52 protein-coding genes and 1 tRNA gene (2 of these 53 cut by a window edge) are annotated in these 57,671 nt (G+C 43.1%); 37 read left to right on the top strand and 16 right to left on the bottom strand.

The window, feature by feature from the left end; all coding sequences use genetic code 11:
• The 7 genes from MAMP_RS06895 to MAMP_RS06865 all read left to right on the top strand — a co-directional run.
• Positions 1-299 carry the end of an urease accessory protein UreF gene (locus MAMP_RS06895; protein WP_007145295.1) on the top strand. It extends 385 nt beyond the left edge of the window, so only the last 299 of its 684 coding nucleotides appear in the window; the start codon falls outside the window, past its left edge; its stop codon occupies positions 297-299.
• Positions 300-311: 12 nt separating this feature from the next.
• Positions 312-920: an urease accessory protein UreG gene (gene ureG / locus MAMP_RS06890; protein WP_007145294.1), complete on the top strand. Its 609-nt coding sequence runs from the start codon at positions 312-314 to the stop codon at positions 918-920.
• A gap of 21 nt (positions 921-941) precedes the next feature.
• Positions 942-1,511: a HupE/UreJ family protein gene (locus MAMP_RS06885; RefSeq protein WP_007145293.1), complete on the top strand. Its 570-nt coding sequence runs from the start codon at positions 942-944 to the stop codon at positions 1,509-1,511.
• Positions 1,512-1,692: 181 nt separating this feature from the next.
• Positions 1,693-5,106: a hybrid sensor histidine kinase/response regulator gene (locus MAMP_RS06880; protein ID WP_007145292.1), complete on the top strand. Its 3,414-nt coding sequence runs from the start codon at positions 1,693-1,695 to the stop codon at positions 5,104-5,106.
• Positions 5,099-6,040: a response regulator transcription factor gene (locus MAMP_RS06875; protein WP_007145291.1), complete on the top strand. Its 942-nt coding sequence runs from the start codon at positions 5,099-5,101 to the stop codon at positions 6,038-6,040. Before MAMP_RS06880 ends, MAMP_RS06875 begins: the two co-directional genes overlap by 8 nt.
• Before the next feature lie 230 nt (positions 6,041-6,270).
• Positions 6,271-7,347: an NAD(P)-dependent alcohol dehydrogenase gene (locus MAMP_RS06870; protein WP_007145290.1), complete on the top strand. Its 1,077-nt coding sequence runs from the start codon at positions 6,271-6,273 to the stop codon at positions 7,345-7,347.
• An 85-nt stretch (positions 7,348-7,432) separates the two neighbouring features.
• Entirely contained in the window at positions 7,433-8,212 is a 780-nt protein-coding gene (locus MAMP_RS06865; RefSeq protein WP_007145289.1) for an RMD1 family protein, read from the top strand.
• 44 nt (positions 8,213-8,256) lie between these two features.
• Here MAMP_RS06865 and MAMP_RS06860 read toward each other — a convergent pair whose 3' ends face one another.
• Positions 8,257-9,873, bottom strand: a complete 1,617-nt coding sequence (locus MAMP_RS06860; protein WP_007145288.1) for a methyl-accepting chemotaxis protein — start codon at positions 9,871-9,873, stop codon at positions 8,257-8,259.
• Positions 9,874-10,052: 179 nt separating this feature from the next.
• On the opposite strand from MAMP_RS06860, the gene ahr reads away from it, so the two are divergent.
• Positions 10,053-11,051 carry an NADPH-dependent aldehyde reductase Ahr gene (gene ahr / locus MAMP_RS06855; RefSeq protein WP_007145287.1) on the top strand — a complete coding sequence of 333 codons (999 nt, stop codon included), beginning with the start codon at positions 10,053-10,055 and terminating at the stop codon, positions 11,049-11,051.
• A 159-nt stretch (positions 11,052-11,210) separates the two neighbouring features.
• Positions 11,211-11,762 carry a formaldehyde-activating enzyme gene (fae, locus tag MAMP_RS06850; RefSeq protein ID WP_007145286.1) on the top strand — a complete coding sequence of 184 codons (552 nt, stop codon included), beginning with the start codon at positions 11,211-11,213 and terminating at the stop codon, positions 11,760-11,762.
• A 55-nt stretch (positions 11,763-11,817) separates the two neighbouring features.
• Here fae and MAMP_RS06845 read toward each other — a convergent pair whose 3' ends face one another.
• Together MAMP_RS06845 and MAMP_RS06840 are read right to left on the bottom strand one after the other, a co-directional pair.
• A complete protein-coding gene (locus tag MAMP_RS06845) occupies positions 11,818-12,060 on the bottom strand; it encodes a hypothetical protein (RefSeq protein WP_007145285.1) in 243 nt (80 codons plus the stop codon).
• Positions 12,061-12,092: 32 nt separating this feature from the next.
• Positions 12,093-13,106 carry a catalase family peroxidase gene (locus MAMP_RS06840; RefSeq protein ID WP_007145284.1) on the bottom strand — a complete coding sequence of 338 codons (1,014 nt, stop codon included), beginning with the start codon at positions 13,104-13,106 and terminating at the stop codon, positions 12,093-12,095.
• A gap of 149 nt (positions 13,107-13,255) precedes the next feature.
• Here MAMP_RS06840 and MAMP_RS15670 point away from each other — a divergent pair, with 149 nt between their 5' ends.
• Positions 13,256-14,566, top strand: a complete 1,311-nt coding sequence (locus tag MAMP_RS15670) for a sensor domain-containing protein (RefSeq protein WP_007145283.1) — start codon at positions 13,256-13,258, stop codon at positions 14,564-14,566.
• Between the two features lie 152 nt (positions 14,567-14,718).
• Positions 14,719-15,681: a hypothetical protein gene (locus MAMP_RS06830; RefSeq protein WP_007145282.1), complete on the top strand. Its 963-nt coding sequence runs from the start codon at positions 14,719-14,721 to the stop codon at positions 15,679-15,681.
• 49 nt (positions 15,682-15,730) lie between these two features.
• Here the strand turns inward: MAMP_RS06830 and MAMP_RS06825 are convergent, their stop codons facing one another.
• Entirely contained in the window at positions 15,731-16,597 is an 867-nt protein-coding gene (locus tag MAMP_RS06825) for an alpha/beta hydrolase (RefSeq protein ID WP_007145281.1), read from the bottom strand.
• A gap of 99 nt (positions 16,598-16,696) precedes the next feature.
• Between MAMP_RS06825 and MAMP_RS06820 the strand changes: the two genes are divergently transcribed.
• From MAMP_RS06820 to fldB, 7 genes are all read left to right on the top strand, one after another.
• Positions 16,697-17,008 (top strand): hypothetical protein, encoded by a 312-nt coding sequence (locus MAMP_RS06820; RefSeq protein WP_007145280.1) that lies wholly within the window; start codon positions 16,697-16,699, stop codon positions 17,006-17,008.
• A 67-nt stretch (positions 17,009-17,075) separates the two neighbouring features.
• Positions 17,076-18,383 carry a TolC family protein gene (locus MAMP_RS06815; RefSeq protein WP_007145279.1) on the top strand — a complete coding sequence of 436 codons (1,308 nt, stop codon included), beginning with the start codon at positions 17,076-17,078 and terminating at the stop codon, positions 18,381-18,383.
• The gene (locus tag MAMP_RS06810) at positions 18,376-19,305 is read left to right on the top strand and encodes an efflux RND transporter periplasmic adaptor subunit (RefSeq protein WP_007145278.1); all 930 of its coding nucleotides are present in this window, start codon (positions 18,376-18,378) and stop codon (positions 19,303-19,305) included. Before MAMP_RS06815 ends, MAMP_RS06810 begins: the two co-directional genes overlap by 8 nt.
• A gap of 15 nt (positions 19,306-19,320) precedes the next feature.
• Entirely contained in the window at positions 19,321-22,428 is a 3,108-nt protein-coding gene (locus MAMP_RS06805) for an efflux RND transporter permease subunit (protein WP_007145277.1), read from the top strand.
• 151 nt (positions 22,429-22,579) lie between these two features.
• A complete protein-coding gene (locus MAMP_RS06800; protein ID WP_007145276.1) occupies positions 22,580-23,026 on the top strand; it encodes a cupin domain-containing protein in 447 nt (148 codons plus the stop codon).
• Positions 23,027-23,131: 105 nt separating this feature from the next.
• Entirely contained in the window at positions 23,132-23,914 is a 783-nt protein-coding gene (locus MAMP_RS06795; RefSeq protein ID WP_007145275.1) for a hypothetical protein, read from the top strand.
• A gap of 103 nt (positions 23,915-24,017) precedes the next feature.
• The gene (fldB, locus tag MAMP_RS06790; RefSeq protein ID WP_007145274.1) at positions 24,018-24,533 is read left to right on the top strand and encodes a flavodoxin FldB; all 516 of its coding nucleotides are present in this window, start codon (positions 24,018-24,020) and stop codon (positions 24,531-24,533) included.
• Positions 24,534-24,570: 37 nt separating this feature from the next.
• Here the strand turns inward: fldB and MAMP_RS06785 are convergent, their stop codons facing one another.
• Positions 24,571-25,497 carry a LysR family transcriptional regulator gene (locus MAMP_RS06785; RefSeq protein WP_007145273.1) on the bottom strand — a complete coding sequence of 309 codons (927 nt, stop codon included), beginning with the start codon at positions 25,495-25,497 and terminating at the stop codon, positions 24,571-24,573.
• Between the two features lie 152 nt (positions 25,498-25,649).
• Between MAMP_RS06785 and MAMP_RS06780 the strand changes: the two genes are divergently transcribed.
• Genes MAMP_RS06780 through MAMP_RS06765 form a run of 4 tightly spaced genes read left to right on the top strand, consistent with a single transcriptional unit; the run spans position 25,650 to position 30,337 of the window.
• Positions 25,650-27,089 (top strand): efflux transporter outer membrane subunit, encoded by a 1,440-nt coding sequence (locus MAMP_RS06780; protein WP_272941594.1) that lies wholly within the window; start codon positions 25,650-25,652, stop codon positions 27,087-27,089.
• Positions 27,089-29,230, top strand: a complete 2,142-nt coding sequence (locus MAMP_RS06775; protein WP_007145271.1) for an FUSC family protein — start codon at positions 27,089-27,091, stop codon at positions 29,228-29,230. The genes MAMP_RS06780 and MAMP_RS06775 overlap by 1 nt, the downstream gene beginning before the upstream one ends.
• Complete coding sequence (locus MAMP_RS06770; protein WP_007145270.1) at positions 29,227-29,436, top strand: DUF1656 domain-containing protein; 210 nt, start codon at positions 29,227-29,229, stop codon at positions 29,434-29,436. The genes MAMP_RS06775 and MAMP_RS06770 overlap by 4 nt, the downstream gene beginning before the upstream one ends.
• A gap of 1 nt (position 29,437) precedes the next feature.
• Positions 29,438-30,337, top strand: coding sequence for an efflux RND transporter periplasmic adaptor subunit (locus MAMP_RS06765; RefSeq protein WP_007145269.1), 900 nt, complete (start codon positions 29,438-29,440; stop codon positions 30,335-30,337).
• A gap of 1 nt (position 30,338) precedes the next feature.
• Here the strand turns inward: MAMP_RS06765 and MAMP_RS06760 are convergent, their stop codons facing one another.
• Positions 30,339-30,614, bottom strand: a complete 276-nt coding sequence (locus MAMP_RS06760; protein WP_007145268.1) for an Lrp/AsnC family transcriptional regulator — start codon at positions 30,612-30,614, stop codon at positions 30,339-30,341.
• Between the two features lie 33 nt (positions 30,615-30,647).
• Positions 30,648-32,057, bottom strand: coding sequence for a phospholipase D-like domain-containing protein (locus tag MAMP_RS06755; protein WP_007145267.1), 1,410 nt, complete (start codon positions 32,055-32,057; stop codon positions 30,648-30,650).
• A gap of 230 nt (positions 32,058-32,287) precedes the next feature.
• Here MAMP_RS06755 and MAMP_RS06750 point away from each other — a divergent pair, with 230 nt between their 5' ends.
• On the top strand, positions 32,288-33,973 hold the full coding sequence (locus tag MAMP_RS06750) for a GAF domain-containing hybrid sensor histidine kinase/response regulator (protein ID WP_007145265.1): 1,686 nt from the start codon (positions 32,288-32,290) through the stop codon (positions 33,971-33,973).
• On the opposite strand, the gene MAMP_RS06745 is transcribed toward MAMP_RS06750, so the two are convergent.
• Entirely contained in the window at positions 33,974-34,303 is a 330-nt protein-coding gene (locus MAMP_RS06745; RefSeq protein WP_007145264.1) for a hypothetical protein, read from the bottom strand.
• Positions 34,304-34,466: 163 nt separating this feature from the next.
• Here MAMP_RS06745 and MAMP_RS06740 point away from each other — a divergent pair, with 163 nt between their 5' ends.
• Genes MAMP_RS06740 through MAMP_RS06720 form a run of 5 tightly spaced genes read left to right on the top strand, consistent with a single transcriptional unit; the run spans position 34,467 to position 37,682 of the window.
• The gene (locus tag MAMP_RS06740) at positions 34,467-34,922 is read left to right on the top strand and encodes a hypothetical protein (protein ID WP_007145263.1); all 456 of its coding nucleotides are present in this window, start codon (positions 34,467-34,469) and stop codon (positions 34,920-34,922) included.
• Positions 34,923-34,975: 53 nt separating this feature from the next.
• A complete protein-coding gene (locus MAMP_RS06735) occupies positions 34,976-35,569 on the top strand; it encodes a TetR/AcrR family transcriptional regulator (RefSeq protein WP_007145262.1) in 594 nt (197 codons plus the stop codon).
• 59 nt (positions 35,570-35,628) lie between these two features.
• Positions 35,629-35,895 (top strand): DUF4242 domain-containing protein, encoded by a 267-nt coding sequence (locus MAMP_RS06730; protein WP_007145261.1) that lies wholly within the window; start codon positions 35,629-35,631, stop codon positions 35,893-35,895.
• A gap of 34 nt (positions 35,896-35,929) precedes the next feature.
• Positions 35,930-36,871 carry a quinoprotein relay system zinc metallohydrolase 2 gene (locus tag MAMP_RS06725; protein WP_007145260.1) on the top strand — a complete coding sequence of 314 codons (942 nt, stop codon included), beginning with the start codon at positions 35,930-35,932 and terminating at the stop codon, positions 36,869-36,871.
• 4 nt (positions 36,872-36,875) lie between these two features.
• Positions 36,876-37,682: a quinoprotein dehydrogenase-associated SoxYZ-like carrier gene (locus tag MAMP_RS06720; protein ID WP_007145259.1), complete on the top strand. Its 807-nt coding sequence runs from the start codon at positions 36,876-36,878 to the stop codon at positions 37,680-37,682.
• A gap of 23 nt (positions 37,683-37,705) precedes the next feature.
• Here the strand turns inward: MAMP_RS06720 and MAMP_RS06715 are convergent, their stop codons facing one another.
• From MAMP_RS06715 to MAMP_RS06685, 7 genes are all read right to left on the bottom strand, one after another.
• On the bottom strand, positions 37,706-38,041 hold the full coding sequence (locus tag MAMP_RS06715; RefSeq protein WP_007145258.1) for a hypothetical protein: 336 nt from the start codon (positions 38,039-38,041) through the stop codon (positions 37,706-37,708).
• Complete coding sequence (locus MAMP_RS06710) at positions 38,042-40,117, bottom strand: EAL domain-containing protein (RefSeq protein ID WP_007145257.1); 2,076 nt, start codon at positions 40,115-40,117, stop codon at positions 38,042-38,044.
• A gap of 125 nt (positions 40,118-40,242) precedes the next feature.
• Positions 40,243-41,151 carry a KPN_02809 family neutral zinc metallopeptidase gene (ypfJ, locus tag MAMP_RS06705; RefSeq protein ID WP_007145256.1) on the bottom strand — a complete coding sequence of 303 codons (909 nt, stop codon included), beginning with the start codon at positions 41,149-41,151 and terminating at the stop codon, positions 40,243-40,245.
• A gap of 29 nt (positions 41,152-41,180) precedes the next feature.
• Entirely contained in the window at positions 41,181-41,954 is a 774-nt protein-coding gene (locus tag MAMP_RS06700) for a nuclease-related domain-containing protein (protein ID WP_007145255.1), read from the bottom strand.
• 90 nt (positions 41,955-42,044) lie between these two features.
• Positions 42,045-42,120 (bottom strand) — tRNA-Val (locus tag MAMP_RS06695).
• A gap of 127 nt (positions 42,121-42,247) precedes the next feature.
• The gene (locus MAMP_RS06690; RefSeq protein WP_007145254.1) at positions 42,248-43,222 is read right to left on the bottom strand and encodes a zinc transporter ZntB; all 975 of its coding nucleotides are present in this window, start codon (positions 43,220-43,222) and stop codon (positions 42,248-42,250) included.
• 158 nt (positions 43,223-43,380) lie between these two features.
• Complete coding sequence (locus MAMP_RS06685) at positions 43,381-44,124, bottom strand: dienelactone hydrolase family protein (protein ID WP_007145253.1); 744 nt, start codon at positions 44,122-44,124, stop codon at positions 43,381-43,383.
• A gap of 429 nt (positions 44,125-44,553) precedes the next feature.
• On the opposite strand from MAMP_RS06685, the gene MAMP_RS06680 reads away from it, so the two are divergent.
• The 5 genes from MAMP_RS06680 to MAMP_RS06660 all read left to right on the top strand — a co-directional run bounded on the left by MAMP_RS06680 (position 44,554) and on the right by MAMP_RS06660 (position 51,312).
• Entirely contained in the window at positions 44,554-45,102 is a 549-nt protein-coding gene (locus tag MAMP_RS06680) for a sigma-70 family RNA polymerase sigma factor (protein ID WP_007145251.1), read from the top strand.
• Between the two features lie 11 nt (positions 45,103-45,113).
• Complete coding sequence (locus MAMP_RS06675; protein ID WP_007145250.1) at positions 45,114-46,085, top strand: FecR domain-containing protein; 972 nt, start codon at positions 45,114-45,116, stop codon at positions 46,083-46,085.
• A 127-nt stretch (positions 46,086-46,212) separates the two neighbouring features.
• Entirely contained in the window at positions 46,213-46,710 is a 498-nt protein-coding gene (locus MAMP_RS06670; RefSeq protein ID WP_007145249.1) for a sigma-70 family RNA polymerase sigma factor, read from the top strand.
• Between the two features lie 2 nt (positions 46,711-46,712).
• Positions 46,713-47,678: a FecR domain-containing protein gene (locus MAMP_RS06665; RefSeq protein WP_007145248.1), complete on the top strand. Its 966-nt coding sequence runs from the start codon at positions 46,713-46,715 to the stop codon at positions 47,676-47,678.
• A 76-nt stretch (positions 47,679-47,754) separates the two neighbouring features.
• Positions 47,755-51,312: a TonB-dependent receptor gene (locus tag MAMP_RS06660; protein ID WP_007145247.1), complete on the top strand. Its 3,558-nt coding sequence runs from the start codon at positions 47,755-47,757 to the stop codon at positions 51,310-51,312.
• A 238-nt stretch (positions 51,313-51,550) separates the two neighbouring features.
• Here the strand turns inward: MAMP_RS06660 and MAMP_RS16170 are convergent, their stop codons facing one another.
• Positions 51,551-51,778 carry a hypothetical protein gene (locus MAMP_RS16170; protein WP_158005156.1) on the bottom strand — a complete coding sequence of 76 codons (228 nt, stop codon included), beginning with the start codon at positions 51,776-51,778 and terminating at the stop codon, positions 51,551-51,553.
• A 44-nt stretch (positions 51,779-51,822) separates the two neighbouring features.
• Here MAMP_RS16170 and MAMP_RS16045 point away from each other — a divergent pair, with 44 nt between their 5' ends.
• The 4 genes from MAMP_RS16045 to MAMP_RS06640 all read left to right on the top strand — a co-directional run.
• The gene (locus MAMP_RS16045) at positions 51,823-52,017 is read left to right on the top strand and encodes a hypothetical protein (protein ID WP_007145245.1); all 195 of its coding nucleotides are present in this window, start codon (positions 51,823-51,825) and stop codon (positions 52,015-52,017) included.
• A 120-nt stretch (positions 52,018-52,137) separates the two neighbouring features.
• Positions 52,138-55,617, top strand: a complete 3,480-nt coding sequence (locus tag MAMP_RS06650; RefSeq protein WP_237701196.1) for a TonB-dependent receptor — start codon at positions 52,138-52,140, stop codon at positions 55,615-55,617.
• Between the two features lie 153 nt (positions 55,618-55,770).
• Positions 55,771-56,700 (top strand): hypothetical protein, encoded by a 930-nt coding sequence (locus MAMP_RS15665; RefSeq protein WP_050797520.1) that lies wholly within the window; start codon positions 55,771-55,773, stop codon positions 56,698-56,700.
• Positions 56,701-56,780: 80 nt separating this feature from the next.
• Positions 56,781-57,671: the 5' portion of a calcium-binding protein gene (locus MAMP_RS06640; protein ID WP_007145242.1), read on the top strand. Its footprint extends 1,446 nt past the window's final position; only the first 891 of its 2,337 coding nucleotides appear in the window; its start codon is at positions 56,781-56,783; the stop codon falls past the right edge of the window.

The following is a 57,671-nucleotide window of genomic DNA, read 5'->3' as shown; positions in this document are numbered from 1 at the left end:
AGCCAAGTTTCCCTACGGTGTATGCGGCTACGGCAGTGAACTGGCAGATAAGCTTGCATGAAATGCTGCATGTTTATGCCTGGTCATGGATAGAAAATCAGGTCAGTGCAGCGATGAAAGCGATTCCTTTAGGCCAGGTGGCAGGGCAGCAAATTCTGGTTGCTGTCAGCGAACAAATAACGATAGTCATAGAGCAGGCCATGCAATGTGCTGATGATGATATCAGTAACTTCTGTCCGGCTCTGAGTATCGCCAGTTGCCGACATGAAACACAATATTCAAGATTATTCCGTTCTTAAAGTGAGGTATGAATGAAAGAACCATTACGGGTAGGTATTGGCGGGCCGGTTGGCTCAGGCAAAACGGCATTAACCCTGGCCTTATGTAAGCGTTTGCGTGATACCTATAATATTGCCGTTGTTACCAACGATATTTATACCAAAGAAGATGCCCAGTTTCTGACCCGAAATGAAGCCCTGTCTGCCGACCGAATTATTGGTGTGGAAACCGGTGGTTGTCCACATACCGCGATTCGTGAAGATGCATCGATGAATCTGGAAGCGGTGGCACAGCTCAGTAAACGTTTCGAGCCATTGGATATCGTGTTTATAGAGAGTGGTGGCGATAATCTGGCAGCGACTTTCAGCCCGGAGCTTTCAGATTTGACCTTATACGTGATTGACGTATCGGCCGGTGAAAAAATACCGCGTAAGGGGGGGCCGGGCATCACCAAATCTGATTTGCTCATTATTAACAAAACAGATCTGGCACCTTTAGTCGGTGCATCATTAGAAGTGATGGATGAGGACGCGAAACGTATGCGTGGTGAGCGACCTTTCTTTTTTACCAATCTAAAAGATGAACAAGGTCTGGATGAGATTATCTTGTTTATTGAAAAACAAGGCTTAATGCTGCACTAACTAAATGACGAGGAATTGATTATGAAAAAAAGCCTTTTGATATTCATGACATTGATGGGATTGCCACTGTCTGCGATGGCACATCCAGGACATGATGCAGTGGGATTTATGAGTGGTGTTTTACATCCGCTGACCGGGCTTGATCACTTATTAGTAATGTTGGCTATTGGTTTCTGGGCAGCGCGGGCACCGACACAGAATCGCTTTCAGATACCAGCGTTATTTATTAGTTTTCTGCTTGTAGGCCTGACAATGGGCGCCTTTATGGGACAGTCCAATATAGTTGAGATGGGCATTGCCGTTAGTGTCATCGCTATGGGCGTTGTGTTGCTATTGAGTGCCAAAATCAATGTTGTCTGGCAGATTGCCTTAACCAGCGTATTTGGATTGATGCATGGTTTTGTTCATGGTCAAGAACTCATTCTGGCGAATAATGGTTTGCAGGCGATCATCGGATTAGTACTGACAACGTCAGTCTTATTGCTTATTGGCTTTGTTCTGGGTAACCAGAAAGATAGCGTGGGACGTTATCTGCAAAGCCTGTTAGTATCCGTGCTAACGGTAGCAGGAGCATTTTTCCTTATCGCATAAAGTCCTTGCTGGTCAGTATATAAAAAATGTCCTGAGTCTGATCAGGGCATTTTTTTATACGTAGAATTACGTAGATAAAATCACTAAGAGCATCAGTTAAGATGTTGAATCGTTTGTTGTACCAAGTTGCTGTTTGTTTAACGGACAGGCAAAAGCATCTTCCCAACGTCAGGATAAGAATTTGACACCGAATGATGCCATAACTCCTTCTTCTGAAAGTGAAGCACCACAACGTATTGTCAAAATACGTCGGGATTACAATACCTGGGTTGCCAATGAAACACTGGAAGACTACGCCTTAAGATTTACGCCAAATTCATTTAGAAAATGGCCGATTTTTCGTGTCTCCAATACCGCTTTGGGCGCAATATCGTTTCTGGTTTTAGAAGCTATAGGCGGCACTATCGCCGTCAACTACGGATTTACCAATGCCTTTTGGGCGATCTTAACCGTTAGCTTAATTATTTTTTTAACCAGCCTGCCGATTAGCCACTATGCCGCTAAATACGGTCTTGATATGGATTTGCTAACGCGTGGTGCAGGCTTTGGTTATATTGGATCGACGATTTCTTCGTTTGTCTATGCCACGTTCACCTTTATATTGTTTGCGCTCGAAGCGGTGATCATGGCGTATGCGCTGAGTTTATATTTCACCATACCGCTCTATGTCAGTTATCTCATTTGTGCTGTGGTGGTGATCCCATTAGTCACACATGGGGTGACCTTAATCAGTCGTATTCAGATGCTGACCCAGCCCTTGTGGCTGTTTATGATGATATTGCCATTGGTGTTTATCTTTATTAAACAACCCGATGCGTTTAGCGGTCTGATTAATTTTGCCGGTGAATCCGGCTATGACAGTGACTTTAATATCTATATGTTTGGCACGGCTGTGGCGATTGCTATGGCATTAATCCCACAAGTTGGTGAGCAAGTCGACTTCTTACGTTTTATGCCAGAACGTACCAGTAAAAATAATCTGAAATGGCATTTGGGCGTACTAATGGCCGGTCCTGGCTGGATTTCCATGGGCATGGCAAAAATGTTCATCGGCGCATTATTGGCTTATCTGGCATTAATGGCGGGGATGAGCATCGAGCAAGCCATCAATCCAACCCATATGTATTACGTGGGCTTTAGTTATGTTTTCTCTAATCCGGATGTGCTGCTGGCCGTTACCGTGTTTTTTGTGGTGCTGTCACAAATTAAAATCAATATCACTAATGCCTATGCTGGCTCATTAGCCTGGTCCAATTTTTTTGCACGGTTAACCCATAGTCATCCCGGTCGTGTGGTGTGGTTATTATTTAATGTATTGATTGCCACCATGCTGATGTTGCTGGATGTATTCCAGGCGCTGGAACAGATTTTGGGCTTGTATTCGAATATTGCCATTTCATGGATTACCGCCGTGGTGGCTGATCTGGTCATTAATAAACCGCTTGGATTAAGCCCGAAAGGTGTCGAGTTCCGTCGTGCTTATTTATATGACATCAATCCAGTAGGCGTTGGGGCGATGGGCATTGCCTCACTGCTTTCGGTAACCGCTTTTCTGGGTGTGTTTGGGCTGGAAGCGCAGGCGTTTTCTTCATTTATCGCCATGTTTACTGCCTTGGTTGCTTCACCATTGATTGCCTGGTTTACCAAGGGAAAATATTATCTCGCCCGACAACCTTTTAAATTTCACCCAAGCAAAACCAAAGAAACCTGCAGCATTTGTGGCCGTGATTATGAAATTCAGGACGTTGCTTATTGTCCTGCCTATCAAGGGCCGATTTGCTCCCTATGCTGCTGTCTGGATGCTCGCTGTAATGATGCTTGTAAACCGCATGGACGTTTGACGTCACAATGGGAAGCCATTATCAGTAAAGTGTTGCCAAAAGCCTTGTCAGGTAATATTCATAGTGGTGTCGGGCACTATTTATTATTGATGTCACTGACGGTACTGATCCTGGCCTCAATCTTCGGCTTGATCTACGTACATATCTCACTGACGGTCACTGAATATTCAGCGCATATCATGCCAGCAATACAGCTTGGTTTTATCAAAGCGTTTTCCGCCTTGGTATTAGTCAGTGGCATTATTGTGTGGTGGCTGGTGCTGACATCACAAAGCCGGAACGTGGCCCAGCAGGAATCGAATAATCAGAATAACTTATTACAGCGTGAGATTATTCTGCATAAACAAACGGACGCCGAGCTACAACAGGCACGCGTAGTGGCTGAGCAAGCCAACCAGGCAAAAAGTCGTTATATCACGGGTATCAGTCATGAGTTACGGACACCGCTGAACAGCATTTTGGGCTATGCCCAGTTACTTGATAATAATGCCGATATTGTCGACAGTAATAAACACGCTACAAAAGTGATTTTACGCAGTGGTGAGCATTTATTGTCATTGATTGAAGGCACACTTGATATTGCCCGTATTGAAAGTGGCAAGTTGCAGTTTGATATTAAATCCTTACGGTTTCCTGAATATATTCAACAGATTGTCAGCATGTTTGAAATTCAGGCGAAGAATAAAGGATTGTATTTTAACTACCATATCCCAGCGGATTTACCACCAGTGGTTCGTGCCGATCACAAACGTTTAAGCCAGATATTAATCAATATTATCGGTAATGCGGTGAAATATACCCGTGAGGGTGGTATTGATATCCGGTTTCGTTATGCCCGTGAATTCTTGTCGATTGAAGTGGCGGATACCGGGCCCGGTATTGACGAAAAAGATATTGAAAATATCTTCCAGCCCTTCGTCAGAGGGAATACAGCGACCGGTGTTGGCGGAACTGGCTTGGGACTGACGATTTGTAAACTACTTACCCAACTGATGGGCGGCGTGTTAGATCTGGAAAGTAAAGTGGGTGAGGGCACCACATTTTACATTCGTTTGTTTTTACCTTCTGTGCGTCTTGATGAAGCCTTGCCATCGCTGGCAATGCGTATGCCTGTAGGCTACAAGGGACGTCGACGTAAACTGCTCGTGGTCGATAATGAACCCATCGACAGAGAATTATTAATCAATGTGCTGGAACCTCTAGGCTTTGAAGTCAGAGAGGCAGCGTCAGGCCCAGAATGTTTACGTATTTATCCTGACTTCAAACCTGATATTATTTTCATGGATCTGGCGATGCCGGAAATGGATGGTTGGGAAACCTGTCATCTGATTCGAAACGTACATCAGTCTGATGTCCACATATGTATCATTTCTGCTAATGCCTTTGACCGAAATCTGGAAAACTCCTCCGGTATTTTACCGAGTGACTTTGTCCTCAAACCGGTTAATTTAATGGAGCTCATCAACTGGATTGGTGAACGATTGAACTTAGAGTGGATACAAGCAGAGGATGAACGGTCTGAGATAAAACAGGTCACAGACAGCCAACAACCACTGCCTGAAAAACAGGTGCTTGAATCCCTGCTTGAAATGCTGGATCTCGGCTATATCATGGGGCTAAAAGAAATCATTGATGAGCTTGATTCGCAAGGGACGGTGAGTAAATCGTTTATTAGTGAAATGCGTCGAATGGCAGAATCATTCCAACTGGAGAATATGAAACAATTTATCAAAGAGAAACTGCAAAATGACTGAGGCAAATCAACATGCTGTGGTGCTGGTCGTGGATGATGCGCCTGAAACATTAGCACTTTTACATGCTTCTCTTGTGGAGTCCGGTTATACCGTCCTGGTCGCCAATAACGGAAAAGATGCTATTCGAATCTGTAATGAGGCTTATCCGGATATTGTGTTACTTGATGCTGTGATGCCTGAACTTGGCGGATTCGATGTGTGTCGCCGATTAAAGCAGGACATCAACACACGCCATATTCCGGTGATTTTTATGACTGGTCTCACCGAGTCTGAAGATGTCGTCGCTGGGTTTTCTGCTGGTGGCATTGATTATGTCACCAAACCCTTAAGTCCCATTGAAGTCATTGCCCGGTTAAATACCCATCTGAAAAATTCAAGAATGATGAGTCATACCCAAGGGGCGCTTGATGCCTTTGGTCAGGCCGCTATTGCTGTGCTTCCCGGTACCGATAAAATTATCTGGCAAACGCCATTGGCCCGTGATCTGGTAGAAAAATATCTTAATGATAAAGAGGATGGGGGAACCCATGCTGAGCAATTACAGCAATGGATTCAACAATTAAGTGAAGGCGGTAAAAAACGTTTACGACCATTGATGATTAACCATCCAACAGGGCGGTTAATTTTTACCCCAGCCGATATTCGTAATGATGAGCAATGGCTTATCTTGTTACGCGAAGAATCAGAAGCCGCTCAGGTCGAAGCCTTAAAAGCCGTATTTAATCTGACCAAGCGTGAAGCTGAGGTATTACACTGGGTCATTTTAGGGAAAACCGATAAAAGTATTGGTGAGATTCTTGGTACCAGTCCCAGAACAGTGAATAAACATATGGAACATGTGTTTGTGAAGCTGGGCGTTGAGACCCGAACGGCTGCCGCCTCATTAGCTGTTACCAAGCTGCACACCTTAAGTGGTCATGCTAACGATACTTAAAAGCAAAACACGCAATACCGTCAGCTGGGATGTAACAGTGACCGGCGCCTTATAGACGTTTTCATTTTCCATGATCATACTTCCATCATACCGAGCAACAAAACAGGTATTTTTCTCTGCTTCAAATTAACTAAAGCTGACTTGATCCAGGTCATAACGCAATGTATTTCAAAATGTTACTGTATTAATGACTCAATAATCATAATGCAGCGAATGCAAGGAGCGTTGATATGACGGGAATGATGAAAGCAGCCGCCTTTATTGAAAAAGGCCGTATTGAAATTGTTGAGAAACCGATTCCTGATATTGGTGATAACGACGCCTTGATTCGCATCACCACGACCACGATCTGCGGTACTGATGTTCACATTCTGAAAGGGGAGTATCCCGTCGAGCAGGGGTTAACTATCGGCCATGAACCAGTGGGTATTATCGAAAAACTGGGCAAAAATGTACAAGGCTATAAAGAAGGTCAGCGTGTTATTGCCGGGGCAATATGCCCGAGTTTCCATTCTTACGCCTGTCAGGACGGATTGCCAGCTCAGGATGGCGGTTGCCATAGTCATGGTTATAAACCCATGGGTGGCTGGCGTTTTGGTAATACTATTGATGGCGCACAAGCTGAGTTTTTAGTGGTGCCGGATGCACAGGCCAATTTAGCACCCGTGCCCTATGGCTTAACTGATGAACAAGTTTTGATGTGCCCTGACATCATGTCGACAGGTTTTGCAGGGGCTGAATCTGCAAACATAAAAATTGGTGATATTGTGGCGGTGTTTGCCCAAGGACCGATTGGTTTGTGTGCGACAGCAGGCGCGAGATTAAAAGGGGCCAGTTTGATAATCGCGATTGATGGCATTGATGAACGATTATCTTATGCCAGGCAGTTAGGAGCGGACATCTCGCTGGACTACCGTAAAGTCGATATCATTTCAGAAATCATGAAAATTACGGGTGGGCGTGGTGTGGATGCGGTGATTGAAGCCCTGGGAACACAACAAACCTTTGAGTCAGCCTTACGCGTATTAAAACCGGGCGGGACATTGTCCAGTTTAGGGGTGTATTCAACCGATTTAACGATTCCACTTGATGCCTTTAGTGCGGGCTTGGGTGACCATAAAATCATCACCAGTTTATGTCCTGGGGGTAAAGAGCGTATGCGACGCCTGATGAGTGTGATTGAATCAAATCGGGTTAACCTAGAGGATATGGTGACGCACCGTTACAAACTGGATGATATCGTTGATGCTTATGACCTGTTTTCTCATCAGCGGGATGGGGTATTAAAAGTGGCGATAACAATGTGATTTTTCGTTAATTAATACACAGTTTTTACTATCCAAAACAAGCGTTTCAGCGTAGAGTACGCCTAACTTTTTTAGGGGTAGAGTGATGACGCAGTTTGCTACAACATTGATCGAGTCTTTAGCGATTGGTCGGTCATTTGTCTTACCGGATTTAGAGCAGTTTGTTAATGACAATTACCGCTGTATTCGTCTGCATGATGCAATGCAACTTGAGCTTGACTCCGGCGAAGCCTTTCTATTTGATTATGGTGTGGTGGTGTTTTGGGGCGTTACTGAAAACACCAAGCAATCCTTACTGACAAAAATTCAGACATTTGTTCTTGATTCAAAAATCATCCCCGACTTTGAGCAATATGCTTTTGATAGTCATACTGACACGATCAAAATGCATGCTGATAAAATCAGTTTTGCAAACGAAGACAGTATGGAACGCCTGGCCGTGTCACATGCACTCGCTCAGTCTGTCAAATTGGCTGAATTTGAACGACTGGCACAGGAAGTGATTCAAGCTCATGCTCATATTCCGGTCTCATTAGCCAAAACCGGTAAAGTGGCGATGAGCAGAAAAGCCATTGCCAAATCACGCGGGGTATTGTTTGGTGCACGTGGCGATATTCTATTGAACTATAGTTTATTGGATACGCCGGAATTTTTCTGGGATTATCCTGAGCTTGAACCCTTATATACTATGGTTTCACGCTATCTGGACGTGGTTGCCCGAATTAATGTGTTAAATAAAAAGCTGGAAAGCATTCATGAATTACTGGATATGCTGGCCAATGAGCAGAATCATAAACATTCATCGACCTTAGAGTGGATAATTATTATCCTGATCGCACTGGAAATCGTGCTGTTTTTACATTAAAAAAAAGAGCCAGATCGATAGCGATCTGACTCTTTAGAACGGGCCTATACTTTAAAACGTCCCATAAGATTCATCATATTTTCAGAGAAGTTGGTGATTTTTTTCGATATCTCATCACCAGTTTTTGAGACTTGTTGGGCTGATTCAGTTTGTTGATTCAAGCCATGCAGGTTTTTACTGATATCTTCAGCAACAGCAGTTTGTTCTTCTGTTGCTGCAGCCGTTTGAATTGCCATATCGTTAACTCGGCGAGATGATGCCCTGATCTCATCAAACACAGTAGACGCTTCCTGGAAGGTATTAGCTGTTTTATCAACATCCGTTTTACCCTGCGTAATAGCCGAAGAGGATTGGCTGACCGAGTTTTGCAGCTGCGTAATAATCTGGCTGATATCGTCTGTGCTTTGCTGGGTTCTCGTTGCCAAAGAACGTACTTCATCAGCAACAACGGCAAAACCACGACCATGATCACCCGCGCGTGCAGCTTCAATGGCTGCATTCAATGCTAATAGATTCGTTTGCTCAGCAACTGAGCTAATGACTTCTAATACCGATAAAATACTGGTGGAGTTTTGTTCGAGTTGTTGAGAGCAGTTGAGGACAATATCCATGTCTTTGATAAGCTCTGAAATACATTTATTCGATTCTTCAACAACATGTATGCCTTTTACAGCCAGTTGTGATGTTTGATCGGCTTCTGAGGCTGAGTTGGTCGCCACATTCGACATTTCTTTATTAGCCAGCGTCATTTCATGCACAGCACTGACAATCGACTCAGTAGATAAATTCAAGGTTTCATTAATACTTTTTGTTTTGTTAGACGAATCGGCCAATTGCACTGTGAGAGAGCTGAGTCCTTTGACGTTATCCAATGTGGTTTTGATTAAATCCTGTAACTTTTCAACAAAGCGGTTGAAGGATTGCGCCAACTCGCCAAACTCATCTTTTGAATTGACATCCAGCCGCGCAGTTAAATCGCCATCACCTGAGGCGATCATATCAATACGTTTGATGAGATCATTAATGTCAGAAGTGAGTTTTTTAGGGACGGTGTAACTGAAGTAAAGTGCCACAACAATGATAGCCAGCACCACGATGATGGTAACAGTCATACTTCGCTTCAAGTCACTCTTTAGCTCTTTATCCAGAGTATGAAATTTGTTGAGTAACACTTCACCTTTTTTATCAAGGATTGAACGCAGGTTCTGGAATGCTTCTTCTTCCTGCTGAGCTAATTCTTGTTGATTGGATGCTGTTGATTCGTTCACCATTTTTTCAGTGGCGATGTTCCAGTTTTTAAAGGCTTCTTCGAAGGCTTCCTTACCATTAGAAACATCAGGATAGATTTTTGTGTAATCTAAAAACTGTTCGTATCGTTGACGAGCTTGTTGAATATTATCCTGCCAGACTTTAGTTTCTACTGCTTTATCACCCCGATCAGTAAGAATATTAATTGAGGCGATTTTTGCTTGGTGTAAGTCCCTGTCTGCATTAAGAATCTTCTCATTTGCAGGCATAAATAATTCAGTCTGTAATTCTATTGCGTGATTTTGTTTACTCATCATCCATAAAAACATGGCAATGACGACAACGATCGTTAACCCCATCACGACTACGGGTATGGAGCTTTTTGTTCTAATGCTTTGCAGGTTTATATTCATTTTTTTCTACCTAGTAACGACAGAGCCATACAGGATATCGGCGCGATTTAGTTGAGGTTTAATCAAAGTTAAAGAAATCTTATAGCCCACAAAATATTGCCATTATGGGATAAGTATTGCCCAATAAACTTTTAGACTATAGCGATGTTGTATTACATTTCTGATAAAAGGACCGATTGATGATCAATGCATACGCCGCTATGAGCGCGGGTGAAGCGCTCAAACCTTATACATTTGACCCCGGCAAATTGGGAGAAAATGAAGTAGAAATTACTGTGAAGTACTGTGGTATTTGTCATAGTGATATCAGCATGATTGATAATGAGTGGGGAATGTCTTCATACCCATTAGTTGCCGGCCATGAAGTGGTAGGCGTGATTAATGCTGTTGGCAGCGAAGTCACACAATTCAGCGTTGGACAATCGGTCGGCTTAGGTTGGTATGCCGATTATTGTGAATCCTGTGAACAGTGTCATAACGGGGATGAAAACCTCTGTTCTAACTTGACCGGTACGATTGTCAGTCATCACGGTGGTTTTGCCGATAAAGTGAGAGCTAATGCTAACAGTGTGATTGCCTTACCAGAGAGTATGGATCTGGAGTCTGTTGGGCCTTTACTGTGCGGTGGTGTTACTGTCTTCAACCCACTGGTTCAATTTGGCATTAAACCGACGGATAAAGTGGCGGTTATCGGTATCGGCGGTCTTGGTCACATTGCTTTACAGTTCCTTAATGCCTGGGGCTGCGAAGTCACTGCTTTCACTAGTGAAACTAAATTACAGGAAGCCTTGGATATGGGGGCACATTTCAGCGTCGATTCACGGGACGAGACAGCGATGTCTTTATTGCCGAGAAAGTTCGATATGATTTTATCGACGGTGAATGTGAAATTAGATTGGAATCTATATCTCAGTAAATTAAAACCCAAAGGCCGACTTCACTTTGTTGGTGCCACGCTTGAGCCATTAGATTTGAAGGTGTTTAATCTTACAGAAGCGCAGCGCAGTGTCTCTGGTTCAGATACTGGCAGCATGCAAACCAGCAGTATGATGCTCGAGTTCGCTCAGCGTCATGGTGTAAAACCGGTTATTGAACGCTATCCGTTTGAAAAAATTAATGAGGCGATCGAAAAGCTTCGTGAGGGTGATGTGCGTTATCGGATTGTGTTGGAATATTGAGTGAGTCCCACTCATTCACGGTTGTTGAAATAAGCCTGTTCAGATGTTTTTTGAGCAGGCTTATCTTTATTATGTTACCCAGGGCATAAAAAACGCTTGTGGCTTGTTCTGGCATCAGCCTAAAATGGCGCACAAATTATCATCAATGGAGTTAATAACATGTCAGAACCCGTTTGGTTTAAAACCGCCGAAGCCACTGTTTTTGCCAGTGAAGATCAAGGCACAGATGCGATGCCTGAAATTTTGATTGGTAGCGTCAAAGGTCCTGCAGGTCATGCCTTTGCTAATTTAATGGGGCAAACAGAAGGCCACACGCGAATGTTTGCGATTCGTGCGACCAATCAACAAGTAAAACCAGCAACAATGATCGTGCCGAAAGTCACTATCAAATCTAGCTCATATGTTGAGTTGTTCGGTGGTCCGGTGCAATCTGCAGTGGCTGATGCCGTATTGGATAGCGTAATTGAAGGCGTGATTCCAAAAGAGCATGCAGAAGAATTATGTATCGTTGCCATGATCTGGATTTCACCCGATGCGGCTGCAAATCCAGAAGTGGATCGTAAAGATTTATACCGTACTAACTATGAAGCAATGAAGTTAGCGATTAAACGCGCAATGTCAGGCTCCCCAACCATTGATGAATTGATTGCTAACCGCAACAGTATCCATCATGAAATGTATGATCCTGAAACGGGCGAGTCTCAGTGGTAAGTGACCAGCGGTCATAATAAAAAGCCAGACAAACGTCTGGCTTTTTTGTTTGTAGTCATTCAACCGGTAACAAGCCGGACTGGTTCCTATCCGGCAAGGTTATATGATGTTCATCACAGTGTTTAATGAGCTTTTGTTCATACAACGGTGACCATCCCACCTGATTACAGTCATAGCAACGTTGGCAAACAGATAAATGGTAGCGGGGAATATAGTTTCCCTCATTACCTTGCCTGCCCACCCGAAATTCAGCATCACACATCTGGCAGTGTGTGATTTCTTCAAATTCTTCGGCCATCAGCTTATCCTTTGTTTTTAGAATGTATTTGCTTATTGGCCAGAAAGCCGACGGCCATAACTAATAGCGTAGGCTGAAGGACGGGCAAGTAAAATAGGGTCTTTACTGGCTTCTATCCCATCCGTTAATGCTAATGGGTTAAACATTGTTTGTTTGGCAAACTGTTCACCGTTGGGATCGATTGACTCAATGGTGAGTGTGCCCAATTTGACAAGTTGACGTGTCTCTGGCCAAACCATGGTTGGATCATTCACCTCATCGCCTTTTTCAGCGAGTTGTAACGCGAGAATGAATTCCGCTTTATTTTGTTTCAGACGTTTAGGTAATTCCTCAAATAGGTAATTATTACCGGCTGCAGCACGTTGTTCATCGGTTAAATATTCAGGGCCATTGACGGGAATAATCTGATAACGCCCATAGTTAACCTCACCTTCTTTATTAATGAACTTAAACGCATTGACCCCATAAAAGGGTTGGGTCGCAAAGCTAACGGGGGCTGGTTTTTCTATTTCTACAAAGGTTTTAGCTGCAGGATGACTGGCAAGAAACTGTGTAATCGGTTTGGGGGCAGGCGTATCTGGACCTGATGCAGCAACGGCATTGAGTAAGCCTAAAAAATCTTCAGGCGTGGCTACAGGGAAGCGATTAACAGAGATACTGACAATATCTGTATAGCTATTATCAGCAAGCTGAAAACGTATGGCGATACCTTTTGGAAATGAGCTCGGATTGGTATCGGCAATATCAGGAATACCGGTGGTGTTAGAAAACCGGATAGTCACTGGTGTGGATGCGGATTGCAAATGTTCAGCGCTGGAGACTGATGAAGCTTCAGCGCTGGGTGTAAACTCGCCTAAAACGACAATTCCTTTAGCATGGTTCTTTCTGATGCCTGGATGTGGACCGGCAATTGTACTTAATGTATCAACCAGTTGTTCAACGACTGGTTTATCAGTGTCATCATCTGCAAGGCTTGGGGATAGAGGAAAAAAGGTGAGGGAAGATATTAAGAAAGTATGTATAAAAAAATTGGATGAGGTAGCCATGGGTGTATTCCTGTCATAAGAAAAGTGTGAAGACGCCAATAAAATTCACATTGTAAGACTACAAAAACAGAATAATAATTCTGATAAGCATAGATATCACATACTAATAAGTCATAGAATAGGGCAAAGATAACATTGGATGTATACCCGTGAACCAAAAACGTCAAGATCACAGTATCAGCTTGTTCAAGGAAAATATTTATCAGTCCATCATTGATTCAAGTTTTGATGCCATTATCTGTAAAACATTAGATGGCATTGTATTGAGCTGGAATCCAGCGGCTGAGAGGATTTTTGGTTATACCGCTGATGAAATGATCGGCGAAAGTATGCTCAAAATTTTTCCTGAAAATAAACTTCGTGAAGAGGCTGAGATACTAGAAAAGTTAAGACGTGGTGAAGTGGTTGAACATTTTCAGACGGTTAGAAAACATAAAACGGGTCGGTTGATTGATATTTCAGTCACCATTTCGCCAGTGTTTGATGCCCTGGGTACTATCGTAGCAGCATCAAAAATTGCTCGTGATATCACCGAGCAAGTTGAAGCTATTCGATTAAGCCATGAATACCGAGCTATCGTTGAATCATCTGAAGATGCCATTTACAGTGTCTCGCTCGACGGCACAATTACCAGCTGGAACAACGGTGCTGAACATATCTTTGGTTTTAGTGCAAGTGATATTCTCGGTAAGTCAATATCTTTACTTTTTGATGATGACGATCAACAGGCAGATCATATTCTCAGAAAAATTAAGCATCACGAAAGTCTTGAGCACTACAAAACTACCAGGAAAAACAGAGATGGTTTAGTGATTAATGTGTCTGAGACAGTTTCACCCTTGCAAGATCAAACTGGCACAGTTATCGGTGGTTCTATCATTGCCAGAAATATTACCCACGATATGCAAGCACAGCAGCTTATCTGGAAACAGGCTAACTACGATAATCTAACAGGCTTAGCTAATAGAGATTTATTTTTGAAATCACTCTGCCATGAAATGGAGATGGTCAAAGAGTCTATTTCCCGTGATAATTTAGTCCTGTTATTTCTCGATTTGGATAATTTTAAAGACTTTAATGATAACTATGGTCATGATTTTGGCGATGAGGTATTGCGCCATGCTGCAGATGTTTTAACCAAAACATGTCGTAATGCTGACTTGATCGCTCGCTATGCCGGTGATGAATTTATTATATTGCTGTCCGGTGAGTTTCCACAAAAAGATCTCAAACGTTTTATGGACAGATTAATCAGTAAACTCAATGTGCCATATCCAATTAATGGCATCGATTGTCGTTTATCGGTAAGTATCGGTATCGTGCAGTATCCAAATGATGCTGATGAGATTTCAGATTTATTGAAAAAAGCCGATCAGGCCATGTATGCAGCAAAAGCGGCAGGTCGTAACCAATATCAATTTTATGTTGATGATCGTTCCACTACTATGTCGTTGGATTAATTACTAAACCGCGCATCGTGTTCTGCTTTACCCTTACTGCAGCAAATCGATTCAGAGATTTCACACCGATATTTCTATTGTTGTGCTATCAAGCGCTACAGTGAAATATCTAGTGTCATAAGCCACAAATTAAACCTCACACAAGGATTTTAATGAAACAAAAACAACTTATTATTGGCGGCCTGGTTGGACTGGCCGTTGTCTCCGGCTATTTTTACGCCGATCATGCCAAACATGAGTTTGTGAAAGAACGTATTGATACCGAGCTAACCATGATGGATGGCACCAGTCCGGTGAAGTATGGCGCACTTCAAACCTCTTTGTTTTCAAATGCAGTGACATTAAAAAATGTCACGATAGACATGTCTGGTCTGCAAAATTTAGCGGGCAATAATGCCGCTAATGTGGTGAGTATTGAATCAGTGACAGTCGATAGTGAGGTGGGATTATCCTCACTGGAATCATCCAAATTACCCAGTCAGCTCGAAGTAACCTTGAGCGGTATAGCAACAGAAGTCGATTTCAAACTCTTAGCTGAGAATAGTGTTAAACCAGCTGAGAAGGTGGTCTATCAGACCATAAACACCTTAACAGATGGCAAGCCGACGACGGATTTTTATCTGGAATATGACTATTCACCAGCAAAAGGTAATTCACTGCCATTTGTCGACATAAAGTTAAAATCCGAATTGAACAAGGTGGCAGGGATGGAAGTGAAGGCGGAAATAGAAAATATGCCGCTCGATCCTGTTGTGTTGATGTTCGGTGGCATGCAACGAGCCCTCATTCATCACTTTGAACTGGTGGTAAAAGATAAAGGTAAAACAACGGATCTGCTAATAGAAAATATGGCAAAGCAGATGAATATGAGCGAAAAACAGTTTGAAGAGCAGCTGACTGATGAGCTGAAGAAGGACATCGAATATAGCCATCAAGCCATTGAGAAAATGTTTTACAGTGCGGTTGAAGACTTTGTTGATGATCGCCATGAATTCAAGATAGCACTGACTCCAAAAACACCGATGACGATTGAAGATATTCAGAAAGTCGCTTTATTTGCAGCAGATGAAGACGAGATTGAGCGTGAATTAAATCTCAAAATCAAAGGTAAATAGATATACGTCCAATGGTAAACATCGTGGTCAAAGCTGACGGCGATGTTTACTATTTTTTATCATTAGGTCGGCTTAGATGATCAGCCACAACAGGATCCAACCCAGACATAAATTTCTCGATGCTCTTGGTATATGCATTGTCCCTGCCGATTTCTTCTAAGGTTTCATTGTGGGTCATATCCATCTTAAGCAATTCCGCTTTACTGCCAGCATCATTCACTTTATCAACAAAGCGTGCTGAATTATCACAGGCATAGGGACGCTGCAGTGAACACACAACAAGCATGGGCAGGTCATTAGCATCCACATAATTTATCGGTGACGCCTTTTGCCAGTAGCCTGCCTGTCCTCCAAACGCTTTATCGTAAAACTCAACATGCTTATGTTGCATTAGCCAGACCAAATCCAGCACCTGACTATCAATAATCAAACTACCTAACCAGCGACGAAGTGAATTTTGTTGACTAAAGGCTTGGTTGGTTGTCAGTAAGGCGAGCAAATGCGCGCCAGCGGAATGGCCCAGTAAGATACATTTATCCGCATCGCCACCCCATGCGCCGGCCTGCTTTTGTATGGTTTTTAATGCCAAAGCCAGATCGTTGGTCTGTGTGACTGGGTCTACCTCAGGGACTAAACGATAATTAGCCGAAACAATAATAAATCCTTGTTTGAGCCAGCGATCTATCTTATTTTTGATTAAACCAGTGGCTCGTTTATCGCCAAACTGCCAGGCACCACCATGAATTAAAAATAAAATGGGTGCATTGTCAGCATCTGCAGGTAAATAGATATCCATGGTTTGCAGTGGTGAGTCACCATAAGACAGATCTCGAATCATCTTGATGGAATTGTCTGCGGATAACGCAGCACAGTTCACAAGCAAAACAACAAATCCAAGCAGAATGTTCAATTTCATTATCTTATCCTTCATCACATTGTTCAGCGTTTAATTCATTAAACTTGTTTCATCTGAACCCGGCTTTCCGTTATCCTATCAATCATGATGAACATCAAAATGTTTTTATACAGTTTAATTATGATGATGGTGCTGCAATCCAGCATTGTCGCTGCTGATGTGCATCATATTATTTTCGACGAGCAAGATAATCATAGTCTTATCGATCCCATCGCCGATGATAGTCCGGATTCTGTGCATATCGATGCCGACCATCATCAATGTGGTCATAGCCACTGTGTACACTTTGTTGCTGTGCCACATATGGTGAACTTAGCCGTGTCTTCATTCAAAGACGCTTTTTTCAGTCGTTACCAATACACACCCATATCGGGCTCTATCAGCTCGATGTACCGCCCTCCAAAAGCCTGATTCTGATTTAGCACTTTCGCTCATCACCTATTCGTGATGAAAAAGTATTTATTTCAGGATCCATATCATGAAACGTATTGATACATATGGGAAAACGCCTCTACTGCGGGTGTGCCTCTATTGTGCTTTCAGTCTGTTTATTGTGTCGTTTCAGGCCCATGCTGCAACAAACACTACATTGACACTAGCTGAAGCAATTAAAAAAACCTTAAATCAAAATCCGTCACTTAACGTCTTTCCACTTCGTGAACAAGGCTTGCAGGCGGAACGTGAAACAGCGCAGCTATCACCAGCTTATCGTGTAGGGGCTGAACTGGAAAACGTCGCTGGTACAGGTCAGCTAAGTGGCACTCAATCAGCAGAACTGACGGTGTCTTTATCTTCTGTACTGGAGCTTGGTGGAAAAAAACAAGCCAGAGTCAGCGTCGTTGATCAAAAGCTGGCATTGAGTCGTATTAAACAGCAGATTGCTTCGCTTGACTTACTGAGTACAGTCACCAAAAACTATATTCAGTTGCTGATTGATAAACAGCGGATACAGCTGGCTGAAGAAGAAGTCTCACTTGCTCAAGCCACGGCTGACGAAGTGAATAAACGTGTCAGGACAGCGATTGCGCCTAAGGCCGATTATGCCCGAGCGGTGGCAGCGGTTGAGCAGGCGAGGTTAAATGTCAGACGCGTCGAGCAACGCATGCATGCCCACAAAATGGCTTTAGCCAATTTATGGGGGCAGATGCAGCCAGACTTTAATCAAGTTTCCGGCTCTCTGTTTGATTACGGTAGCAGCAGGTCATTTGAGTCTCTGTTTGAGCTGGTCAAAAATAATCCCTCGCTGGAATTTTTTGCTGCTGAAACTCGCTTAAAAGAGTCTGAAATCCGGCTGGCAAAAACGCAACAGCAGGCTGATATCGATTGGTCCGTTGGGCTTCGGCGCAGTGCTGATATGGATGAATCTGCCTTGGTAGCCGGATTTTCTATGCCGTTATTTGCAGAAAAACGTGCTGAGTCAGCAGTGAAATCAGCTCTGGCAGCAAGAAATGAAATAACTTATCACCAACAAGACTTTCTGCTGCGCATACATTCACAACTGTATCAGGCATATACGGCCCGGGAGCAGGCGATTAATGCGGCAACGACCTTGCAGCAATCCATCATTCCACAACTGACCGATGCCTTAACTCAGACCAAAACAGCTTACCAGCGAGGCCTATACAGCTATCTCGATTTCCTCACCGCAAGACAAGAGCTACTCAATGCCAAGCGTGCGCTTATAGAGACGTCAGCCGATGCTTTATTGCTCACGGCAGAAATTGAACAACTGACTGCAGAGCCGTTGTTAATTGGACAAAATTTTGAGGGAAGAAATCATGAATAAGCGAGATATGAGTCTTCCTTATTTTTTAATGTTAATCGTATTTTTTATAGTGAACATGCTATCTGTTAAGGCCGTTGTTGCCGATGATGAGCATGAACATCCGAATCATCATGAGGAAGAAGTTGCACATATTGACGAGGACATGGCGTCATTAAATTCCATCTCCACCGCGGTTGCCAGTGGCGGTGATATCAGTAAAACAATGACCCTATACGGTATCGTGACCCTGTCTCCTGAACACACCAGCCATGTGACGGCGCGATTTGCCGGTCGTATCACCCGTGTGTATGTTGAGTATGGGGATACGGTGAAAAAAGGTCAGGTATTAGCCAGTGTAGAATCCAATAGCAGCTTGCAAACCTATAATGTCACCGCACCATTGTCTGGCAGCGTAATAGCAAAACATGCCAATGCCGGTGAAGTCGTTTCTGAGCAGACGCTGTTTACCATTACTGATACGTCTACTTTATGGGCTGAGCTCAAAGTGTTTCCTTCTCAGGCGAGTCTGATTAACTCAAAGCAGACGGTTGTTTTACAGAGTGATGATATGCAAACCCGTTCTGTCATTTCCCAGCTTTTGCCCAATACCAGTGGCGAGCCATTCAGAATTGCCAGGGTGAAATTCAAAAATCCTGATGACAACTGGTTTCCGGGCTTGCTGGTCGGTGCTCAAGTCCTCATTGATAAACGTGAAGTGAATCTAAGGGTACCGCTATCCGCTTTGCAGCAATATGAAAATAAAACCGTTGTTTTCATCAAAGAAGGGGACGTTTATAAACCACTACCAGTAGCGCTGGGGATTCAGGACGATCAGTATGCCGAAGTGCTGGAAGGTTTGAATGCGGGTCAAGAAATAGTGACTGAAAACAGTTATCTGATAAAAGCCGATCTTGAAAAAGACGGCGCTGAGCACAGTCACTAAACTCAAGGAGACGTTATGATTGCTTCAATTTTACGTTTCTCTATTGAGCGACGTGGTCTTATATTGTCATTAATTATCTTACTAATGGCAGCTGGTGCTTGGAGTTACCAGCATTTACCTATTGATGCGGTACCGGATATCACCAATGTGCAGGTACAGATTAATACCAAAGCTGAGGGGTATTCGCCGTTAGAAACCGAGCAGCGTATTACCTACCCCGTTGAGCGGGCGCTGGCGGGTATTCCTCAGTTGTCGTATACACGATCGATTTCTCGTTATGGTCTATCGCAGGTCACCGTCGTATTTAAAGAGGGGACGGATTTATATTTCGCCCGAAATCTGCTGAATAACCGTCTGGCTAGTATCAAAAGTGAACTGCCTGATGGCTTGGAGCCCGAAATGGGGCCGATTGCCTCCGGATTGGGTGAGATTTTTGTTTATACCGTTTCTGCTCAACCAACAGCCCGACAAGCCAATGGTCAACCCTATGATATGACGGCGTTACGTGAAATACAGGACTGGATTATTCAGCCCCGGTTAACGCGTGTACCAGGGATTACCGAGGTCAATACGATAGGCGGCTATGCTAAGCAATACCATATCCAACCTGATCCACAAAAAATGCTGGAGTTTGGTATCAGCTTTGGCGACATCCATCAGGCATTAAAAGCAAACAATAGTAATCGTGGTGCCGGTTATATCGAGCGTTATGGTCAGCAATTACTGGTGCGTTCTCCAGGACAGTTACAAACCATCGATGATATCGAGCAGGTCGTGGTGAAGCAGATGTCAGGCACGCCAATCAAGATTATGGATATTGCTGATGTCGCTATCGGTAAAACGCTAAGAACCGGCGCTGCTACCCAGAATGGTCAGGAAACGGTGATGGGCACGGCGATGATGCTGATAGGGGAGAACTCACGTGAGGTCGCCAAACGGGTTGCTGCTGAGTTAAACCAGATTCAGTTGACGCTACCTGACGGCGTTATTGCCGAAGCGGTATATGACAGAACTACACTAGTCGATAAAGCGATTACCACCGTTCAGAAAAATTTACTGGAAGGCGCATTATTGGTCATTGTGGTGTTGTTTTTATTACTGGGTAATATTCGCGCCGCATTTATCACTGCCGCCGTGATTCCACTTGCCATGTTGGCAACCATAACTGGCATGGTTCAGGCTGGTATTTCTGCCAACCTGATGAGTCTGGGCGCACTGGATTTTGGCCTGATTGTCGATGGTGCAGTGATTATTGTGGAAAACAGTGTGCGGCGTTTATCACTGGCTCAGTCTGGTCGTGATGCAGTTTTACCATTAAATGAACGGCTGGCGGTTGTGTTTGATGCGAGCAATGAAGTAATTCGACCCAGCTTATTTGGCATGTTGATTATCACACTGGTTTACATCCCTTTATTCACCTTGACTGGGGTGGAAGGCAAGATGTTTGAACCCATGGCAGCGACAGTCGTACTGGCTTTGCTGGCAGCAATGATGATGTCTCTGACCATTGTGCCTGCCGCTGTGGCTGTGTTTATGAAAGGCAAAGTCAAAGAAAGTGAAAGTCTGATTATTTCTGCCAGCAAATCGATTTACCGGCCGCTGTTGATATGGAGTCTGAAGTTACGTTGGTTGGTGATAGTTGCTGCGTTTGTGTTGGTGGCCTGTTCACTCATGTTGGCATCAAAAATGGGTACAGAGTTTATTCCTCAGCTCAATGAAGGCGATATTGCCTTACATGCCTTACGCACCACCGGTACCAGTCTGCAGCAATCGATAGACATGCAGGAAGTACTGGAACAACGGCTGAAACAGTTTCCACAGGTGGATAAGGTCTACGCCAAAATCGGTACGCCTGAAGTAGCGACCGACCCTATGCCACCGAATGTGGCTGATACCTTTCTAATATTAAAGCCAAGAAAAGACTGGCCTAATCCGGCATTGCCAAAGTCAGCGCTTATCAAGCAAATCGAGACAGCTGCGAAGGACTTGCCTGGCAATAACTATGAATTCACCCAACCCATTGAGATGCGTTTTAACGAGTTGATCTCAGGTGTCAGGGCCGATGTGGCCATAAAAGTGTTTGGTGATGATCTGGAACAGCTTAAACAATCAGCACAATCGATTTTAACTATTATCAAAGAGATACCAGGCCAAGCGGATGCCAGACTGGAACAAGTCAGTGGTTTACCAATGGTCTCAGTAGAACCCAAACGCCTGGCGCTATCGCGTTATGGCCTCAGTGTGGATGACTTGCAGACTATGCTGTCCACCGCGATTGGTGGTCAGGATGCGGGGTTAATCTATGAAGGTGATCGACGCTTTAAACTGGTTATTCGATTAGCTGATGAACGACGACAGGATATGGCGGCACTCTCTGAGTTACCCGTGTCTTTGCCTTCTGGTCGTTATGTGCCGTTATCGGAGATAGCAACCATTAAACTTGTTGATGTGCCAAGCCAAATCTCGCGTGAAAATGCGAAACGTCGTGTTGTGGTCACAGCCAATGTCAGAGATCGTGATCTGGGATCTTTTGTGCAGGAAGCTCAGCAAAAACTTGGTCAGCAACTGACATTACCTGATGGTTACTGGCTGGAGTTTGGTGGTACCTTTGAACAGCTAGCCTCAGCCAGTCAACGGCTGGTTATCGTAGTACCTGTCACCTTATTTGGTATTTTATTGTTATTGGTGACCATGCTGAGGTCTGTTAAGGATGCCGCTATTATCTTCACCGGAATACCGTTGGCCTTAACTGGTGGCATTGTGGCTTTATTGTTAAGGGATATGCCTCTATCGATTTCAGCGGCTGTCGGTTTTATTGCCCTGTCCGGTATTGCTGTATTAAATGGTCTGGTGATGTTGTCATTTATACGAGATGACTGGCATCAAAACGGTGATCTCTATAAAGCGATTGTGGATGGTGCCATGTTACGTTTGCGTCCGGTAATGATGACAGCGCTGGTAGCCAGTCTCGGTTTTGTGCCGATGGCGCTTAATACCGGCACGGGGGCTGAAATACAGAGGCCATTAGCAACAGTGGTCATCGGTGGCATTATTTCATCAACCTTACTTACTTTGGTTGTTTTGCCGACCTTATATTGGCTGGTTCACCGTCGTAAAGCTTAGCTGAAAATGGCATCAGGGCTGCAGCAGCAGCCCTGATGCCATCATGGGTAAAAATCCCAGTCTTACGCAGGCAAATATCGCTGGCACCATCTGTGTTCTCGTCGCTAAAGTAGTTATATGTCACTGACACATAATTAAAAAGGAGAGAGACATGCAGACACATCAATTTAATGATCAACACATCAACTGGCAACGACTTGAGGTTTTCGATAACTTTCAATATTCCATTCTAGATATTGACCGTGATAATAAAGTCGTAGAAGTGATATTCAAATTCGCAGCCAACGATCCGATTGTGTTACACCGCCATTGTGCGGTTAACCATACTTTTGTCATTCAGGGGGAGCATTGTTTATATCACGCTGATGGGACATTAAAAGAAAAACGTCCAACGGGCAGCTATACCATCAGCCAACCCGATCCTGAGCCGCATAGAGAGTGTGGTGGTGAGGAGGATACGGTAGTTTTATTCAGTATACGTGGGACAGAAGGGCCAATGTATGAAATTCTCGATGATGAGCAGAATATCCTGGCTGTCTTCACTATGAATGAATTTGAAGGTTTGTATCAGGCACAGCAATCAGTTCCATCAGCGTAACGTTTTATGCCTCTAACAGGATTATGATACAAGGGATATTGTGTTTAACAATAAATTGCTTTATATCGTCAGCCCAGTCTTTTACATCCGTTAGAGGAATATAAAATGAAAATGCTCATCCCGTATTTAGCTGCTGCTTTATTCAGTTGTTCTGCTTTTGCTGATGAAGTGGATATGGCAGGCTTGCAGCTTGGCATGACCCTCGATGATGCAAAAAGTGCTCTGCTCAATTACGGTGTCAATGCCAGTGAGATTGAAGAAGAAAAGCAGTATTACACCTATAATGATGGAGCGAAGACTTATAAAACGCCGAGTTTTATTCATAGCTTATCTGCCAATATTGAGGAAACCGAGCAGGGTCAGCGTCGTGCGGATAGCTTTAAGTTGATATTTACGCCCTTACCAAAAGCAGGTCGTTTAGTTGCCATTTATCGTGTCTCTGAAAACCATGTTGATCCCGTCACGGTCGCTGATTATCGTCAATCACTTATTGAGCAATATGGTCAGCCCTTTGATAATGCCGGACCACTGGACTGGATTTTTCCGCAGGGCAAACTCAATTGTTTGGGCGCATCCAGTTCACAAATCACCCCACCACGAACATTGAATGCAGACACCATTATGGGGCTGGTATTCAACAAAGAGGGTAGCCGTTATCAAGTGAATGATTTCAGAAACCCTGAAGTAAAAAGTCTGGATGAGTGTGCAAGCTGGATGAGCTTTCAATTTGGCACAATGGACGAACAACCCGCTACCAATATCACAGCAACGATGGTTGATGTGCCAGGCTGGGTTGAGGCGTATGAAGCTGCTATGGAGTGGGTAGGCGAGTTAAAGCAGGAAGCGCTTGATAAACGTAATGCGGGAAAAACAAGTCCACAATTATAGGCCTTGTGAAGCATTCACCTTGCCAGTGTGACATTGTCAGTTGAATTATTAAATAATAATGAATATTATTTGCATATGTTAATTAAATGCAAATAGGTGAGTAATGATTGCAGTTATTTATGGTTCAACCACAGGTAATACCTCAGACGCAGCAGTAAAAATAGCCAAAATCCTGGGTGAAGATCAGGTTGAGCTATTTGATGTAAAAGATGTCGGACTGGCGGCGCTGGAGTTTTTTGACAATATCATCTTTGCTATCCCTACCTGGGATTATGGTGAGGTGCAGGCAGACTGGCAGGATGTCTGGGACGAGATTGATGAAGTCGACTTCTCCAGTAAAACCGTGGCCTTTCTCGGAATGGGTGATCAATTTGCCTACGCCGAGTGGTTTCAGGACGCAATGGGTATGTTGCACGATAAAGTGCTGGCTAGAGGGGCTAAAGTTATTGGTCACTGGCCTGTGGAGGGGTATGAGTTTGATGCCTCAAAAGCCTTGACGGCTGATAAGCAGTTTTTTGTTGGCTTAGCTTTGGATGAAGACTGTCAGCCAGAACTGACGGAAAGTCGACTCAATCAGTGGTGTCAGCAACTGAAATCGAGCTTATTGAAAGCAGCATAAATTTGACTGAGGACGGTTTCAAACTGGAGCCGTCTTTTCATTCTGTCAGACGTTCAGAATCCCTCGCGAGCTCATCGGGCAAGTGAAGACTTAAAAAATCGACCCAACTACTGGTTTTTGCATCCAGATAAGCCCGCGATGGGTAGAGAGCATAGACATTAAATAACGTGCCTCGATAGTCAGGTAATACCCGTATCAATGAACCTGATGCTAACTCATCAACGACACTGAATATAGGAATCATCCCTATTCCCATACCATGCATAATTGCTTGTTTCACGGTGCTGCCTACATTGACTTGAAAGGGCGAATTTTTAATATCAACGCTGGCGTCGCCAATGGCTGAGGTTAGTTCCCAGTAATCTAATGGCAGCACGCTAGAAGCCATTTTTATACCCTGATGTTGCTCTAAGTCAGCCGGGTTTGTAGGCATGCCGTGCTCGGCTAAATACGCTGGGGAGGCACATAAGATGCTGTAGGTCTGACCAATCACTTTTGCTATCAGGCTGGAGTCAGGCAGTTGTGGCGCCATGATGATCGAGACATCAATACCTTCCTCAATCAACTCAGGAATACGGTTTGCCAGTGTGATATCAAAGGAAACAGCCGGATAAAGTTCTCTATAGGCGCTAACGGCTTTGACAAGATATTTGTTTGCCAAGGCCGGCATTGCATGAAGTCTAAGTCGTCCAACCGGATTCATCTGAGCATCCCGTGCTTCCGCTTCAGCTTCTTCCACATTCGCTAATATCTGTTCACATCGCAGCAGGTAGCGTTGGCCGGCTTCAGTTAATGCGATTCGACGCGTAGTTCTGTGTAATAAACGAGTGCTAAGGTGCTGTTCTAAGGCCGATATAGCACGTGACACATTAGCTGAGCTGGTTTCCAATCTTTCTGCTGCCTTAGTAAAACTGCCGCTTTCATTTACCTGTAAAAAGGTTTTCATTGATTCAATGGTATCCATTTATCACCTATTGTTACGAATTTTGTAACAATTATTAACATTAAATACTGTTTATTGGTAGTTTGATAAGAAATAAAATAGCCAACCATTTGTCATTTAAAGCGTATTTTGAGTCGATTGTGAAAACGTTATTTCATCTTTTCCCTTACACGATGTTGCTACTTTTGTCTGCTTGCATCAGCTCTGAGGGTATTATGCCGCAGAGTGACGTGCCGGTAGATAACACCTTCCAATTAAGCGAATATGTGCAAGAAATACAAGAAGATGCGGCGTGGCCGATAGAACAGTGGTGGCAATGTTTTCAGGATGAACAACTTAATCAGTTAATGCAGCTTGCCGTCAGCCAGAGCCCATCGGTGCAGGAAGCACAAGCAAGGATTCGACTGGCGACGTCATTAGCAGCACAGACCGATGCTACTTTATCGCCAACAATGGATGCTGAAGTTCAAATTAACCGTAAACGTTGGCCGACGGATTATTTCTATGGCCCGGGCGAGTTGGGCGGTACCACCAGTTGGAATAATACAGGCTTACTCAGCCTCCACTATGATCCTGATATTTGGAATAAAAACTCACTGCAAAGTGAAGTGGCATTAAGTGAGATTAAAAAGCAAACAGCAAAAAGCCAGATAGCGAAGCTGAATATCGAATCCGCATTAATGTCTTCATATATTGAACTGTCACTGAATCACGATGAGCTGGAACTGGCTCAGCAGGCTGTGAACACCTATCAAGAGAAGCTTGATGTGATAAAAGCACAGCTGAAAATGGGCTTGAATACCGAAGTTGCGGTACATCAGGCTGAAACGCAGCTTGCTGACGCCGAGGCAAAACTTGAAGCAGTTAAGGATCATATTGTGATAGCCAAACATGCAATTGCGGCCTTATTAGGTGAAGGCCCAGCTTTTGCTGACAGTCTAAAACCACCACACTTAACGATAACAGAAGAGGTGTCTTTACCCAGTCATATACCAGCTGAATTACTTGGGCATCGTCCGGATGTGGTGGCAAGCCGCTGGTTAGTGTTCAGTGCGAATAAACATATTGATATTGCTCATACTGCTTTTTATCCGAATATTAATCTTTCCGCTGCTATCGGTTTCATGGCTGTTAACGGAAGCGTATTAAGTGTTTTTAGTCATGACAAACTGACCTACGACGCAGGACCAGCCATCTCTCTGCCGATTTTTGATGCAGGCAGAATTAGAGGTGAGTTATCTGAAGCAACGGCCAGTTATGATATGACAGTGGCTCTGTATAAAAAAACCTTAACTGAGGCGATGCAGCAAATTGCAGATAGCGCCGTCTCACTGAAAAGTTCGCTGACACAATCAGCAACACTGGCCTCTGCTATTAAGGCGTCACATCAAGCATATCTACATGCAAATGACGCCTATGAAGTGGGGCTGACGGATTATTTACCCGTACTGGAGGCCAAACTGGTCTGGTTACAGCAACAGCTTTTTTCTCAACAAATAAATGCGCAGGTGCTGCAATATCGGGCTGACCTCATTATTGCATTAGGCGGAGGGCTGACCACAGAGGATGATGGTCCAAAACAAGCTGCACTTCGGTATCAGGAAAAACCTTAATGGCTTCCAGCAGCGTGTTGACGCTAAAACAGGCAGCAAAACAGTGGTTAAATGAAGATGGACTGACCTGGAATTTTATTATTCAGGGTTTGGTCGCTTTATTTCTGACTTTATGGCTTGCCATGCGACTGGAGTTACCACAACCTGCCGTGGCCTGTATCACGGTGGTTATTGTCATGCAGCCACAGAGCGGGCAGGTGCTGGTCAAGGGATTATTTCGCTTTCTAGGCACCTTGATTGGTTGTGTTGTGATGCTCATTCTGGTTGCACTAGTCGCTCAGGAGCGTGTGTTGTTTCTGTTAGCTGTAGCTGTGTGGATTGGTCTTTGTGCTGCTGGGGCAATGGCATTTCGGGATTATCGTTCCTATGCTTTTGTGCTGGCGGGCTATACAGCCACATTGATTGGCATTCCGGCCATACAAAGCCCAGATATGGCCTTTATGTTAGCGGTGTGGCGAGTACTGGAAATTAGCCTTGGTATATTCATTGCCACGGTGATCAGTGCCACCCTATTTCCACAAACATCGGGTCAGGCAATTCAAAAAGCGGTCAGCCAGCGTTTTGGTGACTTTGCTGATTTTATTGTTACCAGTCTGGAAAACCCCGAGCAGCAGGCAGTGTATGAAAACAAAATGATGCTGTTTGCAACGCAGTCTGTAGGTTTGGAAAATCTTAGGTATGTCAGTAGTATAGAAGATTATTCTACCAAGTTACGTAAACAACGGTTGGCGCGTTTAAACCAGGAGTTTATGCAGTTAACGACCCATTATGCGGGCTTGCATATGCTTTTGAATCGTATCAGACAGGATGCACCAACGTCGGTAATAGTGGCTATTGAACGCTGTTTAAAGACGATCAAACAGACATTGCTGCCTGTTCGTCATGCCACGTTGACCTCGCAACAGGCTGCTGATCTGGCAAATGAAATTTTTTCCCGTCAAGCACAACTGAGACAGAAAATTCGTGAAGAGCGACAGTTTCTTCCTGGTCATATCAGTGAAGCAGATCAGCGGGATTTTGACACGGCCTGTGAGTTAATTTTTCGTTTGTTTGATGAAATGCGATTGTATTGTGAAACACAGTCCACGCTGGCGGCTGATCAACATCATTACGAACGACAGCGTGTGACATTCAGTACCAAAATGAACCCTGTTGGTGCACTGATAACTGGATTAAGAACCAGTCTTATCGTTTTGTTATTTGGCACATTTTGGATTGAAACTGCCTGGCCAAGTGGTAGTACATTCGCGATGGTCGCTATTGCGATTTCTGCCATTGTGACCACAACACCAAACCCGGCCAGATCAGCCAAACAGATCACCCTGGGAACCATATTGGCAGCGCTGAGTGGCACACTTATTAATTTGCTTCTGCTACCGCATTTGGATGGTTTTGCTTTGTTGTGTTTTGCTCTTGCTGTTCCCTTGATAGTGGGACTTTATCTTTCCACTAAACCAAAATATACCGGTTATGGCATGGGCCTACTTATCTTCTTTTGTTTAGGTGCTATTCCGCTCAACCAAGCGGTTTACGATACAGCGGCGACCTTAAATAACTATATTGCCTTGATACTGGCTCAGAGTATGGTGGCTGTGATTTTGACCGTTATTATTCCTGCTGATAATCGTTTCGTCTGGCAACGACTGAATAAGGAAATGCGTCATCAAATAATGGCTTTATTCAACCGTCAGCGTTCTCAACGTCGCCATCAATTTGAGAGCCAGACACGGGACTTATTAAGTCAGTCCTATGGCTTTGCCGGTGACTCACCACAACAATATAAAAAATTATTAAAAACCTGCTTCTCAGTGCAGATAGTCGGCCATGCATTGATGGAGATCGATGATGTTGAACAACGACTTTCATCATCAGGTGGGCTGAATGACGATTGGAAATGGTATAAACAGGGATTAAATAAAGCGTTGATAACGGTGTTTGAAAAACCTGCTGCCAATCACAGGATAAGTGCTTTAGGGCATCTGGATAAAATGATGGCCTGGTTGCAGCCATATACCTCAGACATTGTGCATTTTGATGAATCTATTCCTAAACAGATATTGAGCTATCTGCACTTTATTAGAAACGTCTTGCTTGATAACTACCTGTTTGCTGAGCCTTTACCTGCTGGAGTGAAGTCATGATGGATGTGATGCGTGAGTGGAGTATCTCTGGTGTGATCTTTCCTGCCATCACTGGCCTGTTTGTTTTGAGTTTAATGCTGATGTGGTTATTGGATATGCTGTTTGCCCGTTTAGGTGTCTACCGTTATGTCTGGCATCCGGCACTGTTTAAACTGAGTGTGTTTGTCTGTTTATTTTGTTTCACTGCTTTTATGGTCTATCAATAGCATGAAGAAGTTTATAAGTTATCTTGTCACCTTATGTTTTTTTCTGGCCGCCAGTTTTCTGGCCTACAGCTTATGGCAGAAGTATATGCATTCACCCTGGACACGTGACGGGCGTGTGCGTGCCGAGATTATTAATGTCGCACCAGACGTGTCAGGTATCGTTACTGAAGTGGCTGTCAAAGATAATCAGGAAGTGAAAAAAGGGGATTTGCTGATGGCAGTAGATGCGGAGCGTTATGCCTTAGCTGTCAAAAATGCAGAAGCAGTGGTTGCAAACAAAAAAACACTTCTGGAAATGTATCAGGCCCAGGCCAAACGCCGTCAGGCCATGGATAAACGCACGGTTTCCCGTGAAAGTAAGATTGATGCGGATCACCAATCCTCGGCAGCACTAGCCGATTACCATTCGGCAGTGGCGAAGTTGAATGCGGCTAAACTGGATTTGGAAAGAACGAAAGTTTATGCAAAAACAGATGGTTATATAACAAACTTAAATGTCTACGTAGGTGATTATGCCCACACAGGACAGGCGATGATGGCATTAATCGACAAACATTCTTTTTGGGTATACGGCTATTTTGAAGAGACAAAACTGGCTTTACTCAAAGTGAATGATCCTGTCGATGTTGAACTGATGAATGGGGTAATACTCAATGGTCATGTTGAGAGTATTGCCAGAGGCATTTATGACAGTGACAATCCGGAGAGTCGTGATCTGGTAGCGGATGTGAATCCCACTTTCAACTGGGTTCGTCTGGAGCAACGTATACCGGTGCGTATCGCTTTAGATGATGTTCCCGAACAGACGCTGCTGGCTGCGGGTATGACTTGTACGGTGATTGTGAAAAATAATAAAGCTGACATTGAGCCTGCCGCCACAGGTTCAATGTCAGCGAAGTAACCTAGAGTCCGATTGAGAACATCGAGTCGAGATCATGTTTGCTATAAACGCGAAAAGCCAACATGGTCTCAGTTTTCGTAATCGCTTCGATATCGACAATTTTGTTGGTGACTAAGGTGGCCAGTTCATCATTATCTTTGACACGGGCAATGGCCACCAGGTCGTAATTGCCGCTGACAGAATACACTTCACTGATACCATCCACATCCGCCAGTGTTTCAGCAACTTGGGTAATTTTCGTACGTTCAGTTTGAATTAAAATAAATGAGGTAATCATTGGGTTCTCCAGACGGTTGCACTAGGTTATCGTTTACAAATAAGGGGATAACAAGCTCATAAATGAGTCGCGTAGTCTAACAGGCACGCTACGGTTTGCCAGATCTTGATCACTGACCGCTTCACTTTTCGCAATGATGTTATCAAAGTGTTGGCTTAATTCTTTATTTAAGGTGTGCGAGAAAATCTCAATGCCTAATTCGTAGTTTAGCCGCAGACTGCGAGGATCCAGATTAGCCGAGCCCACCAGAGAATAGTGGTCATCGACACATAGCAGTTTGCTATGACAGAACGGCGCCGGTTGATAAAAGACCTCTACATTCCACAACAATAGCTCAGTCAGCATATTTCGGTTAGCCCAATGAATATAGATGAGATTATTTTTTGCTGGCAATACGATGCGAACCCGAACACCACGCATCGATGCCGATTGTAATGATGCGATGATTTCGCGGCTGGGGATAAAGTAGGGCGTCATAATATCCACGGTGTTTTTTGCCGCTGAAATGACGCTCTGAATCGTTAACGATAAGGCATCCATCGCTTCATCAGGATCTTCCGGAATCACGCGACAGTGGTAGCTGTTTGGCTGAGGAGCCGGTGTCGGGAACAGGCAATCCATTTTTGTTTCACTGGCAATTAACCAGTCATCATAAAAAATACGAATTAAATCTTTTACAACGGGACCTTTAAAACTAAAGTGAATATCGGTGATACGTCTGGGTTGCAGCGCCAGTTGACGATGATCATCACTAATATTCATGCCACCGGCAAACGCGATAGTGTTGTCAATAATCATCAGTTTGCGGTGATTACGCATATTGATATAGATATTGGGGGGCAGAAGACGAGGGGGTGTGAATTTCGCGACTTCTATGCCCAACGCTTTTAAACGCTTTGACGGTTTTTGCCAGGAATACCACTCTCCAATGCCATCAATGATCACTTTGACTTCAACACCACGTTTGACGGCAGCAGAAAGCGCGTCAATGAATTCGGTACCTGTTTTATCGGTTTTGAGAATATAGGTGGTTAACAGAATACGTTGTTGAGCTGAGTTGATGGCTTCAATCATAGCGGGGTAGGCTTTATCACCATTATGAAAAATGCTGACATCATTACCGGCACTGAGCTTTGTACCGGTGATTCTTTCGCCAATGCTATCCAGTCCGTAGCCGTTAATATGTCGTATTGAACGTTTGGCATAACCTGACTCAAACGGAATTTTGAATAAACGACGCTTGATACTGGTGGCACGGCTGCGAACCCGGTTCACACCAAAGAAAAAATAAGCGATGGGACCACCATAGGGAATAAACAAGCAAGACATTATCCAGCCAAGTGCGGCTCGGCTGTCACGTTTGTAAAGCAAAATATGAAAAACACTATAAGCCGCTGGACCTGCATGCAATAGAACTAACAATAAAATGTAAACGATATCCATGTTGACAACCCAATGATGACAAACGTCATAGTAACGGAGTCTCACTAAGAAAACGATTCACTTCACTGAAAAACGGCCTATGCTGATGACAGAATGTGAATCAGCACATCAGCCGGTTTTTTTGCCTAAAGATTCTGCTATGATGGCTCTATATCAGTTTTTCTACCCGATTGATTTTACTATAGTAATTTAGTGTCAAAGCGGGAGGTAACTAGGCGGGGGCGCAGACAATGGAAGCACCGAAAATACCTGGCGATGAACGAGAACGTTTAGACGCTTTATTTTCTCTTGAGCTTCTGGATTCAGAACCTGAAGCAGTTTTTGATAATCTCACTCGATTGGTCGCCGATGTTTTTGACATCCCAATCGTGGCGATTTCTCTAATTGATGAATCTCGCCAGTGGTTTAAATCGATACAAGGTCTGGATGTTTGCGAAACGGGACGTGACATCTCTTTTTGTGGCCATGCCATTTATCATAAAACCCCATTGGTCGTTGAAAATACAGATGCAGATGAACGGTTCAGGGACAATCCTCTGGTCACAGGTCCACCACACATTGTTTTCTATGCTGGGGTTCCACTGCGATACAGATTTAATAATCACCAATATCTGCTGGGCACCCTATGTATCATTGATCACAAAGTCAGGACATTAAGTGAACAAGAATTAAAGCGCCTGCAGATGTTTGCCTATCAGGTGGAGTCGCTTATTGAACTTCGTTTGTCCAGTCAGCGACTAGAGCAGGCCAGCAAAGCCAAATCAGCTTTTATGGCGAATATGACACATGAGTTACGCAGTCCCATAGCCGGTGTGATTGGTATGCTGGATATATTAACCCACAGTGAGCTTACGGCAACTCAGCAACGGCACATTGAATTAGCCAGTAAAAGTGCCGACTTGTTGCTCAATATCATCAATGACATTCTTGATTTTTCCAAACTTGAAGCTAAAAAAGTCCACATTCGTGATGACATATTTAATCTGACAAAGCTATTTGAAGATGTGTTTGAAACCTTTAGTTTACGCAGCACAAAAACGGATAAAAACTATCATCTGTCGCTGGACTGGAACAAGGATTTAGTGGTCGAAGGTGATGCTACCCGCCTAGAACAGATCCTACGCAATCTATTAAGCAATGCAGATAAATTTACCCAGCATGGTCATATTCAGGTCATGGCCAGTCTTGTTGAGCAATCTGATAATGATATGACGCTATCCTGCCAGGTGATTGATAGTGGTATTGGTATTAATGCCAATCAGATAAATCGTCTGTTTGAACCCTTTGAACAAATTGACAATAGTTCATCAAAAAGCTTTGGCGGTACTGGGCTGGGCTTGGTGATCTCTAAAAAACTGTGTGAATTAATGGGTGGCAATATCACTGTTAAAAGTGAGCCGGGTAAAGGCTCTTGTTTTTGTTTCACTATCAAACTAAAACGGCTGAAAGAGACAGCGTCGACATTAACAAAAACAGAAGTTCACCAACAAGCATCATTCACTGAATCTGAGCTAGATGGTGCCCATGTTTTGATTGTAGATGACGACATTACTAACCGATCTGTACTGGAATTTTTCCTGACTCGGTTAAATGTGCAATTCACTTCAGCTGAAAATGGTGTTCAAGCAAGTCAATTACTCACTCAACTTGACGCTTATAATCCAGTACAGTTGATTTTGATGGACTGTCAAATGCCTGTGATGGACGGCTATACCACTAGTAAACAAATCCGAGAAGGTAAGTTGGGTAAGCACTGTCAGGATATACCAATCATTGCTTTAACGGCTAATGCCATGAAAGGGGACGATGAAAAATGTTTGCGAGCAGGTATGACTGATTACATGACAAAGCCTATTAAGCTCGATCAATTATTAGAAAAAATGGTGTATTGGTCTACACGCAAACATCCCCATTAGTTAAATTAATGGTTCAGTGCCTTGCTGACGTTTTACACAGGCCTGAAACAGCTCCTCATGCACTTTATCGACAGAGGTTTCAACAGGGTAAATATAGACGCGTCTTCCTATCGCTAAAAGATCATCACGTCCTTGCGTATCTTTATAAATCGACTTGATTATATTCTCAAATGTGGTCCAGTCATCGCCCTCAGTTTGTCTGATTTTTTGTATTTCATAGGCTGTTCCAGCCTGGTAGGCACAACTGGTGATTGTGTTTCGTTCAAGGTCATCCGCTGTGGCTAGTGATGAGGTCAGGCATAGCATTATCAGGCAATAAACGTATTTCATCTGAGTTATCCCCTAAATGATTATTATCATAGTGAGTTATTGATTCTAATAGAAAATGAGAGAAACCGGCTGTTTTTCGTGACTGAAAAAATACGATCAAGGTTTGTCAGAGACAGCTTTTATGTGATAACAAGGAAGTGTGTTTTGACTCGGAGCAATTAGCATGAGTAGAGAAACAGAAAAAAGCATGATTGTTCTCGCCCGGCATCGCCTGAAATGGTTAAAAGTCGCGTTAGCCGGAAGGAATGCCGATTTAAATCTTGTTCAAAATACATTTCACCAATTAACAGGGTTAACCAGCCTGCGATTTGTTCAGGATAACGGGCTCAGTGATGAAACGATAAGAGAGTTGGCCATCATTGATAACCTGGCGACGCTGAATGTGCAACAGCAACATCCTGAAGTACTGGACAAGCTCTCCAAAGAAGCCCAGGAATTATCGAAATACTTAGATATGCCTGCACGCGACTTACTGGATTTATTGTTTAAACAAGGTGCTCGTTTTCATAATCAGGATGCTATTTCGGTTGCATTACATCGCGGTTTGATTAGTGATATCCATCATGAAGCGGAAGCCTATGCACGCCTCCAAGCCAGAGAGTGCCGAAGCGAAAAGTAAATCGCTACGATCAATGATTGACAAGCAAAGACGACCGGTCGCATTATGCGGTTATGAGCACACAAAAACAGATTAAAAAAGAACAAATCCTCAATCAGGGGATTGAGTTACTGATGCGAAATGGTTATCACGGCACCGGTATCAAATTGATATTAGATACCGTTCAGGTGCCCAAAGGCTCGTTCTATAGCTACTTTGAAAGTAAAGAAAACTTCACAGCAGAAGCCATTCGTCACTACATCGCCCCCTTTATCGCACGGCTACAATCTTTCCTGAACAAAACAGACTTAAATGGTCACGAGGCTATCAAAGCCTACTTTGAATCACTTATCGAGGATCTGGAGCAGTCAGATTACAGTGGTGGCTGCCTATTAGGCGATATGATGGGGGAAATCAGCTGTGCCAGTGAGTTATGCCGACAAACATTGTTAGCTGCGGTGAGTGACTATTGCCAATTACTCGAACAGGGCCTGGGCGAAGCACAGCAGAGCGGTATTCTTCGTCAGGATATTACACCAGAGGTAATGGCAAAACTGTTATTTGATCAATGGCAAGGCGCATTACTACAGATGAAAATCGAAAAGTCGACGCAAGCATTAAAACGCTGCTTGACGCTATTACTTGATGATTATTTTATTCAACACTAAACGTTGAATTTTTTTGAACCTAAATAAAGACGACCGGTCATGTTTAATGAGGTGAAATCATGAATAAGTATATTATCGAACGCGAGATTCCAGGGGCAGGTGAGCTAACAGTCAATGAACTTGACCAGATAAGCGATAAATCCTGTTCTGTTTTGCGAGAAATGGGGCCTGAGATAGAGTGGGTGGAAAGTTATGTCACCGATAACAAAATCTATTGTGTTTACAAGGCAGAAAATAAAGACTTAATCTTGCGTCATGCTGAACAAGGTGGTTTCCCAGCAAATGTCATCTCAGAAGTTAAAAATACAATAAAACCCAAATCTTGAGATAACGAAGACACCCTAATTGAAGGGGAGAGAAATGAAAAACAAAACAAAAGCTTATATAAGCGGCATCAGTATCGTACTTAGCAGCATGCTGGCAGTGAACGTTTATGCGGATGACTATCGGTTAAAACAAGTCTCAGATGGTATTTTTTACCATCAGGGAGCACAAGAGGATGCCAATCAACATAATAAAGGCGAAATCGCGAATACCGGTTTCATTGTCGGAGACAAGTGTATTGCCGTAGTGGATAGCGGTGGCAGTTATCTTGAGGGTAAAGCGTTATTTGAAGCCATTCGTGTAAAAAGTGATTTGCCAATCTGTTATGTCATTAATACCCATGCCCATCCCGATCATTTTCTAGGCAATGCGGCATTTAAAGACACCGGAGCCACTTTTATTGGTAATGACAAAATGCCAGCCGCTATCGAATCCCGAAAAGCATTCTATGAAACACGCTTCAGCGACATTCTGGGGGAATATTACAAAGGCACAGAGTTTATTGAACCAACACGACTGGTCAGTGTGGATAAACCTCTCACCATCGATTTAGGTGGGCGAGAACTGGTACTAAACAGTTATCCCACCTCACATACAGATAATGACCTGACCGTGCTGGATAAAAACACCAAGACCTTGTGGACCGGCGATCTATTATTCGTCAAACGTATTCCTGCCCTTGATGGCAGTATTAATGGTTGGCTGGCCACGATCGAAAAGCTGAAAGCCATGCAATTAAACGCCGTTATTCCCGGGCACGGTCCTGCTCAATATCAGGACTGGCAACACGCTTTTGATGTTGAAGAACATTATTTCTCAACGATTCGTCAGCAAATCAGAGCCATCATTAATGATATGGGAACCATCAACGAAGCAACCGAATCTGTCGGCCTGAGTGAGAAGGGTAAGTGGCTGTTATTCGACGACTATCATAAACGCAATATCACAGCCGCTTTTACTGAACTGGAATGGGAATAACCGAATGAACACATTATTTAAAAATATCGGGCTTGCTGCTTTATTGAGCTTATTTTTGTTGCCAGCTTTGTGCATGGCCGCTGATGAGCCTCAGGAGCAATGGCAAACCCTTAAAGAAATCTATTTTGAAAATAAAACGATTTTAGAAGATGCCGATGACTGGTTAGTGATCGAAGCACCAAAAAGAGCTGAAGACGCGGCGATAGTGCCAATCCATCTCTATTCAAAGAAACCGCAAACCGCCAGTTCTTATATCAAAAATCTGCATGTATTTATTGATAATAATCCAATGCCATATTCAGCTAACTTCCATTTGTCGCCTGCATTAGAAACGGTGGATATTTCTACTCGTATGCGCGTGGATCAATACACCTATATCCGAGCCATAGCAGAGATGAACGATGGCAGCCTGCACATGGTGAAGCGTTTTGTAAAAGCTTCGGGTGGTTGTAGTGCGCCAGCAGCAAAAGATCAGGTCGCAGCCATGGCGAGACTGGGCAAAATGCAGATTCGTTATCGTGATGGAGACCCTGATGAAGCGAAACCAGTTCAGGTGGTCATCAGTCATCCTAACAATAGCGGTCTGCAGATGGACTTAAAAACCCGTGGTTATATTCCGGCACATTATGTCGAAAAAATGCAGATTACGCTGGATGGTAAGGTGTTGATGACCATTGATACTGGCATATCGATTAGTGAAGATCCCAGCATGCGTTTTATGCTGCCAGCCGGGAAAGCAGGGCATGGTTTGTTGAAAGCAGAAGTAACCGATAATAAAAAGCAGATCTATACGATAGAAAAGCAGATTTAATAGTGTTCTGACTGACAGGGATGTCAGTCAGTGAATGGATATTTCCAGTTGATTTGTTCAGCTGGCATCATTTGATCGACACTCAAACGAATCATGCCGGTTGGATCGCTGGCCGGTCCGATAACCACATAACGTCGGCCAGATTCGGTATAACCTATGCCTCGTGCCGGATTAAATTCAGTAATCGGACTGCTGTTACGTAAAGTAAATGGAAGCAGCTCATCTTCTTCATCAGCAGGCTTGAATGGAGGCACGGTTTCAGGACGTTGACGCAGCCCAACAAAAATTTCCTCACCACTTGGCAGAATCAGAATATTCCAGTGATAAAGCGTCATCACCGTATCAGCAGCATTTGTCATTTATTCAGCAACTTCATGGCGATGAGATAAAAAATACCTAGGGCAATCTTCAGGTTTGAGTGGTGGACTATGATAATAGCCTTGAAAGATATCACAGCCCATCTCAAGCAAGGCTTCACGTTGTTCTTTTGTTTCCACGTATTCTGCGACCACAGAGACTTTTTGAGCTTTACCTAAAGCACTGATGGTGCGAATGATATCGGCGTTAGTTGAATTGGTTAGAACATCACGTGTAATCGATCCATCAATCTTAATCGCATTTACTTTAAAGCGACGCATATGTAACAGTGAGGAATACCCCATGCCAAAATCATCCATAGCCAGGTGAATACCTATATCACTGATTTCTTGTAATATTTTCTCAACTTGCTGTGAATCAGAAATTTCTGATGACTCGGTAATTTCCAGCTCAATTTCTTCAGGATGAAGTCCGTATTTAGTCACACAGCCCGATAAAAAAGTCGGTAAAGCATTATCACTCAGTTGCAGTGGAGAGATATTGATGGCCATTGTCAGATTCTGGTGGCCTAAAGCATTCCATTTCGCCTTAGCGATACAGCAGTGTTCGAATACCCAACGACCTAATTTATTAATATCACCACTATCTTCAGCCAACATGACTAGCATCGCCGGAGACACAAAACCATATCTTGGATGCGTCCAGCGAACCAGTGCTTCAACCCCAACAATATGACCTGCACGATGATGTTTGGGTTGGTAAACAACCGTTAATTCATCATGGTAAATTGCTTGACGCAAGTCATAGACCAGATCTCTGGCAATCATTCCAACCTTGTCTTGCCTGCTGATAATTTGTTGTTTGGTTTGGCCATTATGAATAATGGTGTTAGTGGCCTCTTCAAAAGCCAATTGCTCTTGCTGATGTCTGTATATTTCGGCTTTGCGAACAAAAGGTAAATAGAGCAGTGTACTGATACTGATTGTCAACAATTGTAGCGCGACCCCATACCATGACTCAGTCAGTAACCACGCAGACAAAATGGGCGGTGTCGTCCAGGTCACACTGCCTGGATTCACTACATGCACCAAGCCTGATTGAAAAGCCAGTAATGAGATAGTCATTAAAGACAAAGGCACCATAAAAAAGGGAATTAAATAGCGTGGGTTGAGAACAATGGGTAAACCGTAAATGAGAATATCATTGATATTAAACAAACTAGGGATGATCGAAATTTTGGCGACTTTATTTTGCATGCCACGGCGTGTCGTGATCAAAATAGCAATCACTAAACCTAGCGTGGCGCCAGAGCCACCTATCAAAACAAAACTGTCATAAACAGGCCGTGTCACCCAATCAGCACTGATAGCAGCAACATCATGAATAAAAAACGCCCCGTCATGGTAAGACTGAATAGCGATACCACCATGAACGCCAATAAACCATAAACCCTGGTTAACCAATACCGTTAGCGTGCTTAATATCCATGCGCCATAACCCTCAGCTTGAGCCCAATGCGTGAGGCCATCGTACACATCAGGAAAGTCAGGTAATAAGTTTATAAATGCTGCCACTACAAAAAAGAAAACCCCGACAATAACAATGGTCGGGGTCAGGCGCATCGCATTATAAAATGCGGTGTCAGATTCAACAGATAAGTGTAATAAATCCAGCAGCCGTTTATGGGTTAACCAACAGATCATTTCAGCCGTTGCAATCCCTAAAATGACAGCCAGTACCATCGATTCTATGCTGAACTCGATAGCAGAATATCCAAGCAAGCTAGTCACGATAATGTAATTAATAGCCGCACTGATAGCGACCATTAATGGTGTCGGCATATCACTTTCATTGTTATTGTTACTATTGAGTCTGTAGACCAATTGCACTGAAATAATGGCTGTCAAAGCCAAGGCAAAAAAGCTAAAGGTCAGCTCACTGATACTGAGTAGTGGGGTTTTCCATGAAGCACCAAACAGCGAGCTCATCAATTGTTGGTAGGCAGGCCATGGCAGATAAATAAGTAAATCCAATGTCACCCGTAGAAATGTCAACGGCAGTAATGAAACAAAACTATTACGTGTAGCTACTATCCATAACAGCATTCGTTGTTTCAATATGCTTCTCCCTAAAGACATTTATAAAATTTTTCCAATTGAAACATATACACTAATAAAAGGCAGTGAATCGCTTCATAAATTTATATAAATCATAACCTAAGCGTGATGATCTAATCTTGTTTTTATCTGTTGATAAATGTATCACATGCTTCAACATTACCCGTGTCATAACCGGTTTTAAACCATTTAACCCGTTGTGCCGAGCTACCATGGGTAAAGGCATCGGGTCTAACAACTCCAGTCGCTTGTTTTTGTAAAGTATCATCCCCGATAGCACTCGCTGCTGTTAGGCCTTCCTCCAGATCACCGGCTTCCAGCAATTGTCTTGATTCATTAGCATAATGTGCCCAGATACCGGCAAAGCAATCGGCCTGTAACTCTTGTTTGACAGAGAGTTTATTCCATTCCACCTGACTCATTTTGCTACGAGCGGCGTTTACTTGTTGTGAAATGCCTAATAAGGTCTGGATGTGATGTCCTACCTCATGGGCAATGACATACGCCTGGGCGAAATCGCCAGGGGCTTTGAACTGATTCTTTAGTTGGTCATAAAAACTCAAGTCAATGTAAACCTGTTGATCAGCTGGACAATAAAACGGGCCCATCGCTGATTGTGCAGAACCACAAGCCGAGTTCACCACACCACGAAACAAAACCAGTTTGGGAGGGGTGTAATGTTGACCATTTTCTTTAAATATCGCTGACCAGGTATCTTCGGTATCCGCAAGAACCACAGAAACAAACTCGACACGTTCTTTTTCTTCAACTGTTTCCTGTAGAGGTTCGGATGAGGAGACAGTAGGTGCCGAAGAGGGCATACCGAGAAGGGATAACAGTACAGGTAAATTACCTGTCAATGCTGCTAATACAACAATGCCAACCAGTAATAATGCGGTGCCTTTGAAGCCGAGTAATCTAAACACGGCGGGTAATAATCGAATAATGCCACCAGAGCCTCCACGAACCCCTGAAACACGTTGACTTCGACGGTCATCAATATTGCTACTTCTTCGGTTACCGCGCCATTTCATTTTCGTGTCCTTGATAGAAGGGTATAGGGTTACACAGTGTTGATATTACGACATTTCGGATATTGACTACAGCCCCAGAAAAACTGGCCAGCACGGTCACCTTTTTTGCTTTGACGTTTCACCATCTTATGACCACAGCGTGAACATATCGGAGCATCTGTCAGCTTACGTTCAACTAATTTCTTAACATGGGCCACGTGTTCTCTGTTTGTTTTCAGGCTAGGTGAAAGCCGACCAGACTCAATCTGTGATATGAGGTTTTCTTTCTCTGCCAAGTTGATAACTGGATTGGTTTTAGACTTGATATAGCGGACATAACCCAGACCATAAGTGACATTGTCTGGCATGGGCGTTTTAAACTCACTGCCACCAATGAAAACGATCACAGAAAAGACTTGTTGGTCTGTTAAGTCGAGTAAAGTCTGAAGTGTTTTGATGTGTTTGTGATTTTGATGCAGTGGATTCTGAAAAGTATATTTTTGCTTATAGATTTGCTGAGTCCAGTTTTTTTGAGAGGCATTACCGAATATCCAGCCGTGAGTATTTTTTGTTTCCAACACAAAAACGCCATAAACCGAGACGATAATGTGATCAATCTGAGTGGTGCCATCTTCGGTGGGCAGGGTCACGTTTTTGATTAAATGATAATGCTGTTTATCGAGTTGCCATCGGGCGATGACATTGACCAGGAACTCACCCATGAGACCTTTGAACCAGGCTGAACGCAGGATAGCCAGACAGAAAAATAAAGGAATGAAATACCAGAAAGACAGTAATGACGTGTAGAGCGGAGTGAAGTCCATTTCAGCACCTTGGATTGAGTCGCCAAGCGCTAACAATGCACAATATTTTATTGGGAAACAAGTACTGATTCTGCAAAGAGGAATTTTTCTTGGTGGGTGCTGAGGGGTTCGAACCCCCGACCCTCGCCTTGTAAGGGCGATGCTCTCCCAGCTGAGCTAAGCACCCCAAGAAAGCGTGGCATTCTACAACATCTTTTTCAGATTTGCTCGAAAAAAATAAAGAAATTGTTATATTTATTTGGTGGCTTCAACAGCAATGCAGATAAGTGATTGATTCACCGTTTAAAGCACACCTAAAACCATTTTTTCCAACGAAACAAAAATAATAACAATACGGCCACCACACAGAGAATCACGATCACATCAGTAAAAGCATGACTGTCATTGGCACCAGGGATACCACCCACATTAATACCTAATAATCCCGTCACAAAGCCTAAGGGAAGAAACACGGCTGCAATCACCGATAAAACATACATACGGGAATTAAGTTGTTCAGACGTTTTACTGTGCAGCTCTTCCTGAACTAGTACGGCACGTTCACGCACCGCATCCAGGTTTTCAATATAACGAATCAGGGTGTCACTGATTTCATGGATTTGAAGACGATCATAATCTGATAACCAGGATATCTTTTCCAGTGTCAGACGAGCCAGGGCATCTCTTTCCGGGGCTAAATACCGGTGCATTTTAATTACCTGACGACGTAAATTGGCAATATCGTTGTGCAAGTTTTCCGTATCATCCACTAAGACAGCATCTTCATAATCGGCAATCGTATCTTCGAAACCGGCAATGGTTTCTGACATACCATCAACGGTCAGATCCACTAACTTGATGAGAAACTCTGCACTGTTCTTAGGGCCAATGCCTCTGCTCAGTAATTTATCCAGTTCGGCAGCCGAAGAGGACATTTCACGACGAGTGGTGACGATAATACGGGGAGCAATCCACACCCGAATCGAAATCATATCGTCCGAGCGGGCATCCTGATAATGATTAATCCCTCGTAACGACATCAACAAACCATCATTAATGGAGGTAGTACGTGGTCGTGTTTCTTCTTCTAATAGGGCATTAGCGATCACACCATCCAATCCGGACTGTTCAAGTAGCCAACGTTCAGCATCAGGATGCGTGTAGTCAAAATGCAGCCAGAGAAGGCCATCTTCAGCCTGCCATTGCGGCAGATCAGTCACATTGAGACGGGTACTTCCACCCTCACCGTTGAGTAAATGGGCAAAGGCTAAACCTGAAGGGTTGGACATGACAAAGGCGTTCCCATGCAATTAAAAAAATTGAGCTTAGCATAACAAGAGTGGGGCATTGCCAGTATTTCAGCCAGATGATTTTCTCAATATTCGGACAATAAAAAAGGGAGTCAATGATGTCATTGACTCCCTTTCAGGCTAAATAGCAAAGCTGATTAGCGAAGAGTTCTGCTGAACAGATTTAACGCCAGTTGATAGCCGATTTGTGCGGTTTGTGCATCATAACGACCACCATCACCCTCATCACGCATAAAGGCATGTTCAGCATTAAATTCATGCCAGGTGAAGGTAATATCGGTTGCTTTTAATTCCTGATAGATTTTTAACAAACCATCAGCAGGTACATGATTATCCTGTTTACCCCAAATCATTAATAACTCGCCTTTAATGTCATCAAGGCGCTCCATACTGTGTTGGCCGGGTTTGTTTGGAATTTTTTGGATATGTAAATCCGTCGCGTAGAAACACGCTGTGCCTTTAACTTCAGGTTGTAAAGCTGCACGGAAAGCCAGGTGACCACCAATGCAATAACCCATGGCACCAATATGCCCATTGCACCAAGGTTGGGTTTTTACAAACTCAATCATGGCAACATTATCAGAGTCATAACCCTGAACATCTTTCGCTTCTTTATCCGCATTACCTTTATCACGACCAGCGTCGTCATAGCCTAATACGGTGCCGATAGGGTTCAGCTCATGGAAAACTTCGGGCACTAATACAGCATAACCATGGCTTGCCATCAGTCTTGCTGCACGTTCAATCGGGCCAGTCTGTTGGAAAATTTCAGAGTAGAACAAAATCACCGGGTAGCTACCTTCACCGACCGGACGGTGAATATAAGTACGCATAACGCCAGTAGGTGTATCAAGATCGACAAAGTGGCTTTGAATTTTCATAGTAGGCTCGCTAGATTGCTTGAATGTCTGAAGAATGAAAGGAGGCTATTGTACAAGAAGTCGTTTGCTTCATCATCGCTGTATTTATCCGCAAATTGAAAAGCATCATTCAGCACCTCCATACTTAAGTTTTGTATTCATATTAAAAAAATGAAAAATAGTTAATATTTAAAAAGTCAGGGTAAAAACCTCCCGATGCGGCTAAGCAAGCTGTCATTTTTTATAAATGGATTAATCTTTGTAAATTTAGGATTTTTTCCTATATTTACTCAAGGTAATGCGTAGTAAATTTACGTTACCTTATGTGAAATTTTGTGAACATGCACGCAGAGTTTACCCAGAACTTGTGGTTAGCCATGTTACTGCAAACCTCGACAAAACATAAGGCAGGCACAATCCGGCAGCTTAATGTAAAAGGGGAGCAGGCAATTGAGTGACATAGCCCTACACTACGAATCAGACGTCAGTATTCTGGGTAATCTTAATGCAACGCGTGACTCCATCGTCACTGAACTTTACCGTGCACACAATAGCTGGTTATTAGGCTGGCTGAGAAAAAAACTCGGTTGCAGCTTTGATGCAGCTGACTTGATGCAAGATACCTTTTCCAAAATTTTGCAAAAAGACGATCTGACCAGTATCAAAGAGCCTCGTGCCTATCTCACCACGGTGGCCCACGGCCTGATGGTCAATCATGTTCGTCGCCGGGATATTGAAAGGGCCTACCTTGACGCTTTAGAAAATATGCCAGAAGTCGAAGTCCCTTCACCTGAGTCACTCAATATTATGGTGGAGACTTTAGCTAAGATAGATGAAATGCTCGATGGCTTACCTACTCAGGTTCGTAGTGCCTTTTTATGGTGTCAGCTCGAAGGTCTTTCACACGCAGAAATTGCATCGAGATTATCGGTTTCAGTCAGCTCGGTTAGACAGTACATTGCCAAGGCATTGCTGCATTGTTTAAACATGAATAGTTAAAAAATTTTTTCATGGCCCGTTCTAATAAAGATGCTATCTATGAGGCGACCAACTGGTTTGTTGAGCTGACTTCTGGTGAAGCCACAGATGCAGACCAGAAACAATGGCAAAGATGGCTAAATGCCTCTCCAGAAAACAGACACGCATGGGAACAAGTTGAAGCTATTACCAACTGTTTTATGGGGCTGGATTCAAAAACCAGTATCACCGTATTAAATCGTCCGATTGATACCAAAGACATCAAATCACAGGAACGTCGCCAAGTCATTAAAACCCTCAGTCTTATGCTGGCTGCTGGATCGGCAGGGTGGTATGGCTATAAACAAAAGCCTTGGTATCTATTAATGTCAGATTATTCAACGGCAGTAGGTGAAATTAAACGCCTCACCTTAGAAGATGGCAGTCTACTTGTTTTAAATACTGATACCAAGGTAGCTATTGATTTTAATGACCGAGCTAGAACAATCAGGTTACTGCAGGGTGAAATCTACATTGAAACGGCACAGGAGCAAGACCGGAATTATCGTCCTTTTAGTGTAGTGACTGATCACGGTACGGTAACAGCATTAGGCACTAAATTTAGCACTCGACTTAAGTCTAAACACAGCTCTGTCAGTGTGTATCAGGATGCGGTAGAAGTCAGACCTTGTGATGATTTAGACAATAACGTTGTGGTCAATGCGGGTGAATTGGTCACATTCAATACGGCTTTTTCTCAGCAGAAGAAGCTCATAGATAGGGCATCGATGGCATGGATAAATGGGTTTATTATCGCCGATAAAATGTCATTGGCTGACTTTGTTGATCATCTATCACGTTACCACTCAGGCATCATACGTTGTGATCCTGCTGTTGCTGATTTAACTATCTCAGGCGCGTTCCCAGTCAATGATATAAATGCCGCCTTAACCAGCACCAGTGAAGTCTTATCAATACGAATAGAACGCTATACCCGCTATTTTGTGATGATTAAACCGGCCTGACACATCAAAATAAGTTGGAGAGAGACTTGAATACAACAAATAAAAATAGTGTTAATAAACAAGTGAATACACTCACAACCGCACACATCTTAAGTGTTGCTTTGATATGGAGTGATGCAAGTTAATTATGGCTACCTCAACTATTCAATCGTTTAGTCAAACCTATGAAAATCACCATAGTTGGATCTATAGCTGGCTATGTAAAAAATTGGCCTCGCATCATGATGCCGCTGATTTGACGCAAGATACGTTCGTCAAAGTATTACAGAAAGACATGCCGGAAGATATTATCGAACCGCGTGCTTATTTAACTAAGATTGCCCATGATTTGATGGTTAATTTTTACCGTCGAAAGTCATTAGAACAGGCCTATATAGAAGCCATCAGCCAACTGCCTGAGGCTATTACGCCAAGTAGCGAAGAAAGATTACTTTTATTAGAAACCTTGCAAGAAATTGACGAAATGCTCACTACATTGCCAGATCATGTCAGAGAGACCTTTCTACTGTCACAACTTGACGGCATGCGATATAAAGAGATTGCTGCCAAGTTAAACGTTACCGAGCGTACCGTTAAACGCTACATGGCACTTGCCTTTACCCACTGCCTCACTTTCGCTGCTTAACGATGTCTTTAAATCCAGCCGATATTCCAGAAAATGTCATTAAAGAAGTCGTCATGTGGCTAGTCAAAGTCCAAGACGACGATTTAACAACACAAGAACAACAAACATTACTCGCGTGGCGAAATGAAAATCATCTGCACGAACTTGCATGGCAGCGTGCTGAAAATCTCGGCATGACTTTACAGAAAATACCACCAGATATAGGCAAACAGGTATTAGGCCGACCAGCAACAATGGATAGGCGTGAATTTGCCAAACATCTTGGTCTGTTGCTCACGCTTGTTCCAATTGGTGGCATAACTTATAAATATGCCCCATGGCAAGCCGTCTTAGCTGACATTAAAACCGCGACCGGTGAGCAAAGAACAATTCAATTAGCCGACGGCAGCCAACTCATGCTTAACACCGATAGTGCTGTCGATTTAGCATTTAATGATACTCAGCGTTTGGTGAAATTATACCGAGGCGAAATCTATATTAAGACGGCTAAAGATTCAGCTCAAAGGCCTTTCTTGGTACAAACTGCACAGGGTCGACTCCATGCTTTGGGCACTGAGTTTGTAGTTCGTCAGCACGCTGACTATAGCTATTTAGGTGTTATCGAGAGCGCAGTTGATGTCATACCCAAAGATGACCCAGAGCAAAATCAGATCATTGAAAAAGGTCAACAAACGCGGTTTGATTCGACAGGTATAGAGGCTCCATCCCCATTAGATGATAATGCCAATGCGTGGATAAACGGGGTTATCTACGCCGACAATATGCCACTCAGCGAGTTTATTAATTATTTAAAACGTTATCGAACAGGTGTAATCACCTGTGATGAATCATGTCATGACATTTATGTCTCAGGCTCATTTCAAATTAATGACCCTGACCACATCCTGCACGTATTAGAAAAAACAAGACCAATAGAAATTGAATGGCGAACTCGTTTCTGGGCAAAAATCAGAAAAAAACAACGTTAATTTAAAAAATCGTGTCCCCTTTTTAATCCTTAACTGACCTAGTAATTGAGAATCACTTAATTACCCAAGGTTAACCATGTTGAAACGTAAAATCTCCAGAGACAACAGCTTTATTAAATTCACCATCATCATTGCGATATTGGCTTTTTTCTATCTGCCGACGCTTTCTGCCGAAACAATGCAACTGGCTGACAATGAAAAAGGCAATGAAACAGAAAAAGCTAACCGTCATTATAATATTCCTGCTGGCCCACTCTCCAAAGCGTTATCGTATTATACCGGTATCAACGGCTTTACATTCTCGTTTGACCCAAGCCTCACCGATGGCAAAACCACACAAGGGTTACAAGGTAGCTACAGTCTAGAAGAAGGCTTTGAACAATTATTAAAAGGCTCGGGCCTGATTGTTATACCTGATACGGATGGCGGCTATCTTCTGGCACCGGGTCAAGAAGAATTACCTGCACTCGGTGATGACCGCTTAATTCTGGATACCGTTAAAGTCAGAGCACAACGTTTTTATGAAGTCGGACCACTGCCTGGCCTTGGACTCACCAAAGACGAAATCCCCGGCAATGTGCAAAGTATCTCTGCCAAAGAGATCAAAGAAGCACACTCAGTAAGTATGAGCGACCTTTTTAATAAAAAATTGCAGGGCGTTACGGTGAATGATTATCAGGGCAACCCATTTCAAATGGATGTTCAATATCGTGGTTTTACGGCTGGTCCGCAGATCGGGACTCCGCAAGGGTTGAGTGTCTTCTTTGATGGCATTCGGGTTAACGAACCCTTTGGTGATGTGGTTAACTGGGACATGATTCCAATGAATGCCATAGCCAGTGTTGATGTTTTTCCTGGTTCAAACCCAATATTTGGTTTAAATACTCTGGGAGGGGCGTTTACGGTCAAAACCAAAGACGGGTTTACACATACCGGGTTAGATGCTGATGTGCTTGCAGGTTCATACGGTAGAAAGCAGTTACAAATTGAAAACGGCTGGAATAATGGCACCATTGCTTTTTTCGGAGCAGGTAGTTTTTTTATGGAAGATGGATGGAGGGAAAACTCTCCGACAGAAGTAAACCAGGCTTTCCTTAAGGCAAGTTATCGTGGTGATAAGTTAGACCTAAATTTCAACACATTGTTAGTCAGTAATGACATGGTAGGTAATGGTGTTTTACCAAGTGAAATGTATGACCAAGACCGAGATGCATCATTCACCTCTGAAGATACAACTAAGAATAGACTCAAGCAGTTTCAGTTATCAGGTGCTTTTCAAGTTAAAGAAGACTTTTCCATTACAGCACAGGTGTATCGGCGAGATAGTAAAAGAAAACAAAAGGGAGCAGACGTATATACAGACTATGAGAACAATAGAGGAGCTAAATCTTATCCAGCAGAGGATGATGATTACACGTGTTTATTGAGAAGTACAAATCAGTATGGAATTCCTGACTATTATGTAATTCCTGTAAATCGGACACAAGGTGAAGAGATTTTCTTTACTGATTTCTTCAATGAGTTATTAGGTGGAACGATTAATCCAGCAGATTATGCCGATCAAAAGAACATTAAACTGGAAGACACTTTTGTGACTGGGTTTAAGAATAATTTTTATCAGAGTCAGAATTCTGCGAGACAATTTTTCTTTGATAGGCAAAGGGTGAATACCCCTCCACAAATTCCTGCAGTTGATTTTTCTGGTAACGGCTTTCCTGAGGCAGCTGAAACATATGGATACGCAATATTTGCACCTGATGGTTCTTCTGTCTACTTAGGTGCTCTTTCAGGTAACCCCTCTACGCCGATATTAGAAGATTTTGATACCTACTTTACAACCTATGCTGATAACGGTGACATTATACAAAACTTCGTATTTTTTGAGGCACCCGTAAACAATACAACTTGTAGATCTGACACAAACACAGCAACTGATTATCCAGGATCTTACAACATAATTAATCCTGAAACTGGGTTTCCCTACCTGATTGATGGTGCTGATTTGGGTGAGCCAGGCTGGGTAGAAGGAACACCAACGGCGATTGAAACTGATAATCAAATAGATCAAATAGTTGATGGTGCCTCTATCCAATTCAATTGGAATCTAGAGCGTCATAAATTCATGATTGGTGCATCTATTGATGATGCGAGTGCAACATATACCAACACTCAGCAGTTAGGTTTTATGGATGCCGACAGAAATGTATATCTAGATCCAGAACAAGCTAATCCACAATTTGGCGCTGCTTATTATCCAATATCTAATAATAATTTTTCTGGCACAAATACAACAATGAGTGTCTATTTTAGTGAAACATGGAATCCTGTAGATGCATGGAATTTCAATTTTTCTGGACGCTATAACCAGACTAAAACTAAAAATAAAATCGCTACACGCTGGGGATTTGGGGCTTTCGAAGCTGGCGATGTTCGTGTTGCACCTGATGAATTTGATGTGTGTACTTCTGATGAGGACTGTTCAACACCAAGAAATTATACAACGCTTGATGTAGATAGAGTTACTACAGATCCTGCTGAGACGGAAGAGTTTAGTTTTTATTCTTTTAATCCATCTATTGGGGCCACATGGCAAGCTAGAAATGACTTGAACGTTTATGCAAATTGGTCACAGGGTACTCGTGTTCCTAGTGTTATAGAGCTTGGTTGTGCTTTCGATGATACACCTGTTTATGTAGGTGGTTCTATGGGAGATCGAAATGATCCTGATAACTATAGACCCAAAAGTACTCAAGAAAATAGACAATGTTATTTACCTACAACCTTGTCGGGTGACCCATATTTACCACAGATAAAATCAACTTCGTATGACATTGGTCTACGAGGGATGTTGGGTGAAAATCTGCAGTGGAATTTAGGCTTTTATCAAACAGATCTTAAAGATGACATTTATTTTGTCGCCGTTCCTGGAGGTGGTGGAAGCTCTGGATTCTTTGACTCTATTGGAGATACTCGTAGAAGAGGTCTTGAAGCAGGTTTATCAGGTCAAAAAGATAAATGGGGATTTAGTATCAATTACTCTATGACCGAAGCAACATTTGAAAATAATTTCTATATGTACAGCGAAGATAACAGCAGTGCTACATATTTAGATGGATATGGGCCCAATACAATTGAGGTAGAAAAAGGCGACAAAATGCCTGGTGTTCCACTGCATAACTTAAACGCCACAGTCAGCTATCAAGTGACGCCAAAATGGCAAGTCAGTCTAACTGGTATTGCTCATTCAGAAATATATGTACGTGGTAATGAAAATAATGAGCATGAAGTCGGGAAATCTCAACTTCGACAAGTAACTTTTCCTGACGGCACAACAAGAATGGTTGCGCGGCAGACGCCGTATAACCCAGGTAAATTACCGGGTTATGCCACATTCAACTTTCAATCTAGTTATAAGGTTACGCCAAACTTTACGGTTAATTTATTAGTGAATAATATTTTTGATAAAGAATATTTCACAGCTGGTCGTTTAGGACGAAACCCTTTTTCTCCAAGTATAAACGGCGCTATTGGACCTGATGGCTATAACCATAATTCAAATGATTGGCTAAGTACTAACTTTGTTGCACCCGGGGCTCCTCGTGGTGCTTGGCTAAGCATGAACTGGGTATTTTAGGAGGATTTCAGAATTAAAAAAACAAACACATATGGCCGCCTTACAGGGAATTCACTCATGACCTTGAAATATTAAGGTACGAACTAAAAATTGTAGTGAATGGTTGCTGCGGGCAGCCACAAATACCCATCTATCTCATTTTAGCGACTAGTCCATTATGACCTGGACTAGTCCAGCTATTTACTCAAGTCATCTAAGGGAAGATGGCTAAGTAGCCCAATGTCATTGGCTAATATGGTTAAGGATGCCTATTAACATAGCTAATGAATGTGACTGATAAAAAAAGATAAGGACATTGAAAGTAGTGAATGGCATCAAAAACAAGCAGAGGCATAGGCAAGTCGGGAGTTCGATATATCAACTCCTCGTTATCTTCGTCGTGCTTAGCATCATTTTTATAGCCTTCATCAATAATTACGAAACCACGGATAGCAAACTCACGGCACAAGAGAATGTGCTCCGTCATGAACTCATCGTGATGCGAAGGCCTATCAACCAATACCATACTGCGTGAATACCTATCCTCACTCACTAAAGCAGCTTGTTGATACTGGCTATTTACGACACATTCCTGTCGATCCCATCACCCATAGTCATAAAACCTGGGAGTTAATAAGGCCGGTAGAAACTGACGAAGTTATTTCTGATATCCGAAGTGGTTATCGACTTATGACATCAAAAGGCACCCCGTATTCAGACTGGTAAATTAATGTTTTGCAAACCAATTTAAAAAAATTTTAAAAAATAATTGTCACTTTCCAATTCTCGATTGGCATACCTAATAAGAACAACAAAAAAATAATAATTATTAGTCGGAGAGAAATATTGGAACTGCAAGCAAAGGGCCCAGTGTGCCTTAAGAAAAAACTCTGTCGTTGTTTATCCATCGCCACGATGAGCATGGTCGGTGCCATGTCAATTAATCATCTTGCCCTGGCTGAAGATAACACTGCTGAACAGGTCAAACGTTTTGACATTCCTGCTGGCCCTTTGGGCAAAGCCATCTCAAATTACGCAGCTGAAAATGGCGTGAGATTAACCTTTGACCCAGCACTGGCAGAAGGAAAAGAAACCCAAGGCCTTCACGGTGAATATTCGGTCGAAGAAGGCTTCCAGCAATTATTAAACGACAGTGGCCTCGAAGCCATTGATGACACTGATGGTGGTTATTTTCTGGTGCCAGGCCAAGCTGAGTTACCTGCTCTCGGTGATGACCGCTTAATTCTGGATACGGTTAAAGTCAGAGCACAACGCTTTTATGAAGTAGGGCCACTGCCTGGTCTTGGACTCACCAAAGAAGAAATCCCCGCCAACGTGCAAAGTATTTCAGCCAAAGAGATCAAAGATGCACATTCATTAAGCATGACGGATTTGTTTAATACAAAACTACAGGGCGTCACGGTTAATGATTACCAAGGTAATCCGTTTCAGATGGATATCCAATACCGTGGCTTTACGGCAGGGCCACAAATTGGTACGCCACAAGGGCTGAGTGTGTTTATTGATGGTATTCGGGTGAATGAACCGTTTGGTGATGTGGTCAACTGGGACATGATCCCCATGAATGCCATAGCCGGTGTGGACTTATTTCCGGGGTCCAATCCTATCTTTGGTTTGAATACCTTAGGCGGTTCATTTGCCTTAAAAACCAAAGATGGCTTTAACAATACCGCTGCAGATGCTGAGGTGCTTGCTGGCTCATTTGGTCGTAAACAATTACAAATGGAAAATGGCTGGAACAACGGCACCATCGCCTTTTTCGGTGCCGCCAGTTTATTCGATGAAAATGGCTGGCGTGATAATTCACCGAGTGAAGTCAATCAGCTTTTCGGTAAGGCCAGCTACCGTGGTGACAAACTTGATTTACATTTCAGCACCTTAATCGTTGATACCAACTTGGTCGGTAATGGTCTCATTCCAAGTGAAGAATATCGACAAGACCGGGAAGGGGTCTTTACAGCACCAGATACTACGGAAAATAGATTACAGCAGTTTCAATTAGCTGGTGCTTATCAGGTTAACGATACGTTTAGTATTACGGGTCAGGTTTACCGTCGTTCAAGCCGTCGAGATTCACAAGGGGCGGATGTTTATACCGATTTTGATAATCAATATGTTAGACGAAACTTAAATGCGGGCGAGGAGTATACATGTCTTTTTGAGACAAGTGAGAATAATCGTTACAACATCCCCGATTATTATGTCATCGATTTACCAAATGGAGATCCTTTCCAGTCAACCGACTACATTAATTTCGTTTTAAGTGCTGATATCGACGCTGCGTTTGCAACACTAGACTCTAAACAGTTCAATGCAGAGCTTCCAGATGAAGTGGTGGCATTAGCGCAGCGCTCAATTGAGGTCACGAAAAATTTCCAAGCAGCTGAAATTTTTAAAGCCGCTAATGGCGGTGAAACAATTCCGCTTTCTGCAGGAGAACCAACACCATATTCCAATAATCAACCTTCATATCAGTATCAACCTAAAACGGAATTATCAAATTTAAAAAATACTGACGATCTTTTCAGTTATTTAGCAGGAGTGGAAGGGGCTTTTTATTATTATACGACCGATGGCGTTAAGCATCTGATTGTACCTAAACCTCCAACCAATGCCGATAAGTGCGAAGGTGATTCTCGAGGTGATACTTTGGAAGTATTGGGACCTGAAGGTGGCTCTCAGACCGTTGATGGTGGGGCTTATAGCCAGACGAATCCAGGTGTAGTGGATGGAACACCTACGGCTGTATTAACTGATAATACCATCGACCAAATTACAGACGGGGCTTCAATTCAGTTTAATTGGAATACTGAAAAACATAAATTCATGATCGGTGCCTCTGTTGATAGGCCGACGGCTGAATATACCAGTACACAGCAGTTAGGGCTGCTAACAGCAAATAGAGAATTCTATTATGCCCCCGATGAAATACGTGATCAGTATGTGGCGGCGGATGTGCCGATTAGCAATAACAATTTTGAAGGTGAGCAGCTAACCAAAAGCCTTTATTTTAGTGAAACGTGGAGTCCTGTTGATACTTGGCACTTTAATGTTTCTGCTCGTTATAACGATACTCAAGGTGAAAACAGAATGAAGTCTAGGGAGTATGGTATCGCGTTTGTCCCAAGCCTCGCTCAATTAGAAGCCTTTCCTGATTATTTTGATGTGTGCCCTACCGGTGAGAACTGCCCAACAGGGTATGAAATCCCTGATACAAGTAGTCTATTAAATGAAGAAGAAAAAGAATCATTTAGCTATTATTCGTTAAATCCTTCATTTGGTGTCGCTTGGCAGGCAAGAGATGATTTAAATCTCTACGCTAATTTCTCACAAGGTGTGCGTGTTCCTTCCGTTATTGAGCTAGGGTGTGCATTGGATAAAACACCCGTTGGCTCAAAAGGAACTTATAAAAGTCTGATAGAAAATAGAACGTGTTCATTACCCTCCACGCTTTCAGGCGACCCATACTTACCTCAAATAAAAGCACAAACGGTTGAAGTGGGCATTAGGGGGGTGATCGACGATTACCTGCAGTGGAACCTGTCTGCTTACCAAACCAATATTAAGGATGACCTGTATCTGGTTTCTTATCCAGATAATCGTAACTTCTTCGACAATATTGGTTCAACACGTCGCCAAGGTCTTGAAGCTGGCTTATCAGGTCAAAAGGGTAAGTGGGGCTTTAGTGTCAATTACTCTCTAACGGACGCTACCTTCGAAGATAACTTTACTATTGCAGGGAACGACAATAGTAGTTCTTATGAGGACTTCTCAGGTAATTATAACTATAGCCGTTTAATTGATGTTGAAGCTGGTGCTCGCATGCCAGGCGTATCACTTCATAACCTTAATGCAACAGTCAACTACCAAGTTACCCCAAAATGGACAGTTGGACTCACGGCTGTAGCTCATTCATCAAGTTATGTACGTGGTAATGAAAATAATAAACATCGAGCAGGGCAGGTGATATACGAGACTGCTGAAATTTCTGGCAAACAAACAATTGTTGCTAGAAAAGCGACGAATAATCCAGGCAAGGTGCCGGGTTATATGGTGTTTAACTTCCAAAGTAACTATCAGCTCACCAAAAACTTCAGTGTCAATTTACTCGTAAACAATATCTTTGATAAAGAATACTTTTCAGCTGGCACTCTTGGGCGTAATCCGTTTACACCAGGGACCTATGGTGCTGATGATGGTCCTGCGGGCTATAACCACAACTCACTTGAATGGAATAGTACAAATTTTGTGGCGCCTGGTGCACCGAGAGCGGCGTGGGTCAGTGTGAGGTGGTTATTTGATTAACAAATATGGAAATAAGTTGAGGCAAGTGTGACCGCCTCACAAGGAATTCATTTTCAATCTACGGAAGTTTAAGGCACTCACCAAGGATTGAAGTGAATAGGTGATTCGGGCAGCCACAAATGCTCGTCTATTGTACACGGACGGAGAAAAATGATGAAAAACTTCAAATTAAAACTCGTAGTGTTAAGTACATTAAGTTGTTTAGCTTCAGGGCAAGCAATGGCTGATTGGGAAAATTTACCTGCTACAGGGGTAAGTGTGAGTGGTGGGACAAGCCCATATATTTTGTGTAACCCTACAGGTGACTTTGGTTCTGGGTCTGGGGTAGATAGACCAGTTCAACCATCTTCAACTTCAGATACCTGTGCCGTCATACCTGCAACGGATCCAACTGTTCCAGATACAAGCTATACCGGCCTGAGTCGAATTCCAGTAGTCAACCGCACAAAAACAATCACTATGAATAATAGTTACACCAATAATACCAATGTGGATATTGGTACCTTGCGTGAATACGTATGGAGAAAAGCTGATGGTGCTGGGTATCAGTGTATTTATGCAATGAAAGTGACACTGTATCAGGCTGATTACAACTTAACTGAGCCTGGTATTCAAAATTTTGAAATTAACGATATGGCGAGAAAAGGCTGGAGTGGTAAAACGGTTGATGTGGCATATTCAACTGTACCAAACGATGCATCACCAACCTATCGTGTTGGAAGGACGTTTACTGCAGTCCAGCATAGACCTGGCGATGTTGATCAACCTTTAACCGGTTTAGGTTCTAGCCCTGCAATCAATGGCCTGAATTCTTGGCCAGGTTCTGCTTCAGCTACACAGCAAAAAGCGGATCTTGATACAGATTGGGTCGATTTTACGACAGATGTTAATTACAAAGATGATGACGGCAGTACTAATGCAGCCTCAGGTATGCAGTATGTGAGAACCTCTTGTTCAAGTGGTTCATTCACTACATCGTCAGACGCTATTCGTTTACGTCAGACTTTCCAAGAACTTAATGGGGATGGTTCAAGTGACAATCCTTTCATTGAAATAGAAGTTGAAGGTACTTTGCCAAATTAATCTGGTGAAGTAGGGCACAGGTGACAACTTGAAGTTGTCACCTGCTGCATCAAAAAGACTTTTATATTAAGGAATTATATATGGCTACTAAAATTTTTAACTCTACGGAAACGAGTTATACAGGTACTTCCAGTGATGACGTAATTACAGGTAATGATCTTGGTAATACCATCGATGGTGCTGCTGGTGACGACATTATTTATGGCGGAGCCGGTGATGACTTTATTATCGGCGGCGGCGGTAATGATGTGCTTATTGGTGCTGAGGGTAATGACATCATTATTACTGGTGCAAGTGATGGAAGCAATAACAATGGTAATAATATTGTTAGCGGTGGTAGTGGTGATGACACTATTTTCACTGGAACAGGTAATGACATCATTTCCGGCGGAAGTGGTAATGATCTGATTTCTGTCGATGGTGGTAATAATATTATTCATGGTGGTAGTGGAGACGATAATATTTCAGCTGCCGATGGTAATGACATCATTCTTGGTGGCTTAGGTAATGATGATATCTATGCTGGCGATGGTGATGACATATTGTCGGGTGGTGCAGGCGCTGATTATATAGAAGGCCAAGGAAGCACCGCTGGTGATGAAACCGTTACAGGTAACTTGTTCTTCGTGACATCTCAAGATGTATTGAATGGCGGTAAAGGTAATGACACTTTTGTCGTCGGTGATGAGTTTGAAGAAGAAACAATCATTCAAGGTGGTGTATCAGCTCAAGATAGCGCGGGCGATGCTGCTAGATATGTTGATTTGAACGAATCTGAAGGTGAAGAAGGCGAAGAAGAGGAAGAGGAAGGCGAGGAAGAAGAAGGGCCTCTATTCGGTTTTGATACCGTCAACAATGAAATTGTTGAAATTGAAGATCAGGAAATGTCAGAACAAGCTGAAACGGATGTTCGCTTGAATCTAGTCACTCGTCCTGGCTCGACTGAAATCAACACCGCAGCCTCTACCTTT

It is taken from the genome of Methylophaga thalassica MP, assembly GCF_000214595.1.
Taxonomy (GTDB): Bacteria; Pseudomonadota; Gammaproteobacteria; order Nitrosococcales; family Methylophagaceae; genus Methylophaga; species Methylophaga thalassica.
This window is presented reverse-complemented; position numbering and strand designations above follow the sequence as displayed.

Bases quoted from the DNA above. Each gene is read 5' to 3' on its own strand.
- ureG (WP_007145294.1), top strand. From the start codon at position 312: ATGAAAGAACCATTACGGGTAGGTATTGGCGGGCCGGTTGGCTCAGGC.
- MAMP_RS06885 (WP_007145293.1), top strand. From the start codon at position 942: ATGAAAAAAAGCCTTTTGATATTCATGACATTGATGGGATTGCCACTG.
- MAMP_RS06875 (WP_007145291.1), top strand. From the start codon at position 5,099: ATGACTGAGGCAAATCAACATGCTGTGGTGCTGGTCGTGGATGATGCG.
- MAMP_RS06870 (WP_007145290.1), top strand. From the start codon at position 6,271: ATGACGGGAATGATGAAAGCAGCCGCCTTTATTGAAAAAGGCCGTATT.
- MAMP_RS06865 (WP_007145289.1), top strand. From the start codon at position 7,433: ATGACGCAGTTTGCTACAACATTGATCGAGTCTTTAGCGATTGGTCGG.
- MAMP_RS06860 (WP_007145288.1), bottom strand. From the start codon at position 9,873: ATGAATATAAACCTGCAAAGCATTAGAACAAAAAGCTCCATACCCGTA.
- ahr (WP_007145287.1), top strand. From the start codon at position 10,053: ATGATCAATGCATACGCCGCTATGAGCGCGGGTGAAGCGCTCAAACCT.
- fae (WP_007145286.1), top strand. From the start codon at position 11,211: ATGTCAGAACCCGTTTGGTTTAAAACCGCCGAAGCCACTGTTTTTGCC.
- MAMP_RS06845 (WP_007145285.1), bottom strand. From the start codon at position 12,060: ATGGCCGAAGAATTTGAAGAAATCACACACTGCCAGATGTGTGATGCT.
- MAMP_RS06840 (WP_007145284.1), bottom strand. From the start codon at position 13,106: ATGGCTACCTCATCCAATTTTTTTATACATACTTTCTTAATATCTTCC.
- MAMP_RS06830 (WP_007145282.1), top strand. From the start codon at position 14,719: ATGAAACAAAAACAACTTATTATTGGCGGCCTGGTTGGACTGGCCGTT.
- MAMP_RS06825 (WP_007145281.1), bottom strand. From the start codon at position 16,597: ATGAAATTGAACATTCTGCTTGGATTTGTTGTTTTGCTTGTGAACTGT.
- MAMP_RS06820 (WP_007145280.1), top strand. From the start codon at position 16,697: ATGTTTTTATACAGTTTAATTATGATGATGGTGCTGCAATCCAGCATT.
- MAMP_RS06815 (WP_007145279.1), top strand. From the start codon at position 17,076: ATGAAACGTATTGATACATATGGGAAAACGCCTCTACTGCGGGTGTGC.
- MAMP_RS06810 (WP_007145278.1), top strand. From the start codon at position 18,376: ATGAATAAGCGAGATATGAGTCTTCCTTATTTTTTAATGTTAATCGTA.
- MAMP_RS06805 (WP_007145277.1), top strand. From the start codon at position 19,321: ATGATTGCTTCAATTTTACGTTTCTCTATTGAGCGACGTGGTCTTATA.
- MAMP_RS06800 (WP_007145276.1), top strand. From the start codon at position 22,580: ATGCAGACACATCAATTTAATGATCAACACATCAACTGGCAACGACTT.
- MAMP_RS06795 (WP_007145275.1), top strand. From the start codon at position 23,132: ATGAAAATGCTCATCCCGTATTTAGCTGCTGCTTTATTCAGTTGTTCT.
- fldB (WP_007145274.1), top strand. From the start codon at position 24,018: ATGATTGCAGTTATTTATGGTTCAACCACAGGTAATACCTCAGACGCA.
- MAMP_RS06785 (WP_007145273.1), bottom strand. From the start codon at position 25,497: ATGGATACCATTGAATCAATGAAAACCTTTTTACAGGTAAATGAAAGC.
- MAMP_RS06780 (WP_272941594.1), top strand. From the start codon at position 25,650: ATGTTGCTACTTTTGTCTGCTTGCATCAGCTCTGAGGGTATTATGCCG.
- MAMP_RS06775 (WP_007145271.1), top strand. From the start codon at position 27,089: ATGGCTTCCAGCAGCGTGTTGACGCTAAAACAGGCAGCAAAACAGTGG.
- MAMP_RS06770 (WP_007145270.1), top strand. From the start codon at position 29,227: ATGATGGATGTGATGCGTGAGTGGAGTATCTCTGGTGTGATCTTTCCT.
- MAMP_RS06765 (WP_007145269.1), top strand. From the start codon at position 29,438: ATGAAGAAGTTTATAAGTTATCTTGTCACCTTATGTTTTTTTCTGGCC.
- MAMP_RS06760 (WP_007145268.1), bottom strand. From the start codon at position 30,614: ATGATTACCTCATTTATTTTAATTCAAACTGAACGTACGAAAATTACC.
- MAMP_RS06755 (WP_007145267.1), bottom strand. From the start codon at position 32,057: ATGGATATCGTTTACATTTTATTGTTAGTTCTATTGCATGCAGGTCCA.
- MAMP_RS06750 (WP_007145265.1), top strand. From the start codon at position 32,288: ATGGAAGCACCGAAAATACCTGGCGATGAACGAGAACGTTTAGACGCT.
- MAMP_RS06745 (WP_007145264.1), bottom strand. From the start codon at position 34,303: ATGAAATACGTTTATTGCCTGATAATGCTATGCCTGACCTCATCACTA.
- MAMP_RS06740 (WP_007145263.1), top strand. From the start codon at position 34,467: ATGAGTAGAGAAACAGAAAAAAGCATGATTGTTCTCGCCCGGCATCGC.
- MAMP_RS06735 (WP_007145262.1), top strand. From the start codon at position 34,976: ATGAGCACACAAAAACAGATTAAAAAAGAACAAATCCTCAATCAGGGG.
- MAMP_RS06730 (WP_007145261.1), top strand. From the start codon at position 35,629: ATGAATAAGTATATTATCGAACGCGAGATTCCAGGGGCAGGTGAGCTA.
- MAMP_RS06725 (WP_007145260.1), top strand. From the start codon at position 35,930: ATGAAAAACAAAACAAAAGCTTATATAAGCGGCATCAGTATCGTACTT.
- MAMP_RS06720 (WP_007145259.1), top strand. From the start codon at position 36,876: ATGAACACATTATTTAAAAATATCGGGCTTGCTGCTTTATTGAGCTTA.
- MAMP_RS06715 (WP_007145258.1), bottom strand. From the start codon at position 38,041: ATGACAAATGCTGCTGATACGGTGATGACGCTTTATCACTGGAATATT.
- ypfJ (WP_007145256.1), bottom strand. From the start codon at position 41,151: ATGAAATGGCGCGGTAACCGAAGAAGTAGCAATATTGATGACCGTCGA.
- MAMP_RS06700 (WP_007145255.1), bottom strand. From the start codon at position 41,954: ATGGACTTCACTCCGCTCTACACGTCATTACTGTCTTTCTGGTATTTC.
- MAMP_RS06690 (WP_007145254.1), bottom strand. From the start codon at position 43,222: ATGTCCAACCCTTCAGGTTTAGCCTTTGCCCATTTACTCAACGGTGAG.
- MAMP_RS06685 (WP_007145253.1), bottom strand. From the start codon at position 44,124: ATGAAAATTCAAAGCCACTTTGTCGATCTTGATACACCTACTGGCGTT.
- MAMP_RS06675 (WP_007145250.1), top strand. From the start codon at position 45,114: ATGGCCCGTTCTAATAAAGATGCTATCTATGAGGCGACCAACTGGTTT.
- MAMP_RS06670 (WP_007145249.1), top strand. From the start codon at position 46,213: ATGGCTACCTCAACTATTCAATCGTTTAGTCAAACCTATGAAAATCAC.
- MAMP_RS06665 (WP_007145248.1), top strand. From the start codon at position 46,713: ATGTCTTTAAATCCAGCCGATATTCCAGAAAATGTCATTAAAGAAGTC.
- MAMP_RS06660 (WP_007145247.1), top strand. From the start codon at position 47,755: ATGTTGAAACGTAAAATCTCCAGAGACAACAGCTTTATTAAATTCACC.
- MAMP_RS16170 (WP_158005156.1), bottom strand. From the start codon at position 51,778: ATGACGGAGCACATTCTCTTGTGCCGTGAGTTTGCTATCCGTGGTTTC.
- MAMP_RS15665 (WP_050797520.1), top strand. From the start codon at position 55,771: ATGAAAAACTTCAAATTAAAACTCGTAGTGTTAAGTACATTAAGTTGT.